This window comes from Flavobacterium sp. LAR06, assembly GCF_041946075.1.
Taxonomy (GTDB): Bacteria; Bacteroidota; Bacteroidia; order Flavobacteriales; family Flavobacteriaceae; genus Flavobacterium.
On the sequence record NZ_JAUTYT010000017.1, the window covers coordinates 57,672 to 107,872 of the forward strand.

Sequence of the window (50,201 nt, forward strand, 5' to 3'; positions counted from 1 at the left end):
AAATCTTGGCCTCAATGCAGGTGTTAGTTATAATAGCAGAAAAGGCATTGAAAGTGTAACATTGGGCGCATCAGTAAGTACTCAATCTTACCATGGAATAAAAAATCAGCTACAATCCACAATCACTAATGCAGGTCAGGCAATTTCGGGTTCAGTATCTTTCATAAATGCATCTTTTACTCCTACTAAGCGAGTAGCAATGAGCTCGTCCAATTATATGTTTAATTTAAATATTGGTACGGAGTTCTGGGGAGCAGAAGCAGGAGTTAAGTTTTCAGGCTACCGTACCAGTCAGGGAATTATGGATTCCGAAAAATATAAAATAGAAAAAGCGTATGGATTTGAAAACACATTTAACGCCGGAAGATCTGATATATTAGATTATAACAGAGAAAAAGACAGGACTTTTAACAAAAATACCACTTCGCTTCCTCTTACTAACAACACTTATGATTTATATAGTATCCAGGGACAGGGTATTTCAGGGCAATATCGCCCTTATAAATCGCAAGTTGGATATGTATACGATAATGAAACGACCGATGCTACAGAGGGTGGAAATGCAGGTTTGGAATTTGGAGCTGGAGGAGGCGTCCATTTTGGAATAAATAAAACTGTTACACTTGGGAAGAGTAAAACTACAGTATGGGAGAATTCTAATCCTGCATTGGGAAGGTTTACAGAGAAAAAAAACGGCAACAGTGCTGATTACGAAAAAATATTTTTTAAAAATATTGGAGGGAATCATGTTGATCAGGAATTGGATATTTTGAACAATGATTTAGCAGGTTATAGCCCTGTAAGGTTAAATATTGAAGGGGAGAAATTTTCACGAAGAACAAGTCAAAAATATTACACTGAAAATAATGCCGTTACTGGCAATAGTACTATTGCACGCACAAAACGTTTATCAAGAAATCAAACTATTCAAAAATTAACCCGAAAAGAAGCAAGTACTTACGGTTCTAACAATTTAAGCCCATTTTCTCTTAAAGGAAAACATGATAATCACACTTCAGAAATAAAAATTACCAAAGAAGGTGGGGAACGATATATTTATGGAAGAGCGGCTTATAATACTATTAAAAAAGAAGCAACTTTTGATGTAGGAACAACTCCAAATGTAGATTATACTACAGGACAGGTTAACTACACTGACAGAGACAACTCGATAGCAAATAATCAAGAAGGAGACCAGTACTTTAATAGAGTCACGACACCAGAATATGCACACTCTTTTTTACTGACTTCTGTTTTATCTTCTGATTATCAGGATTTGAAATCAGACGGACCTTCAGACGATGATTTAGGTTCGTACACCAAATTCGACTATGAAAACAAAAGCAAAGACAAAGCCCATACCTATAAATGGAGAATTCCTTTTAAAAGTAAATCAGCCACTTTTGATGAAGGGCTTCGCTCTAGTAAAAAAGACAATAAGGGTAATTACATATACGGAGAAAAAGAACTTTTATATGTCAAAAAAATTATAACCAAAACACATGTTGCAATTTTTCATCTTTCACAAAGAAATGATGGTTACGGAGTAATAGACGAAAATGGAGGATTTAGTGAAGATTCCAAGATGTATAAACTTGATAAAATTGCATTGTATGCTAAACCCGAATATGATGCAAAAGGAGAACAGGCAATTCCAATTAAAGAAGCTCATTTTGAATACAATTACAGTTTATGTCAAAAAATTGACAATAATATAGATAATAATAATTCGAACAAAGAAAATCCTGCTTTTGATGGCAAACGAGGAAAACTGACTTTAAGTAAAATATATTTTACTTATAAAAATTCAAACATGGGAAAATTCACTCCTTATGTTTTTGATTATGGCTATAATCCAGATTACGATATGAAGGGATATGATATCTGGGGAAATTACAAAAAATCAAGCAACAATCTGAGTTCGGCTACTACAAGTGATTTATCGAATCCGGAATATCCGTTTGTTGATCAGCATGACAGAACACTCTCTGATCAGTATGCTTCAGCGTGGTTATTAAAATCTATACGATTGCCCTCCGGAGGAGAAATCAAATTGAATTTTGAGGCAGATGACTATGCTTTTGTACAAGATAAGCAAGCAATGCAAATGTTTAAAGTCACTGGCAGCGGTGAGGAAAAAACACCAAATAACAACGCCTTAAATGATGCAAAAACAATTAAATCTTTAGGGAAATATCTATATATCGAAATCGATCAGGATATAGACATTAACAATTCAAATATCGCACAAGTATTTCGTGATACATACCTAAAATCTATTGGAACAGATGGGAATCCATTATATTTTAGATTCTTATTGAATATGGTAAATCCTAACCCACTACCAGGAATTGGGGGTACTGATAAATTTGACTATGTAACTGGTTATGCAAACATAGACAATCCGCTAGATTGCGGTTTTTTTGAAAATAATGGAAAAAAATATGCTTCAATACCGGTTGACTACGTAACAAAAAGTGATGGTTTTAAGGCCGAAAAGCAGGTAAATCCGATAATTAAAGCGGGTTGGAATTTTGGAAGAAAATATTTAAACCGGCTTGTTTATAGTATGGACAATCAGGAAGATACCAACGATTTGGAAGGCGTTGTAAAAGAATTAATTGGTTGGATGCCCGCTCTTTTAGATATATTTAAAAGTCCAAATGCAAAGCTGGAACAAAGCGGGATTGCAAGCCAATTTGTTACAAATAAATCCTGGATTCGCTTAATGCATCCCGGAAATGGAAAAATTGGAGGCGGCAGCAGGGTAAAAAATATTACCCTTAGTGACCAGTGGAATATTATGACCGGGAATGACTCAAACAACATTTATAAACAATCATATGGACAAAACTATTCATATAAGGGTGCTGACGGTAAATCATCTGGTGTTGCTACCTACGAGCCGCTGGGTTGCAAAGAAAATCCTTCTGTAAAACCTTTTTACGATAAAAACAAAAAGGATCTTTTACTGGGGCCAGACAGTGATAATTATGTTGAAGAACCATTTGGAGAATCTTTCTTCCCAGCACCAAAAGTTACCTATGGAAGAGTTACAGTGGCTAATGTACCCCGACAAAAAACAAATGCAACACTGGAGGTGAAAAAACATGCAACAGGTTCTGTGACAACTGAGTTTTACACCTCTAAGCAATTTCCTACTCTGGTAGATCGCACCACTTTATCATCAAATTTTGATTCTTCTACTGCCTTGGGTAGTTTATTAAATTTAAATGTCAAAAACCATATTACTTTATCTCAGGGTTTTTCAATTCATACCAATGATATGGATGGAAAAATTAAAAATCAAAGAGTATACGCTGAAGGTCAAAAAGATTTTATCTCCGGTGTAGATTATGCCTACAGCACTATATCAAATCCGCAAAAAGCTAGTAGCGGAAAACTTAATAATACTATTCAAACAATTGGCTCAAAAGGAGAAATTAGCCAAAAACTTGTAGGTGTAGATTATGATGTTATTAATGATTTTAGGGAAAGTACAAATACTACTACTACAGCTGGGGTTAATTTTAATCTGGCAACGCTTCCATTTACGATTTTAGTAATAGTAGTACCTACAATTATACCAACTTACTCCAAACTTGAAGGCCAAATTCGAACAGCAACAACAACTAAAGTAATTCATAGTTCTGGGATATTAGTTGAAAAGGTTGCTTATGATGTCAGTTCAAAAGTTTCTACGAAAAACTTAGCCTGGGATGCTGATACTGGAGAAATTTTATTGACCCGGACCACCAATGAATATAACGACAATTATTTCAGTTTTAATTTCCCTGCTTACTGGAGCTATGATGGAATGAGTCAGGCAGCTAAAAATGCTGAATTCACATCTGAAATAGAAAAATCTAGCGAGGGATACAAATTATCTAAAACAACAGCAAAAGCTAGTGATTATTTAATCAATGGGGATGAAGTATTTATTACAGGATTTGATGCCGAAAATAATAGAATAGATACCAGGGCATGGGTTGTTAAGGTCAATGATGTAAATTTTAAGGTTCTTGATATCGAAGGAAAATTAATTAACAATGTTGATAAATCAGGAAAAATAAAAGTAATACGATCTGGTCACCGTAATATGCAAATGGCCGTAATGGCAAGCATTACCTCTATGAGGAATCCACTTTATGAGTATGATGCAAGCAATAATGCTGTAGCGGCCAAACTCAATATTGGGGACAATCCGTTTCAATCAGATAATACAAATAATAGAATTGTAAATGCTTCCGCTGTATCTTACAATGATATTTGGCCATCACAGTGCGAATGTAATTTGCCTAAAATGGTATTTGATGTAAAGGGCGACTTAAAATACCAATACGAAGAAGTTGTTTCTGATGATGACCATTCAGCTAATTTTTATAATCCATATCTATACAATATTCTGGGAAATTGGAGAGCTAACAGATCTTATGCTTATTTAACAGGAAGAAATTATACTGAGGATCCAACCCCCCGTAAAACTGGCTTCTTCTCAGATTTTTACCCGCTGTATGTTAAGACCCAGGGGAAATGGCATATCTCTAGTTACAATATAGAAAAATGGACTTATGCTTCACAAGTTACTCAGTACAATCCATATGGCCAGGAAGTTGAAAACAAAGATGCCTTAGATCGTTATTCATCAGCTATATATGGATACAATAATCGCTTACCGGTTGCTGTAGCATCTAACACAAAATATAGCGAATTAGCTTCTGATGGATTTGAAGATTATGACAGTAATCCCCAGTGCAGCAAAGCTTCTCACTTTGACTACAAGGCACAGTTAAAACAAAATGAGATAAGCATCACCAATACTCAATCGCATACGGGGCGAAAGAGTTTAAAGGTTGCACCAAATAAAAAAGCAACTGTAAAAAAGCAAGTTATCGCTTGCGATAAATTATAATATTACTAAACCGATGAAAATCAATTATATATTTCTTTTTGCCGTAATAAGCTTTTTGACAAACTCACAAGTTTTTTCACAGGAACTCAGTGATCATGAAATAGGTTTTGATGTAGAACAAGCTACTACAGAGTTGAAAGAAAGAGGTTTTAATGAACCTCAGGAACTGAAGTACCAAATTCAGATTATTAGGGAAATGCGTACTGCAGAATATGTAGTCATGAAAAAAGTTGAAGACAACATATTGAAAAAAATTGAGCTGCAGCAATATGATGTAAATGGACTATTGAAAACGGGTGCAGATACTGACATTCCACAGTCGGAAAGAGAGGCACTATTAGCTTTATTCGGCAGTACGATGGGAAACAGCTGGATAAATAAAACGGGTTGGGATTTTACTACTCCCGTGGCTTCGTGGAATAACTCCACAAAAACGGGCTGGTATGGTATTACCGTAAGTAATGGGCATGTGGTTTCCATAATATTAAGAAGTAATAATTTAAATGGTCCCTTGCCGCCGGAAATAGCCCAATTAAGGCATCTAAATGTTTTGGAGTTACAATACAATAAATTAACAAATAGTATATTTCCGGAAATTGGACAGTTGCAAAACTTACAGATTTTAATTTTAAATAATAATTCACTAGCGGGTATATGGCCACCAGAAATTGCAACACTACAAAATTTACAGATTTTGAGTTTAAACCAAAATCAATTAACTGGTACTCTGCCATCAGAAATTGGGCAACTTCAGAATTTACAGATTTTAGATTTAAACCAAAATCAATTAACGGGCCTCATACCACAAGAAATAGGACTGCTTACAAATCTGCTTTCTTTAGATTTAGGTTCTTATAACCATAGCAATAGGAATAATTTTACCGGAAGTATACCTGTAGAAATTGGCTTTCTTAAAAAACTTCAAATCTTAGATTTATCGTTTAACAGTTTAAGTGGTAATATTCCTTTAGAACTGGGCAATCTAACTCAACTTCAGCAATTAACATTATCCTATAATCAGCTATCAGGCAATATACCAGCAGAAATAGGGCAACTGCAAAATTTGCAAAGTCTAAATCTAACGAGAAATCAATTAACAGGTGCATTACCGCTTGAATTGAAACTGCTTTCACAGCTTAAATCTTTACAATTAGGCGAGAATAAATTAACAGGTATTATCCCTTCTGAAATAGGTTTCCTTTCTAAACTTACTTCTTTATCTCTTAATAGCAATCAGTTTACAGGTCCTTTCCCAATTGGAATAGCCAAATTAGCAAATTTAACTACATTATTGCTATACAGTAATGGCATTACAGGAAATATTCCTGAGGACATAGGGCAACTTTCGCAGCTTGAGCTTCTAAACTTATCTAGTAATGGACTTTCGGGAACTCTTCCGTCAGGGATTAACAATTTCACAAAACTTTATGGTTTATATCTAAGTAGAAATTCATTGGAAGGAATGGTTCCTGACTTGAATAATTTACCTTCGGGATGTAAAATTGGGATCCCATCTAACAAATTTCGCTTTATCGATTTTGCCCCTCAGTTTTTTTCAACAAACAAGGATTTTGTTTATGCAGGTCAAGCAGAAATTGATACACCAAAAAATATTACAGCAGGTATTGGGCGTAGCATAACAATGACAATGTATGAAGATAACCGGTACCTTCCAGATGAGACTTTCCAATGGTATAAAAATTCTAAAGTAATTTCTAGTGCGATTTCCAGGGAATTAACTATCTCAAATGTGTCGTCTTTAGACGCAGGCAGTTATTATTGTGAAGCAAGACATCCTTTGCTAACATCTTTAGATCCAGCTACAGGGAGAAATTTAGTTTTAAAGAGAGCTGTTATAACGTTAAAAACAGTTCCTTGTTCTATAGTTATAGGTACACTTGAGATACAAAATCAGGAAATAGGTTCAGAGAATTTCTGTGCCGGAGAAGAAATTAAATGTTCTTTTAATTCTTCGGCAACAGATTTAACTTATGAGTGGTCAGTAATTGACAACAATAATATCACTTTACATTCGGCTGTTAACACCACTGGTCTTTATAATTATATCCCCGTTGAACCGGGCGCATATACAATACATTTAAATGTATACCAAACAAGTGAATGTAAATTTGAATTTGATAAAACCATAATTGCGCAGACCTGCATCCCATTTGTTTCCTGCACCAAGAGTAATCCCGCAACACCAAAGATTAAGGAAATTTTTACCACCTTAGCAAATAAACTGTTAAATCTTCCGGCAGAAACCATCATAGATGGCTACACCTGTGATGAATTAAAAGCCCTTGTTTTTTATATCAAGGAAGAAACCCCTGCTATTTACAATTTTGTAAATAACACCAAGGAAGGTTTTATTGCTTTTTCTTTTGGAAACCATGCGGATTATGATGTTAAAATAGCTTCCGGGCTGAATCAGATTTTAGATTTTAATCTGGATCGGTATGAGTCTGCTGACAGGATAACAGATGTTACTGCTGCTGGCAGTCGTATTGATAGTCACATAAAACATATCGATTTTTGCTCTGAACTGTACTGCGTAGATCACATTGCTTTTGTTTTAGACGAATCAGGCTCTATAAGCCTTGCTGAAGCTGATAAAATAAAAAAACAGTTAAAGAAATATATTCAGCAACAGGCGGATGATAATGACAAACTGCAATCCAATATTTATGTTTCGCTGACAGGAATGTCTGATAGCGATACAGTAACCAGGATAGATAATATCTCACCGACACGATTAACAAATACAGATCCTGCAATTTTAAGAAGGTTTAATAATTGGATTGATAACTATCGCCTGAGAAGCGGCTGGGGGATCAGCGCTTCTTCAGATTATTGGAAAACAGCGCTTGATGTAACCTTGAATTCTTCTATGAAACCCAATGTTGTAATGATAATTACTGACGGTTGCCAGACCATTAATGTAGAGGCATTAAGAGATCAGACTATGGCAAGGTTCAGTAATTCAAAAAGTACCCTTTTCACTAATTCTGATAAACCCCATTTATATGTTATCGGTATTGCAAATGGATTTTATGTGGATGGCGGAATCGCTCGGGGAGCATTGGCGCGAAGTTTAGACCCTAACTATGCTAACCAGATTACATCGGCAACTAATGAATCAAGAGTAGTTCCCGTTTTGAGAACCTCATTAAAATATTTATTAAGTTTTGGCGAAACGGAGTATCCAACAGATAAAATTGACGATTTCAGGTCTGATTTCTATGGTTATGAGAATTTCGATTCTCTGGTAAAACCGGAAAACGAAGCCTTTTTTTCAGACAATTTAAAATTAAGCAAATTCTCATGCGGGCTTCCTACAGATAAAAATTATTGTACAGACTGCCTTTCTTTTCAGCCAATACCAAACAAAGAATATATGTTAAGTGCATGGGTTAAGGAAGAAACAGCCATTCAGCTAAAAAACTATGAAGATGCCGTAGTTAATGTAGTTTTTTTCAATAATGTCAACACAAACGATATTAGATACAGAATTGGCACGGAAAGTTTTACTGCCAAAGGCGATATTATAGACGGATGGCAAAGAATTGTCGGTAAATTCCTGATGCCTGCCGAAACTATAAGTATAGAAATTGAGCTTGAAAATAAAAACGATGGAATTCCCGTGTATTTTGATGATATCAGAATACATCCATTAGATGGGAGTGTAAAAACTTTTGTTTATGACGACCAGACCTTTACGCTTATGTCAGAACTTGATGAGAATAATTACGCTACTTTCTATGAATACGATAATGAAGGAGGTTTGGTCAGGATCAAAAAGGAAACTTCCAAGGGAGTTAAGACTATTCAGGAAACCCGCTCAGGGAATGTTATTAATCAAAATTAAATGAAAGCTATGTTTGGTAAAGCAATCCTGTATGGAAGTTTTTTAATTGGTTCTGCCGGGTATAGTCAGAACGTAAATGAGGTTTTACAGCAAATGGCAAAGCAGTACAGCATTTCTCAGCCGCTTCAATACAATTCAAATTATGTCCTATATAAAAGTGCAGCATCTAAAACAGCAGAACAATCGTATAAAGGTGTTTTTATGAAAAATGCCGGCAATGAAGTTTATATGAAAATCGATCAGACTGAAATAGTAAACTCGAAAACGATAAACCTAAAAATCAGCCATCGGGAGAAAGCAATTCAAATTGCTGATCCTATTAAAAATTATTTTGGAAGTTTAGATATTAAGCCCTTGTTGGATTTATGCAGGATTGAATCTTTTAAAGACTTCAAAACCTATTGGGAAATAATTTTGACAGCAAAAAACTATACAAATCTTCCTTATTCAAAGATTGTTATACAGATATCTAAAAAGTATTATTTACAAAAGTCTGTTTTTTACTATAGCACTGCCGTGAATTTCTCTAAGGATTATCAGACTCCAAAGTCATATTATCCCAGATTAGAAGTTGCCAATACCAATTTTAATCGAAAAGCTGTTAATGCTGCATTTTTCAAAACAGCAGATTATTTTACTTCTCCTGGCAGAAATAAATTTATCCCGGCAGAAAGATTCAAGCAATATCAGGTTATCGACCTAAGAAATATTTCCAAACAATAAAACAGATATGTCTATCAAAAAATATTTACTAGCATCTGCATGTACTCTTTTTTCAATGCTGACATTTGCCCAGCAGGAAACCCATTTAGAGGATAAATTAGTTGGAAATCAATTACAAGGACAACCAACTTTAAGAATTACAGATCCTAAATACGATGATATAAAAAAACAAAATGTTTTCACCTCTGTAAATCCAGCCGTTTCAATTCATTTTGGTTTTAATGAGGATAAAAGCAGCCCGGTCGATTATGGGAAAGTTTATTCCTGTGAAATTTCACTAGCCATTACAGCCTACGATAATTCAGGACATGTAATAAGCTCCTATACAAATTCAGCAGGCGATACTGTAACATATCCCGCTACAGTTACTTTAAAAATTACACATGATAATAGCACTAAAGGTTTTAAGTTTGATGATTATGCGGTGTATAATTTACCTGGTATACATAAGGCGGATGTAAATGTTGTATCTATTGTTTATAACGGTCAAGCGGGTGCGGCTGTTGAAAATTCAATGGCCTATCTGCAATTGAAATTCAGTACCGACCGTTATTATAATCTGCAGCTGAGCAGTACGCAGTCAAGCTCTGTTCTTCCCCTACAGCATAAATTTATAAATTACAATGGAACGCAAGCCGCCGAAGTAGGCAGCGTTAGCGCAGGAGCGGAAGAAATTCTAATTTCATGGCATAATGATCCTGCAGCACCTGCAGTAGAGTATGAACTGGAATGGACATGGATTGACAATTTTGCAGCAAATGGTGGTACATTGGCCCCAACTGAAATTGCTTTAACCGATCGGGATTTTAAATTAAACAGCACAAGGATTCAAACCAAAGAAACAGTCTACAGGATTCCAATAGTATATTTAAAAGGTTATATTGTATACAGAGTTCGGCCTGTTGGAAGATTTTTAGATGATATTTCTAAAAATTATTATGGAAACTGGACATCGGGATTTGCAGAAGCGCACAAGCTTTTGAGCGATTGGTCTCATTATTTAGTCATTGATCAAAACCACGAATTAGGAAAGAAAAACTGGCAATATCAATCTTCTTTTGCCCAGGACGGAAAGAAGAAAGAAGTGGTAAGTTATTTTGATGGTTCGCTACGAAATCGCCAGACCGTTACGAAGATAAACTCAAATAATAAAGCTGTTGTTGGCGAAGTTATTTATGACAATCAAGGCCGTGCCGCAGTTGAGATATTACCTGTTCCTGTAGAATCATCAGGAGTGCATTTTTATTCTGATTTAAATAAAAATAGTCAGGGTACAGCCATTTATACTCATAATGATTTTGATTGGGACGACTCCAATAAAAAAGACTGTGAGCCAACTGCTATTGAAGGCATGTCAAATACAAGTGGTGCCAGTAAATACTATTCTGCCAATAATACTATTCAAAATAATCATCAGGATTTGGTTCCGGATGCTCAATCACTTCCTTTTTCCCAAACTGAATATACACCAGATAATACAGGGCGTATTAAAAGAAGAGGCGGCGTAGGTAAAGAGCATCAAATTGGAACAGGACATGAAATGAGATATTTCTATGGAAGTCCATCCCAACCGCAGCTTAACAGGTTATTTGGTTATAAAGTGGGTGATGCCTCGCATTATAAAAAAAATATTGTAATTGATCCAAACGGACAAATTAGTGTTAGTTATTTAGATCCACAGGGAAGAACAATCGCGACCGCTCTTGCAGGTGATAAAAAGGGAAATTTAATTTCTCTGGATGATGAATCTGATCCCGCTCTGCATTTAAGAACAAGCACCAGTTTATTAGATAAAAATTATAAATATGCTTCGGGAAATAATACTATAACTGAAGACGGAATTCGTTTAAACAGTACTGTTGATGTGATTAAAAAAGATAGTATTTCATTTAACTATGATTTTGAGAAAACAATAGGAAGTTATAATGACAGCTGTTTAACTAACAAATATTATCCTTTTGTATACGATTGGTCTATAAGTATGACTGATGATTGTGCAAATGAATTACTGTTAGGCGTAAACGAGGCAAAACTTTCTTCAAAAATTGGAGCTTTTGACATAAATTCTTATGCACCTACTGCACTTAAAATCGAAAAAACATTTGAAGGAAAGACAAAGAAAAGTGATGGCAGTTATGATTTCTTAGATGAAGGAATCTACAACATGACTAAAAAGCTACAGATAGATACCGATGTGCTTAATAATTATGCTGATGATTACGTCGATCAATTAAGAAAAGGTACTTCCTGTAAACCAGTCACTACCGAATTTGAAACCGTGATTCAGGAGAGTGATTGTAATGTTACCTGCAGAAGCTGTGAAGAAGCTTTAGTTTCATCCAATTTGGTAAATGAGTCTGATAGAATATCCTATAAGGGAACTTTCCCGTCTGATGAAAGCAGTCTGGGAGACATAGCAGCCAGGGAACCGTATTTAATTCTGGCCGAAGGACAATATGTTACCTCTAATCTTCCATCAATTGAACTTACTGCTGATGAGCTGCTTACTTACAAAAAACATCTTCAGTCTGAGTTTAGGTCATTAGTTGCCAACTGCAGGGAATTGTGCCAGAAGCCCGCAGACATCTGCAGTATTAACGAGCAGACTTTGCTGGCAGATGTCAGTCCTGGGGGGCAATATGGTTCAGTTGAGGGGCTTGGGAATGATATTCTCCAAGGTGAGGGAGTACCGGCAGAAGACCAGACTGACGGCAGTATCTTGAGTGTTTTTAACGAAAATAATCAATTATTGTACGGTGGTTACAAAAGCACAACAGAAGCAGACCCGGATCTCCCTAATGGTTCTATTACAGTAAAAACTTCAAAATTCAACTGGCGACATCCTGCTGGGGGCTACAAAGGTGAAAATGGTGAAATCTCAAGGATAAGGATCGTAAAAATGCAAGATGGCAGGTACAGTCCAGCCTTAAGGTATTTTGAGAAAAATGAACCTGACCCAACAGTAGATGATCCTGGAAGTGAAGATGAAAATGTTCGTCTTGCGGAACCTCAATATTTGGAAAGCGTGGCTGACTTCCTGGCTTCCTGGCAGTCAGGTTGGGCGAAATCATTATTGGCTTATCATCCCGAATATCAGTATTATTTATACAATTTGGCTATTTGCAGCAAAACAGAAAATGGCAGGAACTCTGATGGTTTTGATCAGGAAATAAGGAATTTAGAATATATAAACAGCGATACCGGCTTGCCTGAAAACGATGTATTTGCCAGCGCTGGTATGGTAGCACAGCTGGTAAATTCCTCAGCTACAGTGGACCCTTATTACAGCGCGACATTAGGTTCTGAAATCGAAACTGCAAAAGAATTCGGTCTGCGAAAAGAAATTATCAAGGAAGGTTTGGATACTAACTTTGATGGCATGAGTTTTAAAAGTTCCCAAAATGCCGACATAAACATGAACATGCTGCAGGCTGCCTATTTCTTTGCAGCGTACTCGAACGGAATTACACCTGTAAGTGCTTATGAAGATGTTTTAAATAAAAGCAACAGTACACTTTTAAGTGATATCAATAACCTTTCTGATTCTTATTTAAAGCAAAGAATATGGGGCAATTTTAAGAATTATTATTTTGCCCTAAAAGAAAAAACAAGAACTGTATTTGCTCATATTTATGCCAATAAAAAACAGATGAACAACAGCTGTATTGGTGATGCAAAAAACACTGATTCCTATAGTACATTATTGAAAAAATACAATGCAGTTTACTTAGATGTTACAGTAGCCACTTTAATTGAAGGCAGCTTGTCCAACATTCCCTCTCTTCCATCAGGTTTAGATGGTGTTGCACCAATTTGTATGGATGAAACAGCTCCTTATTATGTAAATAAGGAAAAACGCTTTGTTTCTGCTGATTATAATTATGATTCAGGATTGAGTGATACTGAAGTAATGGCAAATGCCCAGGCGCAGGCAAAAGCCAATTTATTTCTTGAAACCGGAAAATGTCCTTTGGCCTCAGATATGGAAAGCTTCTTAAAAGGTTTAGTAGATCCTACCATCCAGCCAGATGGTTTGTTGCTCAATAGATTTGTCTATAGCATGCCTTATTTAACGGTCGGCATTTTCAATGCTCAGGTCAACCAAGATTTTGATTCAAGCGCTGTCCAGGAACCCCCGAAAATTTATGGGCATACTACAGGAACAAATAATGCAGACCTGGCAATTGATTTTACAGTTCAGGGAAGCAGTATTGCCACTCCAATTTTGTTAAAATTTGTAAATGTTACCTCTGGTTATAAAAATGCTTGCGGGGAAACTACAGATCTTCCAACCTGGGCGGATGTAGCAGGTTTCAAAAATTTCCATTACATCTCTTATGATTTAGGCACCAAAACCTTTAAATTTAGCATTTTGGCAACGATTGTGCGTAAAGGGACTGCTCCAAATTGCATAACCCCCGAAGAAGTAATAGTAGAAGGGTATACCAAAGCAGCCGTTGGGGAATGCTACTTTTCCGGCGGTTCGGGTGTGGGTGAAGTGATTGCTTTTGATAATAATCAGTGTTCCAAAAAAGACCAATTTGCTGCCGCTTTACGTGATTTAATGCTGGATCTGCAGGCCAACAACAGTATAACTGCCACACAGGACATAACCGGTAACAATGTTTTTAGTAAAGGTTATTTAAAATCGTACTTTGGAAGTGCTTCGACCGATAGCGTAAAATGGAATTATGACGTGGTATCGGACGAGAGAATTTTTTCCATTACCATAAATGATATTGTGCGTGTCAAACTAAATGGCGGGAATACGAATACAAGTCTGGGGACGGTTAAAGATTTATTCATTGGCGATTTACAGACAGGAGGGAAAAGCAATATTGTCAGATTGGTTACTAAAAAATTCATTGGTTTGCGATACAGAATCGAAACAAAATCGGGTACTGTTAGTGCGGGAAAAAATAATGCATTGTATTTTGCCTGCTGTGCGCCTTGCGGTGAAGATGATTTTGACGGGGATGGGTATGGGGATCTTTGCGGTGATCCTAATAGTATCCCTGTGGTTGATACTTGTAGACTTCCATATGAAGTAGAATCTAAATATGAAGATAACTTAAAGGATGTCATCAATAGCATTATAGTAAATAAAACCCCTAATTTTCTTGCTTTTAATTGTTCTGAGAATTTAACTATGGCTCATTTTATTACTGACTCAAATTTACAGCAACATTTTCAAGCAGCACGAAACTATTATTTAAAAAAATATTTACCGGAAAACCCACCAGAAATTATTGAATTGGCAACATTTTGGACTTCAATTATTTCAGGAGATGCGGGAATTTCTATTAATTTTAATAAAACTGGGATGCCTCTTCCCAAGAAGAGCACAATGATAATGATTTCTATACCTAACTTTTCTTTGGTACGTAAAATCACTTCTATAGATATTACTAGTGATTATCAGGCTCGGATTGTTTATAATGACATTAGTGGTAAATCCGTTACAATTGAAGAAGCCAATATATTTAACGTGACGACGGTTAGTGATACTTATCAAACTGGTTATGGAGATACTTTTTGTCGATTTTTTGCTGATGATTATCCTTCAGAAAAATCCGCAACAAAGGATTTTCTGGATCAAGAGAATAATTCTATTAAATTTAGTTTTAATGAGGATGGTACTTTTACAATTGATTCTTATGTGCCTGGTTCGAATAAAAGTCTGACTAATATAAGTTTACGATCAACTTTTTTTTCAGAAGGCTCACCAACCTGCAACGATATCTGCGTTCCACCAACGGTAGCTCCTGTAATATGCGGGGATAAGTGGACTGAATTTATAACAAGCTTACAGGTTAAAATGCCGGCTTACCAGATTCCTGATAATTTAAGAAATAGTGGTGCTTTTTTCTGCGAAGCCAATTTTGGGTATATCAGTACAGATTATATAGATTATTTAATTAAATTTGATATAAAAATAGCTCAGGATCCTTTGTTTTTAACCATAGCTGAATTTGGAAGCACCAAATTAAAATATGGAAATGAGCAAACTCCAAACGTTATTAATGCTTATTATAATTATATTCAATCACAAATTGAAAATCCTCAGGGCGAAACCCAAAAATGGAATGAGTTTGCAAATTCTTATGTAACTATACATGACATTTGTGCGCCGGCTACAATTGCGCCATCGTTCAGTTTGAATCTGCCTGCAGAGGAAGGGGCCAAAACTCCATGTGAGATTTACAGAAAAGCGATTAACCAATCCAGTATTCAGCAAATCTCTGATGCTTTTTATGCCGATAAAAAAGCAACTTTTAAACAAAATTACCTAAAAGCCGCCCTGGAAGGAATCACCGAAAAATTAAACCAGAATACTACCGATAAAGAGTATCAATATACGTTGTACTATTATGATCAGGCAGGAAACCTGGTGCAGACAGTTCCGCCGGAAGGTGTACAAAGATTACAGCCAACCTCTGACGATACTATTGATAATGTAAGAAAAACAAATTCAGAAAAAGAAGACACCACACCAGTTAATGGGGTTCCGGTTAGTCCGCTTCATAATTTGCAGACACAATATCGATACAATTCATTGAACCAACTGGTTTGGCAACATACTCCCGATGGTGGTGAAACTCGTTTTGCCTACGACAAACTGGGCCGAATCATAGCCAGCCAAAACGCAAAGCAAAAACTGCAGTCACAATTCAGTTATACCCGTTATGATGCCCTTGGTCGAATTACAGAAGCAGGTCAGCTAAAAACAAAAACAGGGCTTGTTATAAAAATTAATGAAAATGGAAGATTAGAAGACGATGCAAAAAAAGCCGTTGATGCAGATGCTGTAAAGAAAGCGGTCAATTATCCGTATAATATCGCCGATGCTACAGAACAGGTGACTAAAACTGTTTATGACAATCCTCTACCAGATACCCAGAACTGGTTTACTGCTTATGGATCTGATAACAGCCATAAACGCATAACTGCTGTTTTGTATTTTGATACAATGAATAATGGGTCACCTCTATCAGGTTACGCAAACGGTATTTTCTATGATTATGATGTCCACGGAAATGTGAAAGAATTGGTACATTATAATAACAATGGTGATTTATCATTGCTCAATAATACAACCAAAAAAATAGTGTACGATTATGACTTAATCAATGGTAACGTAAACAAAGTAACGTATCAGCCAAATAATCCTAAAGATCAATTCATACACCGTTACCAATATGATGCTGATAACAGGATTCAACAGGTGTATAGCAGTAAAGACAATATCATTTGGGAAAAAGAAGCCAATTATTTATATTATGATCACGGCCCTTTGGCGCGTGTTGAAATTGGAGACAAACAAGTTCAGGGTCTGGATTACATTTATACTTTACAAGGTTGGCTCAAAGGAGTCAACTCTGAAAGAATCGGTAAAGATTATGATGCCGGAAAAGACGGCTTAAGTGTTGCTCAGGATACCTTTGGCTTTGCCTTAAATTATTATACCGGCGATTACAAATCCCGCTCAAATTCAAGAGATGTAGCTATCTTTAGCTACAGTAATGATCCTGCACTGGCAAAAGAAAACAGAAGTGTGTACAATGGTAATATTAAAGAAATGGTAACTTCATTAGTAAATGAAAATGGTACAGCGATACCTACCCAATATAATTATTACAGGTACGATCAGCTGAACAGGATTAAAGAAATGACCTCAAAGTCTGTCCTGGGCACAACGATAGCAAATAGTTATGAATCGAATTATAGTTTTGACCGAAACGGAAATTTAAAAACACTTTTCAGGACTGCTCCTAAAAATGGGGTTAGCACTGCAATGGATCAGCTTACTTATGCTTATAATTCGGGGACAAACCAATTAAGGCGTGTTAACGATGCTATTGCAAATGGCGTGTTTTCTAATAGCGCAACAAACCCAAATGATGCTTCTCTGGATATTGACAATCAGACCGCCGAGGAAAACTACCAGTATGATGAAATTGGCCAGATGATCAAAGACAAACAGGAAGGTATTGATATTGACTGGCGTGTTGATGGAAAAGTAAAATCGGTTACCAAAAGTAATGGTACCGTTATTAGTTTTCAATATGATGGTTTAGGAAACAGGATTGCTAAAATCGTTGAAACTCCTACTAAAACAACTACAACTTTTTACCAGCGTGATGCACAAGGGAATGTTTTGAGCACTTATGAAATGAACAAAACAGGCAATCAGCTAACGTATGATCTTATTGAGCAGGACATTTACGGAAGCAGCAGGCTTGGTGTTGAAAAAGGCAGAAAATCAATAAGTGCTGCAACTATTACGGACGTGCTTCGCAAAAGCGCAGTAAGCAGTAAATTACTTGCGAGTGTAGAACCAATGGTGATGGCTGCAAATGTTACTGCTGATACTGCTGCGCAATATGGCCTGACCTTCGATACACTAACGGACGGGACGTTCTGGACTGAAAAACCAGAAAATTCAATTAATTTATTTAATAATTCAATACAAAAAACAAAAGCGATAACGTTAACAGCACACTTAAAAATTGCAGAAAATACTGTAAATTCAACAGGTGTTGTTGCGGCACTTCACGGAGTTTCAAAAAGTGGCAGTAAATGGCCGGAGGATGGTTCAACGTCTTATTTGAATACAGTTTTATTGTCGGTTAAAAAAACCTCGACAGGCTATTTACCTTTTGTTTCCTTTGTAGATTACAGAAGAGGACATAATAAATATAAATCGAACGGAAAAACAAAATTTGGTTTCAGAAATTACAGATATAGGACTAATTATGAAATTAAATCAACTTCTATTCCAGAAGATGAATGGGATCTTATAGCTGTTATAACAAAAGATGAAAATGATGCGTATACAGTAAAAATAACTGTAAACGGAAACGTTTATATAGCTAAAGCCTCTGCTACGGTAACTGAATCAGATGGACATATAGAAGTACTTGGGAAAAACAGAGATTCACAAGAGCTTAATATCACTTTGCCTCCAAACTCTTTAGGGAGTTCAAGTGTTAAATACTACGACGGAAAGAGTGGAGATAATGAGGGTATTAGCAATTACAACGCTCTTTTATCAGAAATGTGTGATTTTAGTTATACGATTAAAAATGATCAGTTTGTTGAAGATGTACAAGTAAACGAATATAGTTTTGACGAAGGCGCTGGATCTGGAAATGCACTATCTGTAACAGGATCCCCTATGACTTTGAGAGGTATTAGTCGTACGGTGGGGTTTTGCGGTACCAAAGAAGGAGATGTAGATGGTGACGGCAAGCTAGATAAAGAAGACAACTGTCCTGGTATCTTTAATCCGGGTCAGGAAGATGATGATCATGACCGAATTGGTAATGTATGCGATAATTGCCGTATAACAGCAAACACCGATCAGTTAGATGCAGATCAGGATGGTGTGGGTGATGTATGTGACAATTGCAAAAATAAAACTAACTTTGACCAAGCAGATACAGACGCAGACGGAGTTGGTGATGTATGCGATAATTGCAGAATTACTGCGAATTCTGATCAAACTGACACCAACAATAACGGGATTGGAGATGTGTGCGAAGGTTTGGCACAGGGAGAAGGTAAAGATGCTACGCCAGCAGAGCCACTTACAGCCTTCCGTTTTGTGGGAGACAAACAATACGAACTGTCAAATCATTTAGGGAATGTTCTTTCTGTAATTTCAGATAGAAGTTTATATCGCACCGATCATTATTCAGCAGACGTTCTTAGCTATTCAGATTACTACCCTTTTGGTATGCAAGTCCCAACTAGACATGGACAAAGCGACAATTATCGTTACGGATTTCAAAGACAGGAAAAGGATGATGAAATTAAGGGTGAAGGGAATTCATTGAATTATACTTTTAGGATGCATGACCCGAGGATTGGTAGGTTTTTCACGACTGACCCACTTGCAAAATCATATCCATGGAATTCTACCTATGCGTTTTCTGAAAATAGGGTAATAGATAGAATTGAACTTGAAGGATTAGAGGCAGCAGCTGTGACTATAGGTGCAAGGGCAACTATTTTGTTTGTATCTGCTGCTGCAAATGTCACTGTAGCCGCTGCGCCTAATGGAATTTCATTGTATCTAACCCCAGAAGCTGGCTTGGGTGCAGGGATTTCTCTTGCGGCTGGTGGTTCACTTGCAATCTATCCTAACGTTACAAATAGTGAACAGTTAGGTGGATGGGGACTAAATGTAGGTGGGTCTGTTATGGGTAATGGTGGTGACTTGTCCTTTTCATTACAGCAAGATGAAAAAACTGGTGCTGTAAATGATGTGAAAATGGGAGGTGGTTATGGTATTCCCAAAGTAGGAGCGGGTGCGGGCGCAGAAGGGCATGCAACTTTAGGATATTCTTTTTTAATTGGAACTGTTGAGTGGAAAGATATTAATAAAACGGTTAAGGATTGGGCTGATGAAGCAGGTATTCCTGTTAAAGATTTGAAAAAAGCTATAAATGTTGCTAAAAGTTATTATGATTCTGAAGTAGCTAAACAAGAGCCTAAATCTACGAAAGCAACAAAGCCTGCCGATAAATTATTACAATCTGATTCAAGTAGCAAAAAAACTGCAAAGAAAGAAGATATTAGAAAAAATAATTTCAATAAAGCTGAAAAGAATAGTAAGACGGATATAACAAAGAAAACTATTTAAACACTTTAAGGATGAAAATTATTTTAACTGTCATTGGTCTTTTTTTAGTATTACTAAATTTGTATGTAGCTTCCCTGTATCGTGATTTATATATGAAAGGCATTATTAATACAGATAAACGTATTTCTTTAAAATTTCTAAATCAAGCATTATTAAGAGCAAGTGGTATCGATAGGGGTCTTATTTTAAATTGTAAAAGATACTATGTACTTTTCTTAACTTTATTTTACATAGAATTACTTATTGTATTTTTTTTAATTTTCATTTAGTAATACATCGTTGTTCTCGATTCTTTGAGGTATTTCGTTTAAGGAATTGTGTTGAAGAAGAGAATTATTTTTTTTCGAATAAAGTATTTAAATAAAACCTAATACTGGATATATTTCTGGTATTAGGTTTTTGTTTTTTATTCACTCTTTGTAAAGCTTGGATACATAAAACGCATCTGGATTCTGCTTGTCTTATATTTTCAGCACCTTATAAATCGATTATTGTTATTCTTAGTCATTATATTTTTGGTCAATTACTCTACCTGATGTTTTGCTATTGTTATGTGTTGTAAAGGTTTTGGCTTCGATTTCTTGTTGGGTCTTGTTGTAATTTGCATGAATAAACCACTGCAATACCTTCTTATGAGTGTCTTTGCGTTGGTTAACAGTTCCTCCAGTCATTTTGTTCTCGATTATCTTAACACATTCCGTTTCTGTTATTTTGGATGGTGTAACTTGTACGGGTTCATTGATGATAAACTTATCTATTATCAGGTTTATATTTTCAACGGTTAGCTGGTCGACACTTTTAAGAGTGCCATTAGTTATTGCAGTCTTAAAATACGCAATACAATTTTCAATATCAACGTCTTTGTCGTTCATAATTGATTTGTCAATCTCATCAAAAATTAAATTAGCATAGTCTTTTAAAACTATGGGTTTAACATCAGATTCAACCGTTAGGGTTGAATCTTGTATTGGGTCGCTTATGTGTTCCGTTGAAGGTATTTGCTCGGATGGGTCGCATGTATTTTCCACCGCTGGGGCTTCCAGTTCGGGCGTTTCGATGGATTCCTTGTTTAGGTTTCCGTATTCGCTTATCTTATAAGTCCACGTGTTGAAGCGTTTTGGTACTCTTTCCTGTTTGATATATCCAGCCTTTTTAAGTCTTTTGATTGATTTGCCTATTGTATCATCGCTACACCCAAATCGATTAGCATAGGTCATAACATTAAATATGTAAGTATCGTCATCGCTTAGGATGCTAATGAGTAGTAACTTATCGAAATGGGTTAGGTTCTTATTATATAGGATTGTGTTGGATACTAGGCTGAAAGTGCCTGCTGGTCTTTCTTTGACGTGGATTGTTATTCTATTGTACTTTTTTTCTTGGTTTGGTTTTTTCTTTTGCATGTTGCGTGGCTTTATCTTAGCGTTATGATTTAGTCCTTGACCTAGACTAAGAGCTGGGCAGGTGTCGACTCCTGTTTATCCCAGCACTAGGGATTTAGTTAAAGCGGTTTACTCCGCTATTTATATTCAAGTATAACGATACTCATTGAAAAGGTCAATACTTATTGAAATAAACTGGTGGGTACAGGTTGGGTCGTTGAAGTGTGATTCATGATAAAGGCATTTACCCATCATAACAAAATCATTATACTGCAAATGTGCGGTATTGTAACAAACCCAGTAAAATCAACAATACCGCAAAAACCCAATACCGCAATAGTGCGGTACTTAACTATGTAAGTTATTGCTGGCGGAAGTAGACAGCGGATAACTGAGAGATAAACAAAGATATGTCTTATGTGGTCTTGATGACCACAAAGACAAGTTAAGGGATAAGGCAATACTTCAACGCAAATAGATTCATCCAACTCAAAGATTATCAAACAAACTTCAACGAAAGAGAAAGGGTTAGCGCAAAGATTATCTACTAGAGCAAGCTCCCACGCTCACCAGTTAAATACAAAGGATAGGCTAGCAACGCTGGAGCAGTTGCACAGCACGCCTAGGTGCAAAGATTGTCAATACTATTCCAACGAAAGGAAAGGCTTAGGGCAACGCACTTCAACGTAAAGAGAATCCAGCTGTTTGAAGATATAGCGAAAGAGTAATCAAGCCTTATAGGCAATATAAAGTACCCTAACCACCCCATACGGTTCCGCTAAGGAGACATTTGCTCCTGTAACTGCTGGATGGGTCTCAAAACGAGACAATCACCTCAACAGCCCCCCAGCATGGTCACGCAATCCCCCGCACCCCCTGTAAACACTAATCCTCACGAGCTTAGTTACCCCCGCACTTTATCCCGACAATGTACACATTGCCCCCTGTTGCGTGGGATATGTCCGTTCACTGCGCTATCGAAACCGACAAAAAAAAATTCTGAGCAAAAAATACGGAAAAAAATTTCTGAGTAAAAAATTTGAGATTTGGTTTTTAGACCATATTTATAGAAAAGAGACCATGAGAATCAGAATAAGACTATCCCAACTACAGCAAGTACTTAAGACCCAAAATATCAAATATCCGCTATCGTTGAAAGCGGAGAACTTCACGCAAAAGGAAATTGAAATGTTTTTACGACTGTTACAGTCAAAGGAAAGAGGCTAACGCCTCTTTTTTTGTGCGTTAAAATGAACCAAAAAACCTGCCAGCCCAGGAAATCCAGGATTTTTCTAGGAATATCCAAAAAAGCCTGGAATCTTTGCAGTGTAATAAATCACAAACGGACGTTTAAGATTTAAAATCGACATTATCATGAAAAAATTTGTAGCGTATTATAGAGTAAGCAGAAAAGAGCAAGGAATCTCTGGATTAGGATTATCAGCTCAAAAAAGTTCAGTTGAAAAATATGTGGATGGTCAGGACGGAATTATCTTAAAGGATTTTACTGAGATTGAGACAGGAACAAACAAACGTGAACGTGTAGAGATTCACAAAGCGATTCAACAAGCAAAAAATGAAGGAGCGGTTCTCGTGATAGCCAAATTAGACCGTCTTGCCCGCAATGTTAGCTTTGTGAGTTCTCTAATGGATGCAGGAATCGAATTTCTGGCGGTTGACATGCCATCAGCCAATAACTTCACCATTCATATTTTTTCAGCACTTGCGGAACAGGAAGCCAAGCTTATCAGCTCCAGAACCAAGGTCGCACTTGCGGAACTCAAGAAAAAAGGAGTAAAATTGGGCAATCCGCAAAATCTGACCAGCGAAGCCAGAGCCAAAGGTGTACAACGTATTAAGGACAATGCAGTGAATAATGACCGAAATCGACAGGCTCAGTCCATAATCCTCAACTGCAAGGAAAAAGAAATGAGCTACAGACAAATTGCAGATTATCTTAACCAACTCAACTTCAAGACCAGACACGGAAATAAGTTTTATGCTCCTACGGTTCTTCAATTGTATAACAGAACAGTTACAGCAATGGTCGCATAGCTAATAATAGTAAATTGTTATTGTCCCACGCCAGTGTTTCAACCACTAAAATCTACTTGGGAATCCGAGAACAGGAAATCAGCAACCTATATTTGAGTCTGTAGGAAAAAAATGTGGGGTCAGGATTAGTTAAAGTTTTATCAATGATGCAATAAATTGAATAATTTGCTAACTCAATTAAGTTATTAAACAGTTAGATTATTGATTATTAATGTTTTAACTTTTTAAAAGTGTTTTGATAACTCAATTGAGTTAGCAAATTAACAAATCAATAATTGTAAGTTTTTACATGTTTTTGAGTTACATTTTATTCTCTTACCTTTGGTGAACAAAACAAAAGGAAAAGATTATTGCAAGAATCATTTTTCGCCATTCAATTAGCTAAATAGTGGAAAAAGAGCAGGTTGTAAAGCTGAACAACAGGCTCTAAAATCAAATTTATATTTCAGATTACCAATTCGGGACAGTACCCGAACGGTTATTCCTATGTCTAATTTTAAAGCAAGTACACAACATGAAAAATACCAACAAAGCCATAAATACCAACGCATTACAAGCGTCAAACGCATTCATAAAAATCAATTTCGACCCCAAAACAACCCTGCAAGCCGAAGAACCCCTGCTAAACGGTTACGGATTGGATTTAACGAGCCATGATTTTATCAAATACCAGAACGGAAACCTCGAAGCCGAAGTAATCGGAGGCATCAACACCATAGCCCTGACCCGTTTTCAGGTGATGCTCAAAATTTCGAGAAGACCTCAAATGAGTGCAGGTGACGTATACCGCAATAATGTGGACTTGTACAATGAGAATAATATCCAGCATTTTATCAAGCAGGCCAGTATCAAGTTGAAGCTGGAATCCACGCAAATAGCCGATTTTATCTATGACCTGACCGAAAGGCTGGAAACCTACCGCAAGGACAAAACCACGGGCAGAGAAGACAAGCCAGTAATACCGCTTAGCAACAGCCACGAACAGAAAAAGACCGCACAACTCCTGAAAAGCGAAACACTGCTGGAAGACCTTCAACAGCTCTTAATACAGTCAGGCATGCCATGTGGTCAAATAGCACTGGAATTGTTTCTTATTGCGCTAAGCAGTAAACAGCCCAATGTAATGCACGGAATCTTGCAGGGCAATGCGGAACTGACCAGCGAGCTAATCAAAACTTTCTCCAACGTCCTGCCAGCAGAGACCAGCCGATTCAAGACCTCAATATCCGACAGCGTGCTGTACTATGCCCCGAACGAAAACTATTGGAAAAACAAAGTGCTGTTACTGCCAAGCATCGACACGCTGGGAAAGAAGAACACCGCTATCACGGAACTGATTTTGCAAGGTCAGGTTAACAGACTGGTCACGGAAAACACGGAGCAGGGAATGTATAGAGCCAGCAACAAATCGGTAAACGGCAATCTGAGCTTTATCAGTTCCACTGCTAAAGGCTTCCACGTACTTATGAACTCGGATACGGTAATGCCTTTGCCAATATCCAACGCCAATGCCATCAAAGAAGCGATTGCCACAATCCAAATAAGGCGATTTGCGGGGCTTTTGGATGAAAAAGAAATACTCAGCAGTCAAAGACAATTGCAGGGCGCATTCAGGGAGATAAAGAGCATGACGGTGGTTAATCCCTTTCTGGAACAGTTGAATATCTCAGCCACTTTCAACAAGGACAACAAGCTAATTACCCAGTTTTTGAGAATGACGAACCTCATCGCACTGCTGCATCAAAAACAATTGCCAGTAATCCAGAAAAATGGAGCAAATCAGATTGAAGTACAACCCCGCCACATGTTACAGGCGTTGGAATACTTTAGAGAAATCTGGTTCAAACAGGAAAAGGAACTGTCCTTCAACGTGGCGGGTACACTGGGGAGAATCCAAAAAATGCTTATCAGAGACCATAAAGAAAGCTACGAGGATGCAGATTTTCTGGTCAAGGACATGCGAGCCAAGCTAAAGGTCAGCCCGTCTAGTCTGGCAAGACACATCAACATCCTGTATGATTATGGCAAGTTGGAGCGCACTGGAGGAAACCAAAGAGACGGCTACAGCTATAAAGTAGTGAGTTGGAACGATTCCAATGATACAGCCCAGCAGTACGAAACTTTCAAAAATGAGATACTGGCATTATAAATCAAGTATCCCAGAAGTAAACCACAAGTTTCTCACGAGGTAAAGCCTTATCAATAGTGAGCTAGACCTGAATATTGAGAAACTAAAACAATGTATATAAAGGAAAACATGAGAAAACTCGAATTACATACTATCACATTCATTGAAGCTTTGGAAAACTTCACCATCCGATTACAGACACAAGGAGCATCACAATTTCAAGTCTATAACAAACCCAACAGCGTGAAAGAGTTCCTGCATTATTTGGAGCAAAATGACATCACGAGCCTCAACCAAATCAATCAAAAAGAGGTAAGCGAGTATTTTGAGTACTTGAAAAATAGACCGCTACAAACCAAAGACGGTACAATGTCAACGGCGTACCTACTCAAACATCGGGAAGCAGTTTTAAGATTCATTGAGTTTGTTATGAGCCAGCAGAACGAAATCGGTCACGGTCAGAGTGGTATCCAAATCAGAATTGACAATACTGAGAAACAGCCCAAAGAAATCCTATTGGAGGATGAAGTTGAAATACTCTTCAACGCTTGCGATTCCAGTCTGCTCGGGATACGTGATAAAGCGGTTCTGAGCCTGCTTTACGGTTGCGGACTCAGACGAAAAGAAGCACTAGAGCTTGAAATATCGGAAATTGATTTGAACAAAGGACGTATCCACATCGATAAATCCAAGACCAAACACGCCAGAGACGTTCCAATGTCAAACAGAGTCCAGCAGAATATTGAAGAGTATCTGTTCAACGTTCGTAACATGATGCTGGATTCAACCAGTAATTTAACCAAAGTACTGATAACGGAACGAGGCACTGAAATGAGCAACAGTACATTAGCCAAAGTAATGGAACGACTCTCTGAAAAGGTAAACATCGGTAAAGCGGTTACTTGCCATTTGCTCAGGCACTCGATAGCTACACATCTGCACCGAAACATGACTATCGAAGATGTAGCTAAGTTTCTTGGACATACAAGCCTTGATTCAACAATGATTTACACCCACTTAAAAAGCGAATATTATGGATAAAGAAAAATTACTAGCCAAGTTTAAAAGCTATATCACGACCGAGTTAGGCTACACCCTGACCACATTCAAAGGATACAGGACTTGTATAAACAGTTATTTGGATTGGCTGACAGCAAACAACATCAACCCAAAAAAGGTATCACTCAATCAAACCTATGATTTTCTGGCGTATCGAAGATTAAAAGGCGATACCAGCGGGAACATTAGGATTTACAAAACGACATTGACCCATTTCAACCAAGCCATAAGTATGCAATCAAATCCCGCATTATTGGTTTATTTAACTAAAAGGGAACGCAAGACACCTACACAGTTGCTTGATGAAGAGTTTCTGGAAACCATCTATCGTGATACCTCAGCCAATACCTTGGTTCAGAAGCGGGACAGGTGCATTTTGGGTATGATGCTATTTCTGGGATTACAGCGCAACGAGTTAGGGATACTGGATTTGGAAGATTTGAAGCTGGAAGAAGCCAGATTGTACGTACCCCAGACACTCACAACCAACGAGCGGTATATCAATCTCAATCCCAAACAAATGATGCATCTGTCCCAATATTTTTATGATGTCAGACCCAAACTGGCATCGGAATACGGAGTTCAAACCAACAGATTGTTTTTTAGTTGTGGCGATGCAACTGGATTGGAGGCTGTCATGTCCAGAATGATGAAGCGAATCAAACGAGAATTTCATTATGTGAAGGATTTCAAGCAGTTCAAGCAGTCCAGAATGTCGATTTGGGTTAAGGAATTTGGACTCAGGCAAGCACAGTATTTGGGTGGTTATCGTTATGTGACCAGTGTCCAACGATATGATTTTAAGAGCATCGATGATTTGAAATTGAAATTAGAGTACAACCATCCAATGGAGAAATTTGACTATAATTGAATATTGCAGACAAATAAAAAGCGTATTGTAGTATAAAAATGACCGTTTGGAGATAATCCAGACGGTTTTTTTGTATATGTTTGTCGCATGTTCTTAACAAAACAAATCAACAACAAAAAGTGTATAAGGTGTTATCCTTTTGGTATGCAAGTCCCAACTAGACATGGGAATACCAACGAATATCGATACGGATTCCAAGGTCAGGAGAAAGATGATGAAATCAAAGGTGAAGGAAATTCGTTGAATTATACCTTTAGAATGTATGACCCAAGGATAGGTAAATTTTTATCGTTAGACCCATTGAGTCCACAATATCCACATAACTCACCTTATGCTTTTGCCGAAAATAGAGTTATTGATGGAACAGAATTAGAAGGATTAGAATTTTTAGGACATAATGAATCTCGAATAAAAATGACCTATGGTGCTGCTATGATTAATGTTGATAATCTTAATGAAGCATCATATAACATGGTTCATACGAATGTTTACGATAGTTGGGATAGATTCTTATATAGATTCCCTAAACAAGATTTAATCTATTTGGGACGTTACATATATGAAGGAACTTCCGTGAAAGACGATATTAGAATAGGATTTGTAGAACAAGACTTATCACTAGGAATTCTTGATGAAAGTGATGTTTATGGAGGAAAGAAAGAATCAATAAATCATGCTAATAAGTATAACTTTAAAAGAAATGTTGATACTCAATTGAATTATTCGAATTCAGTAAGAGCAAATAAAGCTACAGTAGCAGTTGCACTAGTATCAACAAGTTTAAAATGGTACAAAAATCATTTAATAACTCAAGATGCTAATTTATTAGCTGAGCATCAGGATATACTAACAAAAAAGGTTTTGCCTGCTATCGAAAAGGCTCTAAAATCTACTCAAAAATCATATATTCCTGCAAGTATGAGAGACACAAAAAATCTTTCATTAATTGCTAATGTAATGCTATATGGAGGCGATGGTTCTTCAGAGTATACGAACGAAATTATAAAAGCAGGAATGGAAATTTATCGTGATTTAACAAAAGAAGGACAACAGGAAAAAAGAAAGATGGATGCGACAACAAAAAAGATTAAATTTAAAGAAACAACAGAAACTAAAAAAGATAATACCAATGTTAAATAATAAAAACCATATAGTTCAATCTTTGAAATGTTTAATTGTTGGTATTCTAATATTAACATCATCTTGTCAATCTAAAAAAGATATAATTTCTGAAAAAATTATTGGTAATTGGGCTATTGATGAGTTTGAAATAAAAAATAAAGATTGTAAAGATGATTTGTTAATAAATTATTTTAGTTTTCGAGAAGGATTCTTCTCAATCCCAGAAATCTATAAATATCCTGCAGAAGATGAGGAAGACAATACGAGGTGGAATGTTCAAATTGATAGTATTGGAAACATTAAGCTTATTATGCATTGTGAAAATCCCATCTTTAAAAATTCTTATCAAGTCCGATTTTTTAAAAATTATGATAGGAAAAGCTTAGGAATTGAATTAAAATCCAACACAACTCGTATAGTGGCGTATAAAGCTTTACAAAGTTTTGATTACAATGGAGTAGGCTGGGAAGAGTAATATTAAAATGAATCAGATAAATCTGAAAAAAAGAAAAAATAAATGGATAATAAAATACATGAAACTCGTGTTGATATAAAAAACAATGATAAAGCAATTTTAAAGTTTGGTTTTGGATTTACAGCTTTTGTGTCACTTTCAGCAACTGTAGGTTTTGTATTTATAGGAATTTCACAGATTAAAGAAGATACGCTTTTTTCCTTATTGTTTTTTGCATTGGCTTTTTTTTTATATATAGTAGCAAAGAGATATATAGCAAGTGCTTTCTACAGTGAATATGTCATAGTAAATAATAAAGCCTTAAAAGTTGTTTATAAAAGTTTGGGGAAATTCAAAGAAACTGAGTTCGGACTAGAAAAAATAATACATATAAAATACATAGGCGAAGAAAACTTTACAAAGCACCCATTAGATAATGAAACAATGGATTATATTGGATTTGGGACAGCTGAAAAAGAAATGCAATACATAATAAGTATGGGGACTATAGAAATTAAAAGCGATGAAACTCAACTTAGATTTGGGAAAAACATTCCTTCTTGGGAAGCAGAGAGAGTTGTGTCAGATATTGAAATGGCAATAAAAAGGATTGGCTAGTTGTAAATTAGATTTCCACCCAACACTTTTATAAAAACAACTTCTACATAAGGAATCGTTTTAAAAATTGGACAATTGTTTTTGTAAAAATGATTGGTAGTACAAACAAAACCTAATACTGGATATGATTCTGGGATTAGGTTTTTTCTTTTATCATAGTTTAGGCACTCTTTATAAAGCTTTCAGATACATAACACGCATCTGGATTCTGCTTATCATGTATTTTCAGCACTCCTTAAGCATGGTTTTAATACTTGTATTATGGTTTGATTTACTAGCATCAGTACCTATTAATTATACTTTTAAAATGAAATCTAATAATAATATGCGTCGATCCTGCGGAGCAGGATTAACGCATATTTTACTATTTAAGGTTTTATTAAATTTTTTAGTTTTGAAATTATTGTTGTTGCTATCGGAACTCCATCATAATCATTATACTTTTGCTGAGTATACTGTTTGTTGAAATAATCCACAAGTTCAGCCATTTCTACGTTGGAGTTATCAAGACCAGAAATGATTTTCAAAATATCTTCGACACAAAAGGATAATTGCGGTAAAATCTCGTAAAGATTTATCGTTTCATCAAGAGTGTATTTTGAAATATGAGCCGTTTCCGGCTCATGCTTTGAATCAATTAAATCAATATTATTTACTAAAAATCATTTTTAACATTGGTCATAACACCATATTCCAGAATGATACGGTTCATGGCCTCAGCTACGAGTTTGCTATCTTTTTCTTCACACAAGAGCGCATCATATACGTACAAGACATAGACCCCGTTAGCGTTCAAATCCCTGATAACTGCGCTCATAATATCCACCTCAACGGCAAACATCTTTTGGGAGGTAATCTTATGACCATGCTCATTTTTGTCGTGATAGATTCTAGCCAGCATGTCAGGCTCATTTGTTGAATAATAGCCAAACAGCGGAGATTGACGCATATCGTTCCATTTCATATTGAAAAAACTCAGGTGCTCAATCTTGACATCTTTAAGGTCAATTCCAGTCTTTTCCGCCACTAATCCGTGTGTGAGGTAAGTCAGTGAGCCGTCATACAGCTTGACAGCAATATTGGGATGCAGTGAGCTGTAATCGCATTCGGTTAGCTTTACTTCTTCAACGGTAATCTGCTCACGTATCCAAGCGGGCATAAGGCTAAAGCTATCAACCATACGACCACCGCTAGACATATTGCCAGCACTGGGAATCATAAACCCACGACCCGTAAGAAATTCAAAGAGCCTGATATTGTCCTCAACGAAGCTCCTGTTATCAGCATCTATCCAGTAGCTATTTAGATGCTTGTTGCTCATGGTCAGGATTTTTCCTTTTTTGGTACAACGACCTTCTTTGACCAGTTGCTTGCCGATAGCCAGCAGTTCTTCGCTGGTCGGCAAATCAATCTTTGGGTACATGGCAATAAGGTTGGAACATATCGGATTGGTTAGGGCTTCGCATAACTGCTGGTAGTACATCTTATTTCGGGTGCGGATAATCCCTGCATCCTTGATGAGATATTCAACGAGTCCAACTTTAAGGTAGGTCTGGGTTAATCTGAACTTTTTGGACTTCGAACCAATCTGATAGCTTTTATCAACTTCGATAAACGCACCTGTGCGTGTTCCAGTGGTCAGTACGTTGGTCTGCTCGTGCAGTATAACAGAATTAAGGGCTTTCCATTTGGACTCAGTATAGTACGTACTGGCTAGGTTGGATAGGAACACGAGACACTTTTCAACGGCTAAGTCAATATCGCTGTCAATCGTTTTGAGCAAGTCTTTAGAAACGTATTTTCGTAGGTTGTACTGGGCTTTCTTTGGTATTAGGATAGAATTTACGTTTGGGAAACGCATTGCTGATTCTGACAGCTTGTAATCGTTTAGGAGCACGTCTAAGTATCCAGTATCGCCAGTATAGGCAATGTAATCATTTGTAAGGTTTATTGTGATATTCTCTTATTCTCGTTCCATCGCATAGATGGATTATGGTCTCTTAGATTGGCTTGGTAAGAGAAACTGGCAGAAGCTATCTGCCAGCAACCGAGGATTTAATGAGTTTTCTCTCAGTTATTGCTTATTATCAAGTATACTTCTAAATCATAGAGTAGTCAATAGTTTTGGAGTAGTATTTTGAAAAATATCTCAGATTAATTTTTAGACCCACATTTATTTTAAGCAGTTCAAACAGTCCAGAATGTCGATTTGGGTCAAGGAATTTGGACTAAGGCAAACACAATACTTAGGAGGGTATCGCTATGTAACGAGTGTTCAACGGTATGATTTTAAAAGCATCGATGACCTTAAATTGAAGTTGGAATACAATCATCCAATGGAGAAGTTTGGTTATTAAAAGCATCGATGACCTTAAATTGAAATTGGAATACAATCATCCAATGGAGAAGTTTGGTTATCTGATATTTTGACCAGAGAAAAAGACTTATAGTTATATAAAAATGACCGTTTGGATATAATCTGAGCGGTTTTTTTGTATATGTTTGCGTCACGTTCTTAATAAGAAAAACCGACCGTAAAAGCGTATAAGGTGTTGTCCTTTTGGAATGCTTGTGCCTACAAGACACGGGCAAAGCGAGAGTTATCGTTACGGCTTCCAAGGACAGGAAAAGGATGATGAAATTAAAGGCGAAGGGAATTCTCTAAATTATACCTTAAGAATGAATGACCCACGTATTGGGTTTCTTTGCGATAGACCCATTAACGGTAAATATCCTTGGAACTCTCCTTATGCATTTAGTGAGAATGATGTTATTGCTAACATTGAGTTAGAAGGTTTAGAAAAACATTCTGCAATAATGGATGGGCCTATGGATCGACTTATAAATGGAAGTATTAAGGCATTAGGTCTTGATGCACCAAAATATAGCCCAAAAGAAGCAAAAGATGGAGCAGAGGCTAACGCACTTCTTGCAAAACGGAAGGAGGCATTGAGTAGAACTGTGACCGCAACAAAAGTTGCTCAAAAAGCTAGCTATGTTACTGCTGGTATAGCAGCAAGTCTATTTGTGATTTATGGAGGTGCAACTTTATCTCCCATTATAGCATCATCTTATGAATCATATTCAATTTGGTATGGAACTACTGCAATATCAGGTTGTTTTTCGGCAGGTGTTGGAGGTGCATCTTCAGTAGCTAGTGGTTATTTATATTCGGAATGGTCAACTGCTATTGCGCAAATCACTTGGAAGACAGGAACGATTAGTGCATTATCAAATGCTACAGCTCAGTACTTAGCAAATGGTAATAGTTTTGGAGATATAAATACGATTTCAACAGTAAGTTCAATTGTTCCAGGAATTGGTCCTGCCGTATTTGGAGAAACATTTAGTTATACAGCTAATAAAGGTTTTAAAACTCCAGATTCTTTTGATAAATGGGCAGTTCAGGCTAGTTCAGCTACTCTTAGTAACCGTTTTGGAAAAGCAACAGATAATTACTTTTCAGGAGAAAGTTTTGGAGGAAAAGTTGTAGGAGAATATTTTAAAACATTGATATCAACAGGAACAAATACGATTCGAAGTTTGGTAGATGACAAACAGAATAATAATGATGAAAAATAAAATTAAATTAAACGGAGGCCATCTTATCCTAATGGTTGCTGTATTTGTTTTACTTTATCTTTGTTTGAAAGATGTTTTTGTAAAAAATAATATAGAAAAAAATGGAAAAGAAATTGTTGTAAAATTTACATCAAAGATTAGATTGCCAAAAACAACAAATTTTTACTTTACTTATTTTGTAAATGGAAAAAGATATAATAGCGCAAATTCGGGAATAAATTATAACATTTCAGATTCTAATGAAGAAATAAAAAATATAAATAACTTAAAGATAAATGCTTTTTATTTCGCAAAATCTATTTCTAAGTATCCCAATATTATAATTGTTAATCCAGTAAAGCAAGTTACTGATACAATGGCTATATTAAAGAAGGATTTTCAAGAGAGGAAACTGAAACGGGTAATTTAACTATTAATGAACCTAAAAAATGATACAACGAACCAAAGTTCAAATATATTTTTATTCAATACTTATAGTAAGTATAATTTGGCTTCTAATTTTCCCCAAACCTTTGCGGGATTTTGCTCCAATTATTTTTGTAATTCCAACTTTTCCCGTGTTTGTATTTAGATTTTATGATATGTTGGAGGATTTTAGTAGAATACTTAAAAAAAACTTCCCGATTTATTTAAAAAACATGTTGTTGATTACGGAATATCAATTAATCGAGGAGAAATAGTCGATATAGGATTAATTTCAAAAAAAGAAGATTTTGAAAACTTAGAAGATGTTGGTCTGTACGAGATGTATTTAACACAATGTAAAGAAATGACAAATGAAGAAAATTTCATTTATAGGTTCTGTTGTGATTATATTGATAGGATCTGCTTTTGCTTATTATAATAAGGGAAGAAATGTACTGGTTCCGACAATTGCAAAGCTTGCAAAAACTAAAAGCGTTACAAACACTGCTTGAAAACAGGAAACTCATGTGGGCGTCTATAACTATTTTAAAAACAGAAAAATGAAGAAAATTTTACTTATCGGGTTGATCGAATTGATACTAATATCGTGCAGCACTCCGAAACCAAAACATACTTACATATTTAATGATCCGATAAAATTCGGACTCGCTTTTAAATCTACCAGATAGAACTAAAATGCGATTTTCTATTGAAAATGCATTAACTGTATTAAAAGTGTTTGCATGGTTTTAATACATGATAAGATTTTTACATAAAGAATTAAAAAAAGTAATAAACAAAAAAAAATGATCATAGGTTTAGAAATAGAAGCTACAGCAATAATCTTACTAATTATAGCAGTTCCGGTACTAATACTTATTTCATATTGGGTGTACCTGATCAACAAGGAAATATATCAAGAAATTAGAAAAAATAATAAAGAACAATAAGTCAATAAATGAGATTTAATTGGCAGTGATAACTTAATAAACAAGTAAAAAGATATAAAAAAATGTCAAAATTAACTTCACCAACTGATTTAGAATTTCTGATTCCTATCACCTTAAGTATTGAAATGGATATGAATAATGGTCTTTGGAAAACAGAAAACGGAATTAGAACTAAGTTAGATGAAAACAACGAAGAATACAAAGCTCTTAGAGAAACAATCGACAGTTTCAGGGAAAACCCCACAGTTGCAACAGAAACAATCGAAGATGATGAGTTTGACTTTGATTTCTAAGCAATAAAAAAGTCCCGATAGTTCGTGATCATAATACAAAAGTATTCTTACGAGAAAAAGTGTCAGCTCTGCTAAAACTACTGTTAAGCTGCGTAGCGAAAATTTGTTATAAGATATAGAACGTTTGTCTAATATAAATAACTAATATTTTAAATCAAATCAAATATAACATTCTGTAAAATAGGCGTCACCAGAATGGCACGTTCAGATGAAATGTTATAGGTAGTTGTGATACAGTATTTGATAATTAGCGACTTGTATAATACGAAGTTGCGATTTATAATTGTCACAATCAATTTATAAGTTTATAAAAAATAAAACCATATGGAAATTATTCTAATAATTATTTCAGCATTAGCACTAATCGCAATTATCACTTTTTTTTATTTTTACTTTAAAAATGAAAAGAAGAATAAAACTGAAAGAGTTAAGGATCTAAAAGAAATAACCACAAAAATTGAAGAAACTACTCGACAGCAACAAGCGAAAATTACAGAAATTTCAAATCTACAAAATGAGAAATATGTGGAGTTGAGCAAAGATGTAAAAAGATTTCAAGAACAAGCAAATACAAAAATAAATAGTGGTTTTGAGCAACTTCAAAATGAAAATTCAAACATTCAAAAAGACGTTAAAGAAAAAGTTACGGACATAAAAACTTCTTTTAAAGATTATTCTCAAAAAATTCAAGAAATTTTATCCAAATATTCAGATGATCTTAATCAGTCAAAATTGGATTCTAATCGATTGAAGGAAGAAATGCAAACAGAGATTAATAATCTTTTAAAAGAAATCAAAGCACCTCTTGATTTAGATTAGTATGAACAACATGTCAAATCATTCTCAAAACACAAAACGTATTATTTCATATCTTTCTTATTTGAGAGATATAAGTAGAAAAATCATTTCTCGAAATGGTTTTGAAAAGTGCTTGTTAAACAAAAATCTTCGCTATGCCGTCCAATTTGAAGAATTAGAACTTGAAGTAAAGCTCAACGAAAATAATTATGATGACCTAAATAGTTATTTTGGCTTTTTACAAAAGAATCATGATAAAAAGCTTTTTATTGGTTTTGGAACTGTTGCAGGGACGAGTAAAAGGATGTTTGCAGCACCAATTCTAACAATACAATGCGAACTTTCCAAAGATGAATTAACACATACAATTTACCTCGAACCAGATTTAGGAACACTAACCGTTAACTACGATTTTGTTTCCTCGTTATCAACAAGTTTTTTCAGTGAGGAGGATGATATAATGAATTCATTAACGGAAGATGAAAATAAAACTCTTGAAAATATAGAAAGGCTTCTCAAGGAAATATATGAATTTGATTTTTTCAAAATTTGCAAATTCTCAAATAAAACATTTGACGAATTAAAAAATAAAATTGAGCATTTTAGAAAGATTCCATCAATTTCAAAATTAGATTACAATTTCAAAGACGAACAAAAAAAATATACTTATCGCCTAAGTAAAAAAAATAGCGATTATAAAAAAGATAGAGATAAATCAATTTTTGAAAAAGAATTAGTTTTCATAAATGCAAATCATTTCTTCTTAAATCTTATTCCTGATGAATTATCAACTTATGAAGCGTTAAATAGCTTTGTTCGGAATATTGAGGATGAAAGTGATTTTAAAAATCCTGTTGTTGAAAAGTTACTTATAAATGCATTGACTGACGACAGCGTTGTAATCGATAGAATTCCGATAGAAGATAAAATTCAGGAAATCATTGATAAGCACATTCCAATTTCATTATCTAATTGCCAAATTAAAGGATTAAAAAATGCTTGGGCAAATGAAATTTCATATATACAAGGTCCACCAGGAACCGGAAAATCCCATACTATTTCTGCAATTGTATTATCTGCAATTGCAATGAATAAAAAAGTTCTAGTGTTATCTCAAAAAACAGCCGCACTTCAAGTTGTAAATAAAAAAATTGAACCATTTTTGACAGATGGAGATGGTTTGCTTGGCGTATGTTATTATGATACTTCTGCGAGAAAAAAAATTAAAAATTATTGTGGCTATCTAAGAGAACAAACTTCAAATTCAACACAGTTTAATAGAAATTCAGTAATAATAAATAATAAACTTGAAGAGCTTGATAAGGAGCTAATCACTAATTTAAAAGTACTTAGTACCGAAAAAATTAAACTTGATAGAACGCTTGAAAAAGAAAGGTTTTTTAAAGATATTAATGAACTTTTTTTAATAGAATTAGAAAGATTAAATGATGATTACTTTAAAATCCCAACTGGATTTCAATTTAAAAAAATCAAAGACGAAAAAAAGTATAAAGACGTTTTAAAAACAATAGAAAAAATTTGGGAGTTAAACTCCAAGACAATTTCTTCGAAACTTTATATATATAAATTTAAAGAACACTTAAAAACCAAATTCGAAACTCCATCTGACTGGCTTAATGAAAACACGTTGCCAAATTTCAGTAAATCATTTATAAAAGTAAATACAATATTTACAGAAGTTCAAATTAAGAGCAATGAATTAAATTTAGACGCAAACAGTATAAGAAAAAGTATTAAAAATATTAAAACTGATATTTTAAAACTTCAAAAACAAATAACCAAATTAAAATACAAGTCGAATGTATTTGAAAACATAAGTGACCAAACTTATCAAAAAGAAATTGATAAGTTCAATAGAATGCTTACTAATGTTAACAGCAGATTGATTGACAAAAGAATGAAAGAAATTGATTTTAAAAAAATCATTGATGTCATTCCATTTTGGACTGCTGAAATAAGACATTTAGGTCGTTTATTTCCTTTGGCTCATGATCTATTTGATTTAGTAGTAGTTGATGAAGCTTCACAAGTAAATCTCGCTGAAATATTACCTGCATTTTATAGAGGTAAAAAGTTATGTATTGTGGGAGATCATCAACAGTTGAGTCTAAAAGCTGCTGGTTTAAATTTTTCTTTAGGCAAAAACTTTGATGAATTAACTTGGGAAAAATATAATCGTGGTTTAATGCGTTATCAAACAGCTACGAAAAAGAAACTGACTGTTACTCAAGCTTCAATATTAGACTTTATAAAGAGTGATGATTACAATGTAATTCCAACAGAAGTAATGCTAGACGAGCATTTTCGTTCATTACCAAAACTAGCTAAATATACGAGCAAACAATTTTACAAAGACGAGGAAAATCCAGATGGCAAATTAAAAATTATGACTGAAACTCCTGATAGAGTTTCTATCGAATGTTGTCTTGCCATCAAAGTTAATGGGAAAAGAGAAAATGAAACAAATAGCAAAATTGTAATTGCTGAAGCCGAAGAAGTTGTAAAAATAATACAAGGTATAACATCTTCTAATGTTCAAGATTTATTCAATACAGCAACTACCGAATATACATTACCCAAACACATTGACAAAAAAGATTTTACTATTGGAGTAATATCGATGATACGAGACCAATGTAAAAAAATAGAAGAATTAATTGATGAACGTATTCCAAATTTAGACAGTGCTTACGATTTAATGATTGGGACACCAGAAGAGTTTCAAGGAAATGAAAGAGATATAATGATATTTACTCTTTGTCTAGATAAAGAATGTAAACGTGGACAAGGTCATTATCAAGATGCAAGAAGATTAAATGTTGCAACTAGTCGTGCAAAATCATTTACATATTTTGTTTACTCACCTTTCGATAGAACATTTAACGAAATATACAAATACTTAAATTATATAAATGGTACAGTTACCGAAAGCGATTTAATAGCAATTAATTCCGAAGGTACAAAGCCAAATTTGCCAGCTTTAGATTTTGATTTATTTGAAAGCGATTTTGAAAGATACGTTTATTCTTATTTGGAAACATTTGTAAATAAAAATTCTAATGGGCATAAAATAACTTTGCATAATCAAGTTAAAAGTTGTGGACAAAAGAGGCTTGATTTTGTGATTTTTAATCACAAAACAAAAAAATCCGTAGCTATTGAAGTTGATGGAATTCATCATTTTTCAAGCAATGGGATTGCTGATAATTATACAGTTGAGCATATAGAAAGAATGGAGACTTTAACACGAGCAGGTTGGAATATAATCAATACACCTTACCACAAATGGTATAAAGACGGTTGGTTATCAGAACAATCAAACTATAATTTTAAAGAAGAAATAAATAGAATATATAGCGAAATTAATTTGGCAATATTTTAAGATAATAGTATACCCAGTATACCATCTTGAAACCTGTTAAAGTTAATTGTGATATTTTGTTTAGTTATATATAAACTATAAATTTTAACAAATATACCACGAAAACTCTTGCAGTACATATCCAAGAAAGTTTTGCACCTATTAAAGAAGATCAACAAGCCTTGTAGAAAATCTGACGGAAAAACAAGAAGAAGTTGTTAACGAAGATGAATCTGTTGAAAAAGAAGAACAGTCTGAATAAAGACGGTTCTTCTTTTAAAAGGGGTTTTGATGTAAGGATGTTTAAAAACATAAAGATTACTTAATACCCCCGTAGATTTTTAAAATGATTAGCGTTATCATTGAGATATAGATTGGTTAAATAAGGCCTTATGTGAGGGATTTTTTGACCAATTTTCATAATAAAATATCTTTATTTATCAGAAAAACAATTTAATTAAATCGACTTTTGTAAATTGAAGAAAGTGTTTCTTTCAGTGAAAAGTTTAAATAATTATCAGCCATGGTTATTGCAGTTGTCTAATGACAGATATTCAAAAAAATTACCAAAACATTAAAAATGAGTAAATCGTCTAAAATTCAAATCTATTTTTATTCCATACTAATAATTAGCGTAATTTGGTTATTTGTCTTTCCTAAGCCACTTAAGAATTTGCTCCAAATTATTTTTGGAGTTCCAACTTTTCCTGTTTTTATATTTAATTTTCGTGATAAATTAGAAGATTTTAGCAGGGGCCTTAAAAACAAGCTTCCTGATTTATCCTTTTATATCCTTTGAATCTACATCAACTATAAATAAAATAAAATGAAACATATATGCTCTTTGATTGCCGTGTTGTTTTTGTCGACTATATCCTACGGAGTAGAAAACGCAAAAATGCCGATAGAAAATCTCAATATTGCTGACGTTAACTTGAAAAACATTTTAAAATCATCGATAATAGAAGACGGGATTTACGATACGAAAATGATTTTGACACGCCTAAATGGAAAACCTGTAAGCGGTACCGGTTTTTATATTACTATAAGCAGTGGCAGCAGTACCATACAAGGCAAAAGCGGGTGCAATAATTTTAGCGTAAACTATAAAAATCTTGCAAAAAAGAACCGCATCGAAACTTCATCTCCAATAGGTACGATGATGGCCTGTGATGAAAAAAAAATGGGATTGGAACAGGAGTTTATGAGTTCAATGAATAATAAAATGTTAAAAATTAGCAGAAAAAAAAATATTGTTATTTTTAAAGATTTACGCGCTAAATCAATTATGGAATTTACCGTTCCTACACAAAACGGAATCTGGAGTTTTATAGGTAAACAGAATTGGAAATTGATACAGCTGGAGGGTGTTGGGAAAGATTATGGGCCGGTTTCAATAAAATTTGATATAGCTGCTAATAAAGTAAGCGGAAACAGTGGCTGTAACAGTTTTTTTGGTACTTATGCAGCAGAGGGTGATTTTGTTAGTTTCAGTAAAATAGGCGCTACCAGAATGGTCTGTTCAGATGATCAGGTCTCTTTAACTGAGCAAAAAATACTTGGTTATCTTAACCATAAATTGCGTTTTGATGTGGCAGACCAAACACTCAACTTTTATCTCGAGGATATGCTTGTGATGATGTTTGCTCTATAATACAGAGTAACCTGAAATCTTAGAATTAGATTTCAAGCTACAGCTATAGAAGAAACAATGTTTAACTTTGATCCAAACCTGCTTAAAACAAGAGATGCTTTCAGTGTAATTAACTGTTAATCAGTGGTTAAGTGTGTAGAATTGACAAAGAAAGCAAACTCAAAAAAAATAGCTGCCTCAGTTTTGAGACAGCTACTATTGCTTTCAATTTGTTTGTGGTTTTTTAAAACTGTTTCAAAAACAATTTAGCATAACTGTTAAAGGGCAGAGAGTCAATTTTTGGTTCGAAATAAACTTTTCTATAAAATTTATGTAATCTCAAGACGTATTTTATTTTCTCAAATAAATCATTAATTTTATGGACTTACGAAGTCTTGTGGTTTTTAAATTGTTGAAACTCGAGCGGAGTATATTCAGGACATGCACCTACTTTTGAGGTTATAAAAGCACCAAGTGCTGTAGCCTGTTGCATAATATCTTTTACAGTAGCTCCCCTTACAAATCTTTTTGATAAAAAACCGGCAAGAAAGGAATCCCCACTTCCTATAGTGTCAGCAATGGTTATGTTTAGAGCGGGATACAAATGAAAGTTACCATCATTTACATAAAGCGCGCCTTTACTACCCTTAGATATAATGATTTCTCTCAACTTAAATATATCCTGCACTTGTTTCACGGCATCTTCTTCGGAGGTATACGGCTTGCATAAGAAATCCAAAACCATAAGTAGTTCCGCTTTATTGAATTTAGCAATGTCTGCTTTATGTAACAATTCTTTTAAGAGATTAAAATCATAGTGTGGTTTGCGCAAATTGATATCGAAAACATTAAATGAGCTGTCTTCGAGCAATTCAAACAGCGAGTTTCTAGATTTTCTGTTCCTTGAGGCAAGAGAACCAAAAACAAGGGCACTTGATTCCCTGACTAATTGCTTATCATTAGGCTTGGCTTCGATATAATCCCATGCTACATCGCTTGTAAGGTCATAATGCGCCTCTTTGTTTTGATCAAAAGTAGCAATAACCGTACCGGTAGGATATTTATTGCTCACCTGAATGTTTTCAGTATATATACCCCATTTCTTAATTTTGGATATAATCTCATCACCGAGAGCATCATTGCCCACAGCGCTAATTATATGCGAATCTATTCCCATTTTAAATAGATTATAAGCAACATTAAAAGAAGCCCCGCCCGCTTTTTTCTCCTCTCCAGGCAGATAATCCCATAATAATTCCCCAAAACAGGTAACTTTAATTGTATTTGAATTTGTCATTTTTAATTTATTTTGAAATTTGCTAAAACTTATTTGATAATTAATCTGCATGTTTTTGTACCTGCAATTTTTAGAATGAATACGCTTGAGCTGAAAATTGCAGGTAGGCATTGTTATCTACAGGATTCCACATCGCCCATATTCCGATTGGAAGTTTATATCCCATGACAGTTACAACATTTGAAAGTAAAAGACTTACTTCATTTATTCCACTATTACCTGCGAAGAAATTATTTTGTTCGCCTGCTTTATTTACTGCTGCGGCATATCCAATTCTTCCATCTACTTGAAGATTTTCTTTTTTGTAAAAACAATATTGGGTTGATGTAAAATAAGAATATTTATTTTCTGTATTTGCCATGTTTCTATCACGACCAAAAAGGATAACATTCCAGCTTAGAGTTAAAGGAAATTTTTCAGATATTGTAAAGTTAGATCTGAAATCTAAAAAACGTCCGGTTTCGCTCGCATTATAATTAAAGTATTCTTCGTTATTATAGGTGGCACCAGGTGAGAAATTATAAATATCCCATAATTCTACATTAAATCTTCCTTTTTTGAAACCTACATAGTTATTGAATTCTTTGTAAGACCCTTCTGCATTTCCACCTCCCCAGAACCCCCCGTAAAAATGTTTGCCGTCCAGATGAAGATCACCAGTAAAAACAAAACCGGAGGTGACTTCTATCCCGCGCCATAAATGACTATTTCTAACTTGTAAGGAAGAGTGAAGATCTTGACTATATGTGATATTCAAAAAAGTAATCAAAGTAAAAACTAAAAAAAGTCTCCTAAATTTTTTATTTTTGGATAAATATATATAATGCTCATTTGGCGTGAGTATGTGTATTGGTTTCATAAGAAAATGGTCTGGTTATTAGCAGTCGATTATATAACAATGTCTTCTTTTCTTTGGCGAGATCCCCATAATGCATAGGACAGTATTACTAGTTCGCAGATAACACAAAGAATCCATGTCCATCTCCAAGCCCCAAATACATCAGCGAGTATGCCTTGTAATAGTGTGAACACTGCACCTCCGAATACTGCTGAAACGAATATTCCTGATGCCTTGGAAGTGTATTTACCTAAGCCTTTGATTGAAAGTGAATAAATACAGCTCCACATGGAAGAATGTAAAAGTCCAATGGCAACCAGAAACCAAATATTCTGGGTTATTATAGCAATTGTTGCGAGTATTGCAGCAAGACTTGTAGTTGTTATTAATTGCTGTCTAGCCGAAATATGACTTAGAAAACTTGAAATTCCGCGGCCAATCATAAAACCTCCCCAATAGAGAGTTGAAAGAAGAGCGTGTATTCCAAGATCCATATTACCGATGATAATATCGGTTTTCCCAAAAAAGTTTACAGGACGACCAAGAGCTTCCAGTTCAAAAGCGAACAAATTAATATTAGCCCCAATAGCTACTTCAGTGCCCACATAAAAAAAAATAGCCACTACTCCAAGGACAAAATGCCTGAAAGACCACACACTTCTTTCGAGTTTTTCTCCTGAGCTATCACGAGTATTTGGAATATCCGGTATGTCGAGTTTTCTTGTTAGCAGCAATACTGCCATTATACAAAACAGGAGAATTGCCAAGGGAGTAATAAGTTGTTTTATTTCGATGTTTTCAATAGAAATACCACTAAAAATTACCAATGTAACAAAAAAAGGTGCAGATGTAGTACCTATAGAATTGATCCCTGTAGTGATATTTAGACGCTGAACGGCTTGGGTCCCGGGTAAATCATAAGAAGCTACATATGGGTTTACCACAACCTGAATTACAGCCGCTGAGGTTCCCATAATAAAAGAACCTGCTAGAAAAACAATAAAACTATAAGGTATTATTGCATCTCCAAATATAAAATGAAAATCTGGCAATTGATAACCCATCCATGAAGAACATAAATACATAATCAAGCCAGAGATGATAAACAGCATTCCACGGATTATTGTGTTCTTATATCCATAAATGTTAACCCACCTGCTTCCTAAGGAGCCATTTACAAGGTATCCTAAGAAAAAAAAGAAAGAAATAGAGGTGGTTAGGGTGTTTTTGTAACTACCTGCCTCGGCTAAAAATGTAAATTTCAAAGGAGCCTGAAGTTGTTCATTTATAGTGGTAAGAAAACCTACGATAAAATAAATGAAAGTAACAATTGCAAAAGGCAATATTTTATTTTGAGATCTATCTTTCATAAAGTATATTTTTAATAAATAATTAGTTTTTGGATACGATTGTATTTAATACAGCTGTTATTCCTTTCTCTTTGATGATTTCTGCGTAATAAAGATATTCTTGAGTGAATTTTTCAGATGCCATAAGATTATAACTTTTGAATGGGGTTAAATTCAGGAAGTCTAATGGATTACTACTTTCAATAAACTTTGAGTCCTCTGAGGTTAACCAAGGCTCAGCTACATCGTAAGTAAGACCTTTAGAATCCTTTTTGTATTTTAAGTAGTGCCTGTAAGCAGCGATAAGGAAAGTTATCCGCTTTAAGTCTTTGCCATCTTTAATCATTTTGCTAAGGTTTGGCATAATATATACGGGGAATTTTGAAATACCATCATAACATAGCCTGCTCAGCTGGTCACTTACGCTACGGTTTGCAAAACGCTCAATAAGGGTTTTCTTGTACAGCTCCAAATTAGTTTCTTTGGGTGCCGGAACATAAGGCGTGATATCAATATTCATGAAATCCATTAAAAGAGCTGTAAAAAGCGGATCATGCATTGCATTATCAACTTTACGATAACCGCTTAAAAATGCTGGATAACACAAAAGGGTATGCGATGCATTCAGAAGACTTAATTTCATATTTTCGAAAGCACTAACATCATTTACAAATTCAACCCCAACTCTTTCCCATGCAGGCCTGCCAGCAATAAAATCATCTTCAATAACCCATTGAATAAAATCCTCACAATACACAGGGACTTTATCAGTACTTCCACTGTTGGCATTTAACCTCTTTATATCGGCTGGGTTCGTAGATGGGGTTATCCTGTCAACCATGCTGTTCGGGAAAGTCACATTTTGCATTACCCAACTGGCAAGTTCATCATCCTGGGCATTTATAAACGTAGTAAACGCTTTTTTTGCAGTGTCCCCATTGTGCTGGAGATTATCACAAGACAGGATAGTTATACTACCGTTTCCCCTGTGCTTTCGAACACGCAAACCTTCAGCTATAAATCCAAAAACAGTACTGGGAAATCTGGGGTTTTCAATATCATGTTTTATTTTTTCATCTTCAAGATCAAAATTTCCCGTTCCCTTATCCAGATTGTATCCGCCTTCTGTAATAGTCAAAGAGATAATTTTTATAGATCGCTCGGCGATTTTATCTATTACAGCCTTTGGATTTTCGTAACCTGCGATAAGTTCCTGAAGTGCTCCAATTTTATAGACCTGATCACTGCCGTCCCTTCCACATACTGTGAGTGTATAATCAAGATCTTGAGATTTTAAATTTTCTACATTTTTTTCATCCGAAGACAGCAAGCTTATTCCGCAGATTCCCCATTCCTTTTGATCATTGTCTTCCAGCAATACATTTGTATAAAATGCCTGATGAGCACGATGGAAGTTACCAACCCCGATATGTACAATACCTTGGGTGATATCTTTGGAGTGATATTTATAATCTACTATTTTCATAATTTTTTAGTTTATTTTTTGATAAATTCTTTCTTGTTTTGACCAAACATATAAATTTGATCCTTTTGTTATATCGTTTTCGTAAAAAAAACTTTATGGGAACGTTCTCAATATATTGGGAACGTTCCCATGTCGCCAAATAGCATTTTTTAATTATTTTTGAATAAATTAAGCACGATGAAACGAATTACAATAAAAGATCTTGCACAATATCTGTCCTTATCGACTTCGACCATATCACGGGCATTACTTAATGACAAAAACATAAACCCTGATACCAAAAAAAGAGTAATGGATGCTTCTGAAAAACTTGGATATAAGCCAAATATGACGGCTTTGAGCCTAAAATATGGAAAAACTAAAAGTATAGGATTCGTTGTTCCGGAAATGACAACTCCATTTTCAGCAAAAGTCCTTCAAGGTATACACAACATCCTTTATCCCCTGGGATATAAAGTCATAATCCTTCAATCAGATGAAGATCCTTCACGAGAAAAAGAAAATCTACTACTGCTCGAAACATTTAATGTTGACGGAATTATTATCAATCTTTGTCATGAAACACACAATCAAGATATGTATCAGCAAATAATAGCTAGGGGAACTCCATTGGTTTTCTTTGATCGGATACCACCAGGTGAAATGGATGTTTCAAAAGTTCTGGTTGATGACTATATCAAGTCTTCCCTAATGACAGAGCATCTTATCAGTTGTGGACGTACTAGAATAGTTCATCTCATGGGGCCATCGACAGTTCGAAATGCTGTAGAACGAGCTGAAGGCTACAAGCGGATTTTAGCGAAATACAACTATTCTGATCCCCAACTTATCTTAAAAACATATCAGACTGGATTTGAAGATGGAAGAATAGCAGCGAAACAATTATTAGACAGTAAAATAAAATTCGACAGTATTTTTGCCTTTACAGATACCTTGGCTATAGGAGCAATGAATTACTTACAGGAATATGGTATAAAAGTTCCTGAAGAAGTTGCTGTTGCAAGTTTTTCAGGGACAGAACTCTCTACAAATGTATATCCTCAATTAACAAGTGTAGAACAACCCCTTATAAAAATGGGGGAAAATTCAGCGGAACTTATAATTGAAAAAATAAAAGACAGCTCATCGGCAAGTCACACAATAATTCTTGATGCAAAACTTGTTTATCGGGCATCAACACTGGGTCAGAATAATCATCAAAATTGTTGGGATATGTAGAAATACTTTGAAAGCTTCAGCAATTTTCTGCTTCATCTTTTTTGCTTAAAATAATTATAAAGCACAATGGCTACGTTATATAGATAAAAAGACTTGTCTAATTTCTGATGATTTCTATTTTTACAAAAACCACACCACCGCTTTTGTTGGATGTAATATCCATAAATGCTTTTTTACTCAGGTCAATTTCTCTTCCATTGACAAATGGTCCTCTATCATTAATTACTACAATTACTGATTTTCTGTTTTTTTCGTTTGTGATTTTAAGTTTTGTGCCAAATGGAAGTTTTTTATGAGCGGCAGTCAGTTTACTATTGTCAAATTTTACGCCGCTTGCCGTTTTTCTTCCATCAAATTTATCATTATAATAAGAGGCGTGAGCATTTTCTTTGTACAATTTGAGATTTTTAGTTTCGGTATTTTCCTTTATTGAATCCAGACATTCTTGTGCTGCAACTGAAAGAGAAAAAAGGAAAACAATACACATAAGTAGTTTTTTCATTTCTAATTTTGCCCAAAGAGAAGAAATTATAATAATTTTGATATAGTTGAAAGGACATATTTATGCTAGAAAAAGCCATGATTTGTCTGCAGCTTAGTCTGTAATTCTTCTATTGTTACTGGAAAAAACGGTCAAATTGACCATCTAATTTCTATGTAACTGACTATCAGTTTCGGAGTAGAACGCTATGGGTGCCAGGAGAAAAAATGCTAAGCAATCTCAGGTCATATGTACGGAAGTGGGCATGTAGGGAGTTTTGGCAGCATAATCAGAAAACAAATGTTGAGGGTATTTTGCATTTAAATTTACTAGCAACTAATTTTTTTAAAGGTAAAGGCTATTCAGCTTATTTATATTATAATACATTTGATATAGAAATCTATTATGGTAAGAACGACTAAAAATAAAAAAGTCGATTTATACGAGACGGTTTCAGGTGTAAATTGATGGCTCGTAATGTTACTGTCATAATTAATTTTGGACTAACAGAGAATTTAGTGCTTCCAATCAATACTGAGATTTTAATGGGGAAGGGGACATTTAGAATCAAATAGCTTTATTATTTATAAAACTAATGATTAGGATTAAAATTGATTTTAAATGTTTGAGTGGGAAAACTTGTCATATTTAGTTTTACATTATCTTAAATCACAGTTTGGAAAATTGGTTTATTTTAAACCTGGCGTCTAAATGATGGTAAAACATCATATTAAACGCTTTTTGTTATGGTATGTTAAATGAAGTTCAAAAAAAGCATATAACAATGTTTTTCGGTCCTGGATAGCGGACAGTAATGTGATTAATTGACTGAACTTTGCATAAGTTATTTGTAGAGATAATTTTTATAGTTAAATAGTTTGGTTAGTTATTAACTTTAAACGGTGTCCGATTTCATAGTGAGAGAAATTGGATGCTGTTTTTTATTTGTAGAAAAACTTATTGTTTTTTTTGCGTTAAAATCTGATTTTACCATTTGTGATACAGAACATGATACGGGTGATAACAAACGGATCACGTAAATACTTCCTGAAAATATAAATGTATATATATAAATTCTTAATTTTACATGCCTAAGTATCTGATGTTTAAATTTTAATTAGACTACACTCTGTCTTTTAAATAAAATCATATTTGAATGTGAATCAAATTTCACAAATTCCGTAAAGCCTGATTCAAACCAATATAAAAAAGCTATGAAAAATATGGAACTTAGGGATGATTTATTGATAAAGGAACGCTGGAAAAGTTAATATTGTAGCCGGGATTGCTATGATTTGGATTTAATAATGTTAGTTCTTTAAGACTTTTTATTGTTGTTTTGGCCGGTGAGGTGGGGGCTGCCTGGAGTGACTAGTTGATTTGAGAGGGAGTACTTAAGATTCTTTATAAATGATTTTATAAGAGAGATAAACAGAAGGAAGTAATTACACGACAACTGCCGAAGGGATAAAATTATTAAATGCGGCAAGGGGAGGTTCATATATAAGATTATTAGACAATGCCATTTCACTGAATGTTTTTTCTGGGAGCCACTTAGGGTATTGGCGGGGAAGATGGCTGGGTAATTTCAAGCACGAACTGGTATCAAGCTAGGAATAACAACTATTGGTTTCACTCAGAGAGGAACATTTTGGATTTTAATTTAAAATAAATAAAATAAAAAGGATATCATTTACTACTATTATTAATTCTATACAAAGGTCATCAAAGATAATGAGCCTCATTAGTTAACTATACTACTAATAAGTGCTACAGAGGGTTCTTTGTAAATATTACGAATCATTTTTGCAAGAAGAAGAAAAAGCAATTAAATACAACTGTATTTTTTTATTTTTATTCAAATATCTCTTTGAATAAATTTTGGCATTCAATTTTTATTTCTTCCTTTAAATCGCTTTCAACTCTAAAACCAAAATTGACACCATGTGGATTTGTATTCATATCATAATGATTATGTAATCTATCATTTTTCTCAGAAGAAAGTGCCGATTTTCGTCCTTCAAAATATTCAGAGTGTTTATTTTCGATTTGCTTTAATCCTTCTGTTAATCTTTCCATTTTTGGCGCGCCCTTTTCTCCGTAAAAAAGTTCTTTCAAATTCATAATTTTTAATTTTCACTAATTATTAGTTTTGTAAAGATATAAAACACTATTGCAAAAATTGAGTAAAATAATTTTTCCTTTCAATATTATCTATATCAATGAAAAGGTGGTCTTAAAATTTCGAGTTCCGGGAGAATGGATGGCAAGATAAGCGGTTGTTTACTACCGTTAATCTAGCCGTGAGTTTTGACGCTGACTTAAATTATCTAGACTCTTTGATTTTTTAAAATTTGTAAGTTTTTCAGGATTTGTACTGCCGCAGGCTTGATAAGCTTTTCTGACGTAAATTTTTAATATAGAATCAGTTTTCATTCGAAAACGGCTAAAAAGGGCAGCCAAGATAGCGCCAGCGGTCTGCTGCATGCGCATAACGGACTCCAGTTTCCTTTCGTCCGCCCTTCGGGACTTATAGCAATCCGCATCCTTTAACTGACGCTTGATCTGTGCTTTAGTTAGTTAGTTAGTTAGTTAGTTAGTTAGTTAGTTAGTTAGTTAGTTAGTTAGTTAGTTAGTTAGTTAGTTAGT

The 50,201-nt window shown here is 34.9% G+C and carries 29 protein-coding genes (1 of these 29 only partly in view); 20 read left to right on the plus strand and 9 right to left on the minus strand.

The window, feature by feature from the left end:
* The 4 genes in view from Q7C23_RS20540 to Q7C23_RS20555 are tightly spaced (at most 13 nt apart) and all read left to right on the plus strand, a layout consistent with a single transcriptional unit that may run on beyond the window.
* Positions 1 to 4,912: the 3' portion of a hypothetical protein gene (locus Q7C23_RS20540; RefSeq protein WP_375034256.1), read on the plus strand. Its footprint begins 659 nt before the window's first position; 4,912 of the gene's 5,571 nt are visible here — the last part of the coding sequence; its start codon lies beyond the left edge, outside the window; it ends in the stop codon at positions 4,910 to 4,912.
* 13 nt (positions 4,913 to 4,925) lie between these two features.
* Complete coding sequence (locus tag Q7C23_RS20545; protein WP_375034257.1) at positions 4,926 to 8,780, plus strand: hypothetical protein; 3,855 nt, start codon at positions 4,926 to 4,928, stop codon at positions 8,778 to 8,780.
* Positions 8,781 to 9,503 carry a hypothetical protein gene (locus tag Q7C23_RS20550; protein ID WP_375034258.1) on the plus strand — a complete coding sequence of 241 codons (723 nt, stop codon included), beginning with the start codon at positions 8,781 to 8,783 and terminating at the stop codon, positions 9,501 to 9,503.
* 7 nt (positions 9,504 to 9,510) lie between these two features.
* Positions 9,511 to 20,151 (plus strand): thrombospondin type 3 repeat-containing protein, encoded by a 10,641-nt coding sequence (locus Q7C23_RS20555; RefSeq protein ID WP_375034259.1) that lies wholly within the window; start codon positions 9,511 to 9,513, stop codon positions 20,149 to 20,151.
* A gap of 500 nt (positions 20,152 to 20,651) precedes the next feature.
* Here Q7C23_RS20555 and Q7C23_RS20560 read toward each other — a convergent pair whose 3' ends face one another.
* Positions 20,652 to 21,554: a helix-turn-helix domain-containing protein gene (locus tag Q7C23_RS20560; RefSeq protein WP_375034260.1), complete on the minus strand. Its 903-nt coding sequence runs from the start codon at positions 21,552 to 21,554 to the stop codon at positions 20,652 to 20,654.
* Between the two features lie 1,353 nt (positions 21,555 to 22,907).
* Between Q7C23_RS20560 and Q7C23_RS20565 the strand changes: the two genes are divergently transcribed.
* From Q7C23_RS20565 to Q7C23_RS20595, 7 genes are all read left to right on the plus strand, one after another.
* Complete coding sequence (locus Q7C23_RS20565; RefSeq protein WP_375034261.1) at positions 22,908 to 23,588, plus strand: recombinase family protein; 681 nt, start codon at positions 22,908 to 22,910, stop codon at positions 23,586 to 23,588.
* Positions 23,589 to 24,102: 514 nt separating this feature from the next.
* Entirely contained in the window at positions 24,103 to 25,737 is a 1,635-nt protein-coding gene (locus Q7C23_RS20570) for a hypothetical protein (RefSeq protein ID WP_375034262.1), read from the plus strand.
* A 108-nt stretch (positions 25,738 to 25,845) separates the two neighbouring features.
* Positions 25,846 to 26,757, plus strand: a complete 912-nt coding sequence (locus tag Q7C23_RS20575) for a tyrosine-type recombinase/integrase (protein WP_375034263.1) — start codon at positions 25,846 to 25,848, stop codon at positions 26,755 to 26,757.
* Entirely contained in the window at positions 26,750 to 27,646 is an 897-nt protein-coding gene (locus Q7C23_RS20580) for a tyrosine-type recombinase/integrase (RefSeq protein WP_375034264.1), read from the plus strand. The genes Q7C23_RS20575 and Q7C23_RS20580 overlap by 8 nt, the downstream gene beginning before the upstream one ends.
* A 144-nt stretch (positions 27,647 to 27,790) precedes the next feature.
* A complete protein-coding gene (locus tag Q7C23_RS20585) occupies positions 27,791 to 28,786 on the plus strand; it encodes an RHS repeat-associated core domain-containing protein (protein ID WP_375034265.1) in 996 nt (331 codons plus the stop codon).
* Positions 28,776 to 29,243 carry a hypothetical protein gene (locus Q7C23_RS20590; protein WP_375034266.1) on the plus strand — a complete coding sequence of 156 codons (468 nt, stop codon included), beginning with the start codon at positions 28,776 to 28,778 and terminating at the stop codon, positions 29,241 to 29,243. The genes Q7C23_RS20585 and Q7C23_RS20590 overlap by 11 nt, the downstream gene beginning before the upstream one ends.
* Positions 29,244 to 29,285: 42 nt before the next feature.
* Positions 29,286 to 29,840, plus strand: a complete 555-nt coding sequence (locus Q7C23_RS20595; RefSeq protein ID WP_375034267.1) for a hypothetical protein — start codon at positions 29,286 to 29,288, stop codon at positions 29,838 to 29,840.
* A 368-nt stretch (positions 29,841 to 30,208) separates the two neighbouring features.
* On the opposite strand, the gene Q7C23_RS20600 is transcribed toward Q7C23_RS20595, so the two are convergent.
* Together Q7C23_RS20600 and Q7C23_RS20605 are read right to left on the minus strand one after the other, a co-directional pair.
* Entirely contained in the window at positions 30,209 to 30,367 is a 159-nt protein-coding gene (locus Q7C23_RS20600; protein WP_375034268.1) for a hypothetical protein, read from the minus strand.
* A 128-nt stretch (positions 30,368 to 30,495) separates the two neighbouring features.
* Positions 30,496 to 31,701: a hypothetical protein gene (locus tag Q7C23_RS20605; protein WP_375034269.1), complete on the minus strand. Its 1,206-nt coding sequence runs from the start codon at positions 31,699 to 31,701 to the stop codon at positions 30,496 to 30,498.
* 340 nt (positions 31,702 to 32,041) lie between these two features.
* Between Q7C23_RS20605 and Q7C23_RS20610 the strand changes: the two genes are divergently transcribed.
* From Q7C23_RS20610 to Q7C23_RS20645, 8 genes are all read left to right on the plus strand, one after another.
* Positions 32,042 to 32,197, plus strand: coding sequence for a hypothetical protein (locus tag Q7C23_RS20610; protein WP_375034270.1), 156 nt, complete (start codon positions 32,042 to 32,044; stop codon positions 32,195 to 32,197).
* Between the two features lie 214 nt (positions 32,198 to 32,411).
* Positions 32,412 to 33,422: a hypothetical protein gene (locus tag Q7C23_RS20615; protein ID WP_375034271.1), complete on the plus strand. Its 1,011-nt coding sequence runs from the start codon at positions 32,412 to 32,414 to the stop codon at positions 33,420 to 33,422.
* A complete protein-coding gene (locus Q7C23_RS20620; protein ID WP_375034272.1) occupies positions 33,409 to 33,831 on the plus strand; it encodes a hypothetical protein in 423 nt (140 codons plus the stop codon). Before Q7C23_RS20615 ends, Q7C23_RS20620 begins: the two co-directional genes overlap by 14 nt.
* Positions 33,832 to 34,198: 367 nt before the next feature.
* Complete coding sequence (locus Q7C23_RS20625) at positions 34,199 to 34,339, plus strand: hypothetical protein (protein ID WP_375034273.1); 141 nt, start codon at positions 34,199 to 34,201, stop codon at positions 34,337 to 34,339.
* A 500-nt stretch (positions 34,340 to 34,839) separates the two neighbouring features.
* Positions 34,840 to 35,070 (plus strand): hypothetical protein, encoded by a 231-nt coding sequence (locus Q7C23_RS20630; protein ID WP_375034274.1) that lies wholly within the window; start codon positions 34,840 to 34,842, stop codon positions 35,068 to 35,070.
* 324 nt (positions 35,071 to 35,394) lie between these two features.
* Positions 35,395 to 35,889, plus strand: a complete 495-nt coding sequence (locus tag Q7C23_RS20635; RefSeq protein ID WP_375034275.1) for a hypothetical protein — start codon at positions 35,395 to 35,397, stop codon at positions 35,887 to 35,889.
* A gap of 10 nt (positions 35,890 to 35,899) precedes the next feature.
* Positions 35,900 to 39,271: an AAA domain-containing protein gene (locus Q7C23_RS20640; protein ID WP_375034276.1), complete on the plus strand. Its 3,372-nt coding sequence runs from the start codon at positions 35,900 to 35,902 to the stop codon at positions 39,269 to 39,271.
* A gap of 805 nt (positions 39,272 to 40,076) precedes the next feature.
* Positions 40,077 to 40,904, plus strand: a complete 828-nt coding sequence (locus Q7C23_RS20645; RefSeq protein WP_375034277.1) for an META domain-containing protein — start codon at positions 40,077 to 40,079, stop codon at positions 40,902 to 40,904.
* A gap of 364 nt (positions 40,905 to 41,268) precedes the next feature.
* Here the strand turns inward: Q7C23_RS20645 and Q7C23_RS20650 are convergent, their stop codons facing one another.
* The 4 genes from Q7C23_RS20650 to Q7C23_RS20665 all read right to left on the minus strand — a co-directional run bounded on the left by Q7C23_RS20650 (position 41,269) and on the right by Q7C23_RS20665 (position 45,853).
* The gene (locus Q7C23_RS20650; RefSeq protein ID WP_375034278.1) at positions 41,269 to 42,180 is read right to left on the minus strand and encodes a carbohydrate kinase; all 912 of its coding nucleotides are present in this window, start codon (positions 42,178 to 42,180) and stop codon (positions 41,269 to 41,271) included.
* 70 nt (positions 42,181 to 42,250) lie between these two features.
* Positions 42,251 to 43,039, minus strand: a complete 789-nt coding sequence (locus Q7C23_RS20655) for a hypothetical protein (RefSeq protein ID WP_375034279.1) — start codon at positions 43,037 to 43,039, stop codon at positions 42,251 to 42,253.
* Positions 43,040 to 43,068: 29 nt separating this feature from the next.
* Entirely contained in the window at positions 43,069 to 44,388 is a 1,320-nt protein-coding gene (locus Q7C23_RS20660) for an MFS transporter (RefSeq protein ID WP_375034280.1), read from the minus strand.
* 22 nt (positions 44,389 to 44,410) lie between these two features.
* Positions 44,411 to 45,853 (minus strand): mannitol dehydrogenase family protein, encoded by a 1,443-nt coding sequence (locus Q7C23_RS20665; RefSeq protein ID WP_375034281.1) that lies wholly within the window; start codon positions 45,851 to 45,853, stop codon positions 44,411 to 44,413.
* A gap of 177 nt (positions 45,854 to 46,030) precedes the next feature.
* On the opposite strand from Q7C23_RS20665, the gene Q7C23_RS20670 reads away from it, so the two are divergent.
* A complete protein-coding gene (locus Q7C23_RS20670) occupies positions 46,031 to 47,071 on the plus strand; it encodes a LacI family DNA-binding transcriptional regulator (RefSeq protein WP_375034282.1) in 1,041 nt (346 codons plus the stop codon).
* Between the two features lie 97 nt (positions 47,072 to 47,168).
* On the opposite strand, the gene Q7C23_RS20675 is transcribed toward Q7C23_RS20670, so the two are convergent.
* Together Q7C23_RS20675 and Q7C23_RS20680 are read right to left on the minus strand one after the other, a co-directional pair.
* Positions 47,169 to 47,573, minus strand: a complete 405-nt coding sequence (locus Q7C23_RS20675; RefSeq protein ID WP_375034283.1) for a septal ring lytic transglycosylase RlpA family protein — start codon at positions 47,571 to 47,573, stop codon at positions 47,169 to 47,171.
* 1,833 nt (positions 47,574 to 49,406) lie between these two features.
* The gene (locus Q7C23_RS20680) at positions 49,407 to 49,676 is read right to left on the minus strand and encodes a hypothetical protein (RefSeq protein ID WP_375034284.1); all 270 of its coding nucleotides are present in this window, start codon (positions 49,674 to 49,676) and stop codon (positions 49,407 to 49,409) included.
* Positions 49,677 to 50,201 lie beyond the last annotated feature (525 nt).

Excerpts from the sequence above, each read along its gene's own strand:
- Q7C23_RS20545 (WP_375034257.1), top strand. The coding sequence starts at position 4,926 with ATGAAAATCAATTATATATTTCTTTTTGCCGTAATAAGCTTTTTGACA.
- Q7C23_RS20550 (WP_375034258.1), top strand. The coding sequence starts at position 8,781 with ATGAAAGCTATGTTTGGTAAAGCAATCCTGTATGGAAGTTTTTTAATT.
- Q7C23_RS20555 (WP_375034259.1), top strand. The coding sequence starts at position 9,511 with ATGTCTATCAAAAAATATTTACTAGCATCTGCATGTACTCTTTTTTCA.
- Q7C23_RS20560 (WP_375034260.1), bottom strand. The coding sequence starts at position 21,554 with ATGCAAAAGAAAAAACCAAACCAAGAAAAAAAGTACAATAGAATAACA.
- Q7C23_RS20565 (WP_375034261.1), top strand. The coding sequence starts at position 22,908 with ATGAAAAAATTTGTAGCGTATTATAGAGTAAGCAGAAAAGAGCAAGGA.
- Q7C23_RS20570 (WP_375034262.1), top strand. The coding sequence starts at position 24,103 with ATGAAAAATACCAACAAAGCCATAAATACCAACGCATTACAAGCGTCA.
- Q7C23_RS20575 (WP_375034263.1), top strand. The coding sequence starts at position 25,846 with ATGAGAAAACTCGAATTACATACTATCACATTCATTGAAGCTTTGGAA.
- Q7C23_RS20580 (WP_375034264.1), top strand. The coding sequence starts at position 26,750 with ATGGATAAAGAAAAATTACTAGCCAAGTTTAAAAGCTATATCACGACC.
- Q7C23_RS20585 (WP_375034265.1), top strand. The coding sequence starts at position 27,791 with ATGCAAGTCCCAACTAGACATGGGAATACCAACGAATATCGATACGGA.
- Q7C23_RS20590 (WP_375034266.1), top strand. The coding sequence starts at position 28,776 with ATGTTAAATAATAAAAACCATATAGTTCAATCTTTGAAATGTTTAATT.
- Q7C23_RS20595 (WP_375034267.1), top strand. The coding sequence starts at position 29,286 with ATGGATAATAAAATACATGAAACTCGTGTTGATATAAAAAACAATGAT.
- Q7C23_RS20605 (WP_375034269.1), bottom strand. The coding sequence starts at position 31,701 with ATGCGTTTCCCAAACGTAAATTCTATCCTAATACCAAAGAAAGCCCAG.
- Q7C23_RS20610 (WP_375034270.1), top strand. The coding sequence starts at position 32,042 with ATGTCGATTTGGGTCAAGGAATTTGGACTAAGGCAAACACAATACTTA.
- Q7C23_RS20620 (WP_375034272.1), top strand. The coding sequence starts at position 33,409 with ATGATGAAAAATAAAATTAAATTAAACGGAGGCCATCTTATCCTAATG.
- Q7C23_RS20625 (WP_375034273.1), top strand. The coding sequence starts at position 34,199 with ATGAAGAAAATTTCATTTATAGGTTCTGTTGTGATTATATTGATAGGA.
- Q7C23_RS20630 (WP_375034274.1), top strand. The coding sequence starts at position 34,840 with ATGTCAAAATTAACTTCACCAACTGATTTAGAATTTCTGATTCCTATC.
- Q7C23_RS20635 (WP_375034275.1), top strand. The coding sequence starts at position 35,395 with ATGGAAATTATTCTAATAATTATTTCAGCATTAGCACTAATCGCAATT.
- Q7C23_RS20640 (WP_375034276.1), top strand. The coding sequence starts at position 35,900 with ATGTCAAATCATTCTCAAAACACAAAACGTATTATTTCATATCTTTCT.
- Q7C23_RS20645 (WP_375034277.1), top strand. The coding sequence starts at position 40,077 with ATGAAACATATATGCTCTTTGATTGCCGTGTTGTTTTTGTCGACTATA.
- Q7C23_RS20650 (WP_375034278.1), bottom strand. The coding sequence starts at position 42,180 with ATGACAAATTCAAATACAATTAAAGTTACCTGTTTTGGGGAATTATTA.
- Q7C23_RS20655 (WP_375034279.1), bottom strand. The coding sequence starts at position 43,039 with ATGAAACCAATACACATACTCACGCCAAATGAGCATTATATATATTTA.
- Q7C23_RS20660 (WP_375034280.1), bottom strand. The coding sequence starts at position 44,388 with ATGAAAGATAGATCTCAAAATAAAATATTGCCTTTTGCAATTGTTACT.
- Q7C23_RS20665 (WP_375034281.1), bottom strand. The coding sequence starts at position 45,853 with ATGAAAATAGTAGATTATAAATATCACTCCAAAGATATCACCCAAGGT.
- Q7C23_RS20670 (WP_375034282.1), top strand. The coding sequence starts at position 46,031 with ATGAAACGAATTACAATAAAAGATCTTGCACAATATCTGTCCTTATCG.
- Q7C23_RS20675 (WP_375034283.1), bottom strand. The coding sequence starts at position 47,573 with ATGAAAAAACTACTTATGTGTATTGTTTTCCTTTTTTCTCTTTCAGTT.
- Q7C23_RS20680 (WP_375034284.1), bottom strand. The coding sequence starts at position 49,676 with ATGAATTTGAAAGAACTTTTTTACGGAGAAAAGGGCGCGCCAAAAATG.